This window comes from Sulfolobus sp. E5-1-F (assembly GCF_009601705.1).
GTDB lineage: Archaea > Thermoproteota > Thermoprotei_A > Sulfolobales > Sulfolobaceae > Saccharolobus.
On the sequence record NZ_CP045687.1, the window covers coordinates 2025065 to 2082174 of the forward strand.

The window sequence follows — 57110 nt, forward strand, 5'->3', positions numbered from 1 at the left end:
GACAGTGACTTTTTATTTTATAGCAGTGAATGCAAATTACTGTGAATATTAGTGTCTAATAAGTATATAATCGTCACAGGTGGGGTTTTATCAAGTGTTGGTAAAGGTACGTTAGTTGCCTCTATTGGTATGCTACTTAAAAGAAGAGGATACAAAGTAACTGCAATAAAAATAGATCCGTATATTAATGTTGACGCGGGCACAATGAATCCTTATATGCATGGTGAAGTATTTGTAACTGAAGATGGTGCAGAGACGGATTTAGATTTAGGTCATTATGAGAGATTTATGGATATTAATATGACAAAATATAATAACATTACAGCAGGTAAGGTGTATTTTGAGGTTATAAAGAAAGAAAGAGAAGGTAAATATTTAGGTCAAACCGTGCAGATTATCCCTCACGTTACAGATCAGATAAAGGATATGATAAGATATGCAAGTAAGATAAATAACGCAGAGATTACCTTAGTGGAAATAGGTGGCACCGTAGGGGATATAGAAAGTTTACCATTTTTAGAAGCAGTTAGGCAGCTTAAACTAGAAGAAGGAGAAGATAATGTTGTTTTTGTGCATATAGCTTTAGTAGAATATTTATCTGTAACTGGAGAACTGAAAACTAAACCATTGCAGCATAGTGTACAAGAATTAAGAAGAATTGGAATACAACCAGATTTTATTGTTGGTAGAGCAACATTAGCCTTAGATGAGGAAACTAGGCGTAAAATTGCTCTGTTTACTAACGTTAAGGTAGATCATATAGTCTCTAGTTATGATGTAGAAACATCTTACGAAGTACCCATTATACTAGAAAACCAGAAATTAGTTTCTAAGATACTTAGTAGGCTTAAATTAGAGGATAGACAAATAGATTTAACAGATTGGATAAACTTCGTCAATAATATAAAAGGAATCAATAGTAAAAAAATCATTAATATTGCGCTAGTTGGGAAGTATACAAAGCTAAAAGATAGTTATATCAGTATAAAAGAAGCAATTTATCACGCTTCAGCACATTTAGGAGTAAGGCCTAACCTTATATGGATAGAGTCAACTGATTTAGAAAAAGATTCCATAAATTTAGACGAGGTATTAGGGAAGGCTAATGGAATTATAGTTTTACCCGGGTTTGGAAGCAGAGGAGCTGAAGGCAAAATTAAAGCTATAAAGTATGCTAGAGAACATAATATACCATTCTTGGGTATATGCTTTGGTTTTCAACTATCTGTAGTAGAATTTGCTAGAGATGTTCTAGGTCTTAGCGATGCTAATTCAACTGAAATTAATCCAAATACTAGGGATCCGGTTATTACTTTACTAGATGATCAAAAAAATGTAACTCAGCTAGGAGGTACCATGAGACTAGGAGCCCAGAAGATTATAATAAAAGAAGGGACAATTGCATATCAACTATATGATAAAAAGGTTGTATATGAAAGGCATAGACATAGATATGAGGTAAATCCTAAATACGTTGATTTACTAGAAAGTGCAGGATTAGTTGTTTCTGGTATTAGTGAAAATGGTTTAGTCGAAATTATAGAGTTACCTTCTAATAAATTCTTTATAGCAACTCAAGCTCATCCAGAATTTAAGAGTAGGCCAACAGCACCATCTCCTATATATTTAGGTTTCATTAGGGCTGCTGCTAGTCTTTAAAACTATTATGATTTTATCATATTTTGCTTTTATAATCTTTTTTATTCCTTTTATTCCATTCTGATATTCAACTTCAACCAGACCTAAATTTTCAAGTTCAGAAATATGTGAGCTTATGTTTCCCTTACTCATATTAAGTTTTTCAGTTAGCTCTGTTATACTCATTGGCATTGTTGAAACTAGTTGCAGTATATTTATTCTAGTCATTGTAGATAACGCTTTCGAAATTTCGTAGATTTTCTCTGGATCATCAATTACTAGATCCATGAATATTAGCTTCTAATTGCTAACTCTAATAAACAATAATGCATATATTCCAGCAAGCTAAAGCTTACAAGAGAAAATTTAAATTAGAAAATAGAGGGATGATATTGTGCAAGCAAAAGTAGAAAATCCGTTGAAGAGTCTAAGAACTGCAATAAATAGGGTAGTGCTGGTAAAACTCAAGGATGGCTCAGAGTACATTGGAAAACTAGAGCAAACTGACGGTACTATGAATTTAGTATTAAGAGATTGCACTGAAATTAGAGAAGGTACTTCTGAACCAGTAGCAAAATATGGTAGGGTACTTATAAGAGGTAGTAATATACTATTCATTAGCGTTGACTATGAGACAGTTATGAATAGTGAGAAATAAGATTTAAATTATTAGAGGTATTTGAGGAACCTATAATGAGAAACATAAATGTACAGTTGAATCCCCTTTCAGATATAGAGAAACTTCAAGTAGAACTAGTTGAGAGAAAAGGATTAGGACATCCAGATTATATTGCAGACGCAGTAGCTGAAGAAGCTAGTAGAAAGCTTTCATTATATTATCTCAAAAAATATGGTGTAATTTTACATCATAATTTAGATAAAACACTAGTAGTTGGAGGACAGGCTACTCCTCGTTTTAAAGGTGGGGATATAGTTCAACCAATATATATTATAGTCGCAGGCAGAGCTACAACAGAGGTAAAAACGGAAAGTGGAGTAGAGCAAATACCTGTGGGTACTATCATTATAGAGAGCGTAAAAGAGTGGATAAGAAATAACTTTAGATATCTCGACGCAGAAAGGCATCTTATAGTTGACTATAAGATAGGTAAAGGGTCAACTGATTTAGTAGGTATATTTGAAGCTGGCAAGAGAGTTCCACTATCTAATGATACTAGTTTTGGGGTAGGTTTTGCTCCATTTACTAAGTTAGAAAAACTAGTCTATGAAACAGAGAGATATTTGAACTCAAAACAGTTGAAAGCTAAATTACCTGAAGTAGGAGAGGACATAAAAGTGATGGGATTAAGGAGAGCGAATGAAGTTGACCTCACGATAGCAATGGCAACAATTAGCGAACTAATTGAAGATGTTAATCATTATATTAATGTAAAAGAACAAGTAAAGAATGAGATACTAGATCTAGCATCAAAAATAGCACCAGATTATAATGTAAGAATTTATGTTAACACAGGAGATAAGATAGATAAGAATATACTTTATTTGACTGTAACTGGTACTTCTGCTGAGCATGGTGACGATGGAATGACTGGAAGAGGAAATAGAGGTGTTGGACTAATAACACCAATGAGGCCCATGTCATTAGAAGCTACTGCTGGAAAGAATCCCGTTAATCATGTTGGTAAATTGTATAACGTTTTAGCTAATCTTATAGCTAATAAAATAGCTCAAGAAGTAAAGGACGTGAAATTCTCACAAGTTCAAGTTCTTGGACAAATAGGAAGACCAATAGATGATCCTTTAATAGCTAATGTTGATGTAATTACTTATGATGGAAAACTCAGTAATGAGACTAAAAATGAAATTAGTGGAATCGTAGATGAAATGCTAAGTTCATTTAATAAGTTAACTGAGCTAATATTAGAAGGAAAAGTTACCCTCTTTTAATCTTTTATTTCTGTATTCATCAACTATTCTTTTTATATCAATATTCTTAGACCTTTCTATTTGTAGTTCTTTCCGTAATACTTCCAGATCTTTCAAGACTAGTTTATCTAGTATTATAATCTCCTTATCTACATATTCTGCTATCTCACAGTTGACTTTTTCCTCTCCAATGTAAATATTACTTCCATCAAATACTATACCATTAATGTTAGTATCTCTCTTAATTACTATTACTTTTCCATTTAATAGTTTATGTATTACATTCTTTAGTTTTTCAATCTGTTTCTCATTATAACGTAATTTATTCTCAAGTTCATTTATCACCTTGTACACATTCTGTAAGTTTAGATTTAGCTCGTAAATTTTTCTGTCTCTTTCTATTTCTTTATTAGTCTGCAGTTTAATCTCATCAATTTTTCTTATTAAAGTATCCCTTTCATTAATGAGATTATAAATTATCCTTTTGTAACGTAATAATTCCGATTTTAACTCCTTATTTTCTTCTTCTAATTTAGTTAGTTTATTTATATCTTTAGCGGTATCTTTTTCTTTTTGTTTCTCCTTAATTCCATTTTTATTATCTTTTTCGATAATTTTTTCAATTTCTTTCTCCACGCATTCAGATACTGTAGTACCGAATATTACGCAATCATAAATACGATTTTCATCTATTATATCAATATCTAATCTACTGATGAAACTCTCAATTTGTCTTAATTTGCTCTCTATTTCATTATATGCCTTTAAAGCAGCAGCTAATGAGTCTCTAACATGAGGATTATCTATTTTTAACTTATGTAACTTGGAGTACTCGTCAATAAGTCTTTGCTTTTCATCTACACTTAGACTTTTTTCCGGGATAAATATCTTAGCGTTAAATTTGCTAGCGATCTTTTTTACAGTGTCAGGTAATGGATTGACATCAGTAGCTACTATTATTGCTTTTCCCTCTTTAGAGATTAAGGATACAATTTCATCTCTGTCAATGTTTCTTCTTGATGTTAATAAAATTGGTCTACCATAGATATCAATTATTGATAGTCCAACTTCTGTACCAGGATCTATTCCAACAATTAATCTTCTTTCACTTTTTTTGTCTTTAAATTCGATCTTATTTTTATATATTGGCTTAATATCCACTACTACATCGTGTCCTCTCATTTTTCTTACAATTCCGTACAGTCTCTCTCTAGGAGTATAAACTATAAATACTGCTCCCTCAATTCCAGCTCTAGACCTTCTCACTATCATGTCGTAATCAAATCCTTTCATATCAAGTTTTTCCTTTATCTCCTTAGCTACTCGCAGAAGGGTTCCCCTTATATACCTTTTATATCTATTCTGGCTCATTCCTCCGGGGCCTAATGCTCTTCCCCTTGATACAACTATTTTAGTACGTTTCTCTTCAATTTTTATACTAGTTCCATATCCTTTTAAAGCCAATAACGCATCTAAATATGCAGTTTTTTGCGGGGATAATTTTCCTTGTACTTCGTACCCTATTTCCTTAGCTAATTCTCTTATTTGTTTAAATTCTCCATTATGGTATGTGACTTGAACGATATTAGTATTTTGTGGTAATAATTTTACGATATTAATGATGTCTTTATCATTTTCCCCCAATTCGTAAATATTGTCAGTCGCTAATATATCAATATTGTATTCCCAACATAATCTAATAACTCTACTTAAACTTACGTTCTCTGCTTTATAGATTATTTTCTCGTTTTCATCAATGATAATAACTGAGTATAGTGGCTGTGACTTAGAGGAAGGACTTTCCATCGCCTCTATATCAATTCCCATAATTTTCATGATACCCCTCTTACATAATCAAAAATATCATGAATATCTACATTTATCCCATGTTTTCTAAAAAATATTGTAAGATTTGATAAATCTTTTTCTAATCTTTCCTCTGATTTCGTTGCCTGTGTCCAATCAATAATATATGGATTTCCATCTTTGTCTATAAGTACATTATATGGGCTTAGATCTCCATGTGTTATGTTGCAAATAGTATAGCCTATTCTTATGGTTTCCAAAATCTTTTCAAGGATTTCATCTAAGTTTAGATCTGGATTGGTAACTGGTATTTTGTAAAGCTCTATCCCATCTATATATTCCATTGCTACTGCGTTATACTCTACTCCTAATGGCTTAGGGACATAGCCCCCTTCGTTATTTAAACATGTAAGAGCCTCATACTCTCTTTTAGCATTCTCCACAGTAATCGAAAGCCAACTTTTCTTTTCTGGGCTTTTTCTAAATTTAACTTTCCTATAACTATCCGTGCCAACTCGATGAAACTTAACTACTATTTTGTTATCATTGAAATCGTACCCATAATACACTACGCTTTCTTTTCCTATCCCTATTATCTCCGCTAGTCTATTTAAGATTTTATTTACATACAGCAATTTTATTCCTAAAATATCTAGGCCAGAAAATGTTAACCTAAAAGATAAATCTGTTGGATTTTTAAAAATAAGTCTAAGCTCAGATAATTTCATTAAAGATATTTTAAGTTCCTCATCATCCTTAATATCTAATCTTCTCTTTAAGGAATTAAAATTAACGAATTCGTTTTTATCTCTAAGGCTATATATTGCCTTTAGTAATATATAATCAAAAGGCCCCACGAGTGATGCTTTCTCAGCCAGTGAAAGTCTCATTCCTATTTTATATTAGTTTTTAACTATTATATGTTATACTTGTCTTAACTATCTTACTCTTACCTGGAATTTTATCTTCAATATCTGATTTTAATACATTTAGCCCTTTTATGTCTGGTAAAGCCCTACTAAACACTTTTGTAATCTTTTGAGCTATTCTCTCCTTATCGTCATCACCGGGAGCTATAATAACATAGTATTTAGTCTTAACTGAAACAGTTTCTTCACTTCCCACGATCACTGATACACTGTTTTCGCTTTGTATGAGGCCAATTGCTAATTGTAGTTTAACGTTTTTTACGAAATTCTTTTTTCCATATATCATGAATGAACCTTTATTAAGATATTCTCCGCTAGGAGGTGATTTAGAGACTTGATTACCTAAAACCCAAAATACATCAATAGATGCTAAACCTAATTTCCAGGCTTTTGAATAACTTGCTGCGATAACTGCCGCGTCATAGATATCTTCTTCAAGTACTGTCTTATTATCTTGTGTTATGATAATTGTCGCTGGAGCACCAGCGATATCGGCATGGAGAAATATATCCTTATCCCTTAGGTATTTTTTTACTATACTTTCATTTTGACTTGCATCTTTTCCTGCAATTATTAAATATCCATTTCTTGAGATACTCCATCTATATTTTTCATACCATTCTTTTTTCCTTAGCACAAGTTTTATCTCGTTTTGTTTTTCTATTTCTTGTTTTTCTATTTTCTGCAATTTTTCTTTTAATTCTTCTAAACTTTCAATAGCTCTTTCAATTTTTCTTTTATATTCCTTAGCTTCTTCAAAAAATCTTATTGCGTTTTTAGTAGCTGAAAGTGATGTATCTAATTCAATTTCAACTCCATCTAGATTAAGCTTTATTTTTTTACTTTTTGATCTATTGTCTAATAATATTTGATCTATTTCGTATGACTTGGAAAGTATAATATTGCCCAATTGTCTATAACTTTTTTCTTTATTCTCATAGTCTTTTATACTATCCTCTATTTGTTTAATTGTATTTATGATCTTCTGTTTCTCCTCTGAGATAACTTTAGAGGATTTTTCAGATAACTCTTTTTGAGAAATAGTATAGAAATAGTCATCTATTGCATCATTAAATCTTTGGTATTCTTTGCACCCGTCAAGATGAAAAGGAACTACAGTTGTATCTTCTATAAGGCATGGTTTTATTTCTCCATTTATTAGTGAAAGCTCTAAGTTCTTTATTTTTTCTCTTATCAAGTTAATATCTGATGTAACGCTTTGTAAGCTAAGATAGTTTATTACTTCTTGTGGAATTCCTAAGGCTTTTGCTATGCTCCCCTTCTTAATTAATTTTTCTAATTCTTCTTCATTAGGTCTGCTTGCGGGAGGAGGTTTATATGTTTCCCCTATTCTTATGAGTCTATCTTTGAATTCTTTATATTCGCTTGCAAATAATATTTTATTATTTTTATCTACTATTACCAAAACTCCTCTAGGTAGTAATTCTACTATTATCTTTTTCTCGTCTCTTTTAAGTTCTAGAATTAATATCCTTTCATTGTTTAATATGTGTATATTTGCAATTATATCTCCCCTAATTAGCTCTCTCAGTGTAGTTATTTTTGTTGAAGAAATTTTTGGATAATTATATTTGGTTATGTTTATTCTTTTACCCGGCTCTATTATTAATTCTTGGTCTCTTCCAAAACAGTGTAATTTCAGAATATACATATTTTCACTATTTTGTACTAAGAAAACATTATCTATTATACATCCTTCTATTGCTTTTTTATTTTCTGTAATCCATGCTATTAAATCAAAGTATGTCATACTGTTTTTTCTCTGTAATTTTATATTCTGAGAGCTCATTCATTAGACATGTGGAAGTAGAGGATAAAATATTAATTATGCGAGGCATTTTAGGAATCGTAGCTGGAGGCATCTCGACAATATTTTATTCAGCAATTTATGTCCTTGCAGTAGTAATCTCCTTTTATGTATTCTCAGCTATGCTTTCACTTTTCTTATTTAGAGAAAAAAAGGCTAGAAATATCTTTGGTAAAGGTACCGGAATATATCTTTCTTCTTGGTTTGTAAGTTTACTATTAATCTATAATCTTGCAATGAGATGAGGCTCATGCTAACGCAAAAATTCGTTGTAGATAGTATGCTTGGTAAAATTGCAAGATGGCTAAGGATCATGGGTTATGATACGCTATATAGTAATGATTTCGAAGATTGGAAGATTCTGAGGATTGCTGAGACACAAAAAAGAATCATTATAACTAGAGATAGAGGTATTTATAACCGCTCTATCAAAAGGGGATTAGTTTGCATCCTACTTTCTGCAGATTCTAATATAATACGAGATTTGGCCTTTATTGCATTTAGATCTAAAATTGATTTATCTGTAAATATAAACGCTACTAGATGTCCTCAGTGTAATTCAGTTTTGAGTAAATTGTCAGAAGGTAAGTGGATGTGTCCTAAATGTAAGAAGGAGTATTGGAAAGGCAGACATTGGAAGACGATTGAAGAGGTAATAATTAAAGCTAATTCTGAACTACTAAAATTAGAAGGCAAAAATGATTCAAGGGGATCTAGTACAGATACAGGAATTAAACAAAGAGATAGGACAGTTACTAATAGAAATAGCTAAAAAATCCATTAAAGAAGAATTCAAGTTAGACAAGCTAGATTTGAGTAACTATAATAATCCCATTTTAGATAAAAAAGGTCTAGCTTTTGTAACTTTGGAGAAAATTACGCATAACACGACTTCCTTAAGAGGTTGTATAGGTTATGTTGAAGCAGTTGCTCCTTTGAAGCAGATAGTTGCGTCTGCAGCTAAAGCTGCTGCTTTTTCAGATCCAAGATTTAATCCACTACAAAAGGACGAATTATCAGAAATTATTATTGAGGTTACAGTTCTAACAAAACCAGAAGAGATAAAGGTAGAAAATAGGTGGGATTTACCTAAGATTATAAAAGTCGGAGAGGATGGTTTGATAGTTGAAAAAGGTATTCTCCATAGTGGTCTTTTACTGCCTCAAGTTCCCATGGAATATTGTTGGGACGAAGAAACGTTCTTAGCAGAAACTTGTATTAAGGCTTCTTTGGAACCAGATTGTTGGTTAGACAACTCGGTCACAATTAAAAGATTCCATGGAATAATATTTAGAGAGACTAGACCTAATGGAAGCGATATTATAGTGATAGAACCTCGCGATATTAAATGTAAATTAAACGAATTACTAAATAACTTCTGAGGATATTATCAAGTAAGAAAACGAACTTCTTATAATAACTTATACGGTAATTCTCGGAAATAAAACTCTTTCTTCCCGAATAAATACTTAAAAAATATAATAACTATAAAGTAGGACGAACGAGATTTAGATAAAAAGCTCAGAAATACTTTTTTATGCTAGTAGTGATATGTTGTATATACGGTGTTAAAGTATGGAACAAGAATATGCCGAACTATTTAGTGATGAAGTTAAAAATGCATTACAAGATGCATTAAAAGATATGAGAAATCCCGTAGATGTTTATGTCTTCGTAGATAGCGAAGACTCTAATTGTCAATATTGCAGCGTCACTACTAAATTTCTGGAGTTTATCGCTAGTGCTGCGCCAAAAGATGACAATGGTAGTTTATTAAAGGTTCATATAGTGGATAGAGCAAATCAAAATGACAGAAAAATTTTCGAAGAGTTCCACGTGGAGAGAGTTCCTACTGTAGCATTTTATAACGGATATATTAGATGGACAGGAGCTCCGTTGGGTGAGGAAATAAGAGCATTAGTTGAGACTATAGTAAGGCTTTCACAAGGCGAGAGCGGGTTAAGTCAAGAAACCATAGAAGCTATAAAATCTAAACTGAACGGTAAAGTAAAGATAGAAACTGTTGTCACGCCATCTTGTCCATACTGTCCTTATGCAGCATTAATGGCACATATGGTTGCTTTTGAGGCTTGCAGAGCAGGAAAGTGTAATGTTATATCTGATGTAGTGGAAGCTTATGAAAATCAAGATATTGCTGAGAAATATCAAGTAATGTCAGTACCATCTATAGCTATAAATGAATCTGTAGAATTTATAGGCGTACCATATGAAGAGAACTTTATCAACGCAATTTTAGAAAAGCAAAAGATAAGCTGAAACTCTTTTATCACAGTATCTATTAAATATTATAGTAGAGAGTAATGAGGATAATTTCAATAAAGCTAACAGATGAGGAGTATAAGGAGTTAGAAGAACGGGCGAGAAAAGAAGGTTTCGTTTTAATGAGTGATTTTATTAAATCACTTATTTTCTCTACTTCATCTTATTCTCATGGTTCTCAAGTAGATAATGCGCAAATTGTATCAAGAATAGAAAAAAAGATGCAAGATATGATTAATCCTTTTACTTCTCAGATTGATGAACTTAAACAAAAAATAGCCATATTAACAGAAAGAATAGAGATATTAGAGGAAAAAATAGGCGAAAATAAGGACACTACAAAAGATATAAATAAGAAACCAAAAAAGACTTTTGAGTCTAAATCTCTTAATGTAAAATCTGAAAGTCAACACAAGAAGACTGCGATAGATATACTAAGAGATCAAGGTGTGATATATGAATCTGAATTGAAGTTGAATAATCCTGATGCGTTTTTTGATAAATTAGAAACTCAAGGAGCAATAGTAATAACAACTGACCCAGAGAGGATAGCGATAGACTCTAATTTCTATGAGGAATTTAAGAAGAAAATAGGTAGTATTTCTACTTCAGATGAGATAGAAGTTCAAAAATATTTGACAAAACAAGAATATAAGTTGTTCCAGAAACTTAGACAATATAGTGTTATATACTTTGATGCTGATAGTAAAAGCTGGAAATTTGTGAGTTAAATCTAGGTAATGTAACTCCTTTTTGTCCTTGGTATTTTCCTTGATATGGATATTCAACTGGTGTGAGTGTTCTGGCAAAGATTAAGTGAATGAAACGTGTGCCTCTCTTTATTTTTACAGGAAAAGATGAGCCCACTACTTCTATTGTTACTTGTCCTTTAAATCCTGCATCAACTATTGTAGGCGGGATAAATAGACCTAATCTGGCGAATGTTGACCGTAGATTCACGAAAGCCATAACATCATTATTTAACTCTATATATTCTTCAGTTGTTAGTAGCACATGTTCATAAGGCTGAATTATAAATTCCTCTCCTTTTTCCGTATGGAAGAAAGAAGGATCAGGATTATCAGGATCAAACACTTTGTCAGTTTTTTTGAATCTAGCTATTTCATTACCTACTCTTAAGTCAACCCCGTTTTCCCTTACTGTGTCATTTTTAAGTGGTTCAATTTTTATCCAACTCTTTTCTAAATAATACTTCAAATCCCTATCTGATAGAATCATATTAAAAATATTGTAGTTATAAAGGGTTAAAAACCAGTAGTACCTCCTAATATTTATATTACATACATGTTCAGAGTAACTCTGACTCTTCATTTGAATTCGGTAATTGCCGAGTATTCATCATCCATGAAATGATTATAAATAACTGCAGATAATATAAATTAATCTATGGAGTTTAAAGTTATTGCCGAATATTTTGATAAATTAGAGAAGATATCCTCAAGGCTCCAACTTACAGCTTTACTAGCTGATCTTTTAAGCAAAAGCGATAAGGCAGTTATAGATAAGGTAGTTTATATTATACAAGGCAAATTATGGCCTGATTTTTTAGGTTATCCAGAGCTTGGAATCGGAGAGAAATTCTTAATAAAAGCAATTAGTATAGCTACGAATACAGATGAAAATTCAGTAGAAAATCTCTATAAGTCAATAGGTGATCTTGGAGAAGTAGCTCGAAGGTTAAAAAGCAAGCAGCAAAGTACAGGGATTTTAGGTTTTTTGGGTACTTCAAATAAAGAGAGCTTGACGGTGGATGAAGTTTACTCTACATTATCTAAGGTAGCATTAACAACTGGAGAGGGCAGTAGAGATTTAAAGATAAGATTACTGGCTGGCCTATTAAAAAAGGCAGATCCATTAGAGGCTAAGTTCCTAGTCAGATTTGTTGAAGGTCGACTTAGAGTTGGTATAGGAGATGCAACAGTCTTAGATGCTATGGCAATAGCTTTTGGCGGGGGGCAGTCCGCATCAGAAATAGTTGAAAGAGCGTATAATCTCAGGGCGGATTTGGGAAACATTGCAAAAATTATAGTAGAGAAGGGAATTGAAGCATTAAAGACTCTAAAGCCGGAAGTCGGAATACCAATTAGGCCGATGCTAGCTGAAAGATTATCGAACCCCGAAGAAATATTAAAGAAAGTAGGTGGGAATGCATTAGTTGATTATAAATATGATGGAGAGAGGGCGCAAATACACAAAAAAGGAGACAAAATTTTTATATTTTCTAGAAGATTAGAGAACATTACTTCGCAGTATCCAGATGTAGTAGACTACATTAACAGATATGTTGAAGGCAAAGAGTTCATTATAGAAGGAGAAATAGTGGCTATAGATCCAGAAAGCGGCGAGATGAGATCATTTCAAGAGTTAATGCACAGAAAGAGAAAGTCAGATATTTATGAAGCAATTAAGGAATATCCAGTAAACGTATTTCTCTTTGATTTAATGTATTATGAAGATGTAGATTATACTACAAAGCCGTTGGAAGTTAGGAGAAAATTGTTAGAAAGTATTGTAAAACCAAACGATTATGTAAAAATAGCTCACCATATTCAAGTTAATAATGTAGAGGATCTTAAATCCTTCTTCTATCGAGCAATATCCGAGGGTGGAGAGGGAGTGATGGTGAAGGCAATTGGAAAAGATGCAATATATCAAGCCGGTGCTAGGGGTTGGTTATGGATAAAGCTTAAACGTGATTATCAAAGCGAGATGGCTGATACAGTTGATCTGGTAGTTGTTGGTGGTTTCTATGGGAAGGGTAAAAGAGGCGGTAAGATAAGCTCGCTATTGATGGCTGCATATAATCCTAAGACTGATACTTTCGAATCTGTTTGCAAGGTGGCTAGTGGATTTTCGGACGAGCAACTTGACGAGTTACAAAAGAAGTTAATGGAAATAAAGAGGGATATAAAGCATCCTAGAGTTAATTCTAAGATGGAACCAGATATATGGGTAGAGCCAGTTTATGTAGCGGAAATAATTGGAGCGGAGATAACAATATCTCCTTTACATACTTGTTGCCAAGACGTCATAGAGAAGGATGCTGGTTTATCTATAAGATTTCCTCGATTTATAAGATGGAGAGATGATAAAAGTCCAGAAGACGCTACAACAACTGATGAGATACTTGAAATGTACAACAAGCAACCTAAGAAGAAAATTGAATCGCCATCTATAGACGAGAGCGTTTAAAATATATCGGGGCTCTGCAAATGTTATTATGTGCAAAATCTTGTAAAGATACTTCCTAACGGCGCTATCTTGATCGGTGAAAAATTTACTGTAGATGGACATTATGAACGTCCATTCCGGGTTGTTACACATTTTCATGCTGATCATATAACGGGACTTGAGAAAAGTATTTCCATTTGTGATGGCATAATTGCAACACCTATTACGTTAGAGATATTAAATCTGGATTACGCTATACCACCAAGAAAGGCATTTGGTTTAAATTATGATATAAAAATGACTATTGATGATGAGACTATTGTGCTAAAAAAGTCAGATCATGTGATAGGTTCTGCGCAAGTTCTTATTACACTCAAAAACGGTTTAGAAATAGGGTATACCGGTGATTTTAAGAATCCAGATAAAGGTACTCCAATACTTCATCCAGATATTTTAATAATTGAAGCTACGTATGGTAGGCCAGATTTCAGAAGACCTTTTAAAGATGATGTGGAGAGTTTATTTGCAGATTATGTTAGAGATGCGCTTATAAGTGGCCCAGTGAGAATTTACGGCTATCATGGGAAATTGCAAGAGATAATGATCAGTTTAAGAAAAATGGGTATCGATGCTCCTTTTATAGTAGGTGGTAAAATCTCCAAGATGACAAATATTGCAATAAAGTATGGCTATAATATAAGTCAAGTTTTTGATGAAAGTCAAACTGAAGCTAAAGAAATAATGCGTGATAATTGGTATATTTCTTTTTCTCATTATAATGAATTCAAACGAAGAAATGGTAAATACTTCAATTTTTTGTTAAGTGGATGGGAATTTAGGGATGTGGTGAAAAAGATTGATGAAAAGTCATATACTGTATCGTTTAGTGACCATGCTGATTTCGATGATCTTATATATTACGTAGAAAAAACTTCTGCAAAGTATATCATAACTGATAGCGGAAGGAGAAGCTATGGTAAAGAGTTAGCTGAATATATTTCCAAAAAATTAGGTAAAATAGCGATTAATATGCCATAAAAATCAAATTACAAGTGTCTCGTTAATTAACTTATTTAACTTAAATCTGGAAGGCGAGAAGATATCTATGAATTTATTCTTGATGTTATCCGCAATTAGATCAGCCATTATTTTTCCAGAGTATGGGGCAAACATCATACCGTGACCACTATAGCCTGCATCAATAAACAGACCTTCTGGCCAATCATCAGAATATCCCATAATTTGAGAACTATCTGGAGTCATCTCATAATAACCTGACCATCCTCTCAATATTCCTATGCCCTCTATTCCTTTTATTAATTGTCTTATACCTTTAAGAAATTTTATGGCATTAGATATAGATATTGTGAACTCCTCAAATTTATAGTCCCTTTTATCTTCTATTCCACCAATTATCTCTCCTTTTAGTGTCTGTGAGAAATAGATTTGAAGTTTAGAATTTATAATTAATGGTTCAATAAAATATTTTAAAGGTTCTGTTATATATATTTCTTTTTTCTCTGGAAATATAGGTACATTTATTCCAATACTGGATAGTATTTCATTACTCCACGCTCCTGCAGTAACTATAACCTTATTGCCATATACTTCTTTTCCGCTACTTAATTTTACGCCTTTTATTTTGTTGCCATCTTTTATTAGCGAGACCACTTTATCATAAATCGTCGAAATCTTATCCTTGATTGAATAATAGTAACTATACAATATGTAATCATGATGAAATGCACCATCTTGAGGTGCTAAGTAGCATTGTCCTTCAAATTTTATGTAAGGTAATTGGTATTTACATTCTATAAATTTGCCTCCTATATTATATGAGCTCCAAAAACTATCTAGCTTTTTGAATAAACTATACTCTTGTTCTTCGTTAATGATCCATAAATATCCAGTTCTTAATAATAATGAATTATACTCCAGTTCTTTCGACTGTTTCCTTAAATAATTTATCGCATTAATGGCATACTCTACGTTTTCCTTACTGTAAAAATGATATCTATATCTAGATGCGTTCCTGCTGCTCGATCCATAACCAATTCTTTTCCACTCTATTAGTGTTATATCTTTTTTATCATAGCCCTTTTTTACTAGATGATATGCTAAACTCAAACCATGTGAACCAGCGCCAACGATAATTATCATTCAAATCACCATTCTATATAATGGAGTTCTAAACGTTATGAGTTGCCTATCTCCTAGAAAACTTCCTAATGAATACGTGCATAACTTTCCTTGGCACTCACCTGTACCTAAACCTGTAATTCTTTTTATTTCTTCTACTTTGCTAAATCCTCTACTTATCTGTCTCTTTACTTCGTTTAGGGTAATATCTTCGCATTCGCATACGTATCCCTTACTTCCATAAATATATGGAGAGAAATTTCTTTTAGGTCCCTTATTCTGATAATAATCATAAATATATGTATAGTCCCTTAAATTATTTATGAATTCATCTAAGTATTTCTCATTAACAGCTATTTTGCCACTCAAAAATGAGGTATATTCATCTGAAATTCCACGCATTCCTCCAACTACGTAAACGTTTTCATAAGTCTTTCCCTCCATGGAATGTATTGGCATATAAAGATGGAAATACTCATTGAAATCGTATGAAATCCCAATATTGTATGAATGATCTATTTTTGGTTGCTTAATTATTGCATAAACTAGCATATTTGAAGTAAATGTTCTTTCATCAGTTATTATCTTTATCATTCCACTTTTTTCCCTTTTCACTTGCAGGTTAGTACTCTTTATTATTTCAATGCCCAGCTCATCTATTAATTCTCTGTAATATTTTGACAAAAACAATATACCATTATTGATTATAATTCTCTTTTCAACTTTAAATAGCGCTTTTATTATATCGTCACTATTTCCTAAAGCAACTATGTTCGTAATCTGATTTCCGTATCTTAAGTAAAGATTCTTTGATATTACACCAGGTACGTCATTTCCATCAAATATTGGTGGAATGTATCTTCCTCCACTTGCTAAAAATATTCTTTTAGCCTTTATTATTAATATCTTGTTAGACGTAAGAAATCCTATTCCTTCATCGAATTTACCTAGTAAAACTCCCTCTACAATTTTATCCTTATTTTCATTAATAATATTCTTTAATAACTTAGAGAATTCGTCTTTATTAGTTTGTGGTAATGGATAAGGTATATAAGTATTCCATTCGATATTAGATGATACCAAGATCGTTTTCTCCATCTTATTTATTTCCGATAAGACCCCTAACCCAGAAGTTCCTCCTCCTATAATTAGATTCTGTACTTCAAGGAATTCCAGCTCTTTTTGACCATTATAGCTTGTTATTGTATCTGGTAAATTGATAAAGTGTTTAGAGTAAGTTTTTACTAGGTTTGGAAATGTTCGCAATAGTTTATTATGTAAGATACTGTTACTAACTGGTATCTCAATTTTTCTCGTATATTTGTTAATCTGTGAACTATAACATAAGTCGATTCTTTTTCCGTTCTCTATTATCTCGTTATATGGTAAGCCTGGCTCACAATCTTTTATACTTCTAGGTCTTCTATGCCTTTTGCTTAGTACTATTGGCATATCCATTTTTGAAGACCTCATTTATAATTTTCCCATCGGATTTATAATTTATTCCATAAAGTTTCAATATAGTAGGTGTAACGTCAACTATTTTCATGTCTATTCGTTTTTTGGTAAAATTTTTTCCATATAATATTATAATCCCGTTGATGTCATCATTTCTGTAATATCCATGGTCCGCAGTAGTCGTGTTGTAAGGAATGACGTTTTCAAATATTGTATTTTTTTCTATGTTGCTTGAGATGGAGTATTTTGGATTAACGCCATTGATTACTATATCGCCTTGTCTATCATTTGCTGGTGTCTCATTAGAATATATCACGGTAAATATTCTTTCTCCAGTTTCAGGATCTTCCAATCTTTCTAAGTTAATAGTTAAATATTTAATTAACTTATTGAATTCCTTTTTACTTACTATTCCAGATTTTTCCCTCTCTCTTAGATTAATTCTAATAATTCCTCCGCCACCATAATACGCCTTAGTTCTCTTCCAATCTATTTTCTTATTATCGACTATTTTTAGTACGTTAAGCTTTTCTAAAAATTTATTAAGATATAATCTCTTTTTGACCTTATTTATTCCATGATCCGAACAAATAATTATATTATCAGCTAATTCAACATGCGCTTTCACAAAGTTATCTGCCATCTTATATACTTGGAAAATAAAATCTAATGACCTTGAATCGTCTATACCATAAAGTAGGTGTTGTATATTATCTACTATTGGTAGGTATGTTATTGCGAAATCCCAATCTTCACGTTTAAGCAAAAATAACGAATAGTTATAGAAAAAATCATAGGCGAATTTTAAAGTTTCGAAGTATTCAGTGAAACTAATTATATTAGATTTTAGAGAAACATAATCACCATCTAGGACCATTCCATGTTTTTTAACAACGTTCTCCCATACTTCCTTTTGTAACTCTTGATTATTAGACCAATTAGGAATTAGAAAAGATATCGGTGTAAGATAAATACCATTACTTAACCCCTTTAATCTAAACGTTCCCTCTATTTCCTTTCCTTTGCATCTCATCATTGCCTCAAGTGGAGATGTCCATTCATTTTGCCTCAAATTTAATGATAAGATATTATTCTTAATATCAGTTATTTTTATAGTATATTCCCCATTATTATTTTCAATACTAAAATTAACGCCGTTTATATTTGTATTGCCAATATCGAGAAAAGCTCCATCACTGCACTCTTTAATTTTTGACTTATAGGGATCAAATAACGTAAGATTTTTTAGTTTCCATTTATCGGGTAAAGCTTGCGGTGCTGAAGTCACTATTACTTTATACTCTTTCTTCGCTAAAAGATACCATATTGGATCAACCTTTAATGGTATACTACTATGTGCAGATAGTGGTTTACTTAGACTATAGCCTTTTATGAAGATCTTGGTGGAAGTTATTCCATGATTTACTGGTAAGAATCCTGTAAACAAAGACGCCAATGCTACTGGTGTTATTGATGGGAAAACGCTCTCTAGTTTACCAAAGCTACCATTCTCAACAAGATTATTCATAGTATCCAAATTATATCTAAATTGATTAAAAACGGAATAACTAACTCCATCAATGACTATTAGTAGTGTCTTCAAATTACGCACCTATTCTTTGTATATTTTCTTTTCTAAGTCTTTTCTTATATTTTTCGGAGAAATCATATTAATATGAGATCTTTTTAAATTACCTTTTTTATCGAAACTTATCGCGAATTCATAAATACCTATTTGATTTTCATATTCACCGAACACATCGAATCTATCTTTAAAGCTCTGATAATACTTAATTTGGAGACTATTATCAATTATCGTATTATCGATCTTTTTAAGAACTTTAAGCGTTAAATCTTTAATTTCGTCCATTTCATTTCATCTCCACCAGAATAGTTTCTATGATGCCTTTGATAGAATGTGTTTTACTTTCTATTATTTTTACCTCATTATTAACTCGTTTCAAAGTTTCTGTCGTCATTGGACCTATACTATAAACTATAATTTTACACTCTCTACCAATATAAGGACCAATTAGTCTTGCCATCAATGAGCTAGTAAATGCTATGGCATCAACTTTACATTTAGCTAAAATTTCTAACACCCTATCTACATTATCTCTGATTATTTCTGAGTCATACACATAAATCTCATCATATTTAATTTTGCTAGTAAGAAGATTTCTCATATCTTCAGAAGCTTTTTTACTCCTTATGCCGAGTACACTACTTATCTTATCTTCCAAGATTCTTTTAGCTAGTTCTACACTTGTAAATTTCCCTGGAGTTATTGGATTAATTTCGTACATTTTAATTAACAACTCTGAAGTTTCTTCTCCTATAGCATATATCTTATGATTTTTAAGGAGATAATGTTCTTTAAAACAAATAACTGAATTTCTGCTTGTAAATGCAAGGGCCTCATAATCGTAGTTAGGTATTGAATATGGGATACATTTTATTTTAAAAATGGGTATGTTTAGAACCTCAATCCCATTTTTCTGAAGTATCATAAGCTTTTCATTGAGTTCTACATCTTCGTTATCAGGCCTAAGGAATAACACTCTCATTCTTCATCTCCTTCTTTAATAACACGCCTAGTTCAGATCCTATAGCATATGGATCTCCTGGCTTGCTAATAGATACAGTAATTTTTTTCTTTCCATTGCTATAACTCGCAATACCATATAACTCTTTTCCTTCTTTCTTAAACAATACGCCAATTGGAGAATGACATCCACCTCCTACTAAGCTAATTACCGCTCGCTCTGCTAATGCCTCATCCAACGTATCTTTATGGTTAATTTCTTCGAATATCTCTTTTATCTTCTCATCTTTTTTTCTTCCAAGCGCTACTATAATACCTTGATTTGCTTCTGGAGTAAAATCGTAGACATTAAGTCTGTGATAGTTTATACTTATATTAAGCCTTTTTAAGGAGGCCTCGGCTAAAATTAAACCTTGATATTCTTTTGAGAGATATTTTCTTATTCTAGTATCTACGTTTCCTCTAATATCTTTTATATTTATTTCTGGCTTGATGTATTTAAGGAAGTTTTTTCTTCTTATGCTACTGGTACCTATAGTAATATTTGAATCTAACTTATCTAAATTTTTCTCTGCAATCAATATATCAAAGGGAGGATCTCTTTCCAGTACCGCAAATATTTCAAGATTAGGATTTATTTCTGATAAAATATCTTTCATACTATGCACTGCAATGTCGGCTTTTCCCTCTAATACAGCTTCATTAACTTCTTTTTCAAAAACTCCTTTCCCTAACTTACTTAAGGGTTCATTAGAAAATAAATCGGCTTTCGTCTTTATTTCTATCATTTCGTATTCTATTCCAATTTTCCCTAATTTTTCACCTATCATATCAACCTGTATTCTACTTAGTTTACTTCCTCTTGCGGCTATTCGGATTTTCAACTTAGTTCGCCTATTACTTTCACAAGTTTATCGATAGTATCGTTAATTACATCGTCTTTGTGTGAAGCTGAAGTGAAAATCGTCTCATATTGACTTGGCGGAATGAAGACTCCCTCCTTTAATAATCTTTCATGAAACCTTATGTAATACTCCTTATCAGCCCTTTTAGCATCTGAATAATTTCTAACCTTGTCTATTCCGAAAAATACTTGAAACATACTTCCAACATGATTTATTGTATGCTTTATTTTTAGTAATCTTTCTAATTCCTCTACGAGAGTCTTAGCGGCTTTGTTTGCAATATTATATGGGTATTCTTTTTCAAGTTCTTCTATCGTGGCAATTCCAGCGATCATGGATATGGGGTTGGCGTTAAATGTACCAGCATTAAATACTTTACCAGCAGGTGTAAGGTTATCGATAATTTCAGCTTTGCCTGCTACTGCGCCTATAGGGAAACCACCACCTATAATTTTACCTAGTGTTGTTATGTCTGGATAAATTTGATAGTAAGCCTGTGCTCCACCTATATCGACCCTAAAACCAGTTATAACTTCATCGAAGATTAATAATGAATTGTAGGACTTTGTAAGTTCTCTTACTCCAGATAAGAAGTCCTTATCAGGTAAGATTACACCAGCATTGCCCATGATAGGCTCTAAGATTACTGTAGCAATTTCCTCACTTCTTAATTTTTTATCTACGCAATCGAGATCATTAAACTCACATACTTCTACTGTTTTTATTATTTCCGTAGGAACACCTTCAGAAGTTGCAACGTTATACTCAGTAGCAGCACTTCCAGCTTCCACAAGTGCATAATCGTGAGCTCCGTGATAATTTCCGCTAAACTTCAATATTTTGCTTCTTTTTGTATAGCCTCTAGCTAACCTCATAGCTGTCATTGTAGCCTCAGTTCCACTATTCACAAATCTTATTTTCTGAGCTGATGGTATATGCGAGCTAATTTTTTTAGCTAATTCTATTTCTAATTTATTAGGAGTTCCGAAAAGCCAACCTTTTTCTAATTGTTCAATTATTTTCCTCTTTACGGATTCCGGAGAGTGACCTAAAATTAGCGGTCCGTAACCCAATACATAGTCAATGAACTTTTTACCATCGACTGTGTAAATATAGGCTCCTATCCCCCTCTCTACATAAAATGGGAATGGTTTGACTGCTGCTCTAACCGGACTATTTACTCCTCCTGCAAATAATTGCTTAGCTTGAGTCCACAGTTCCTCACTATTCAAAATGGTACACCTTCCTTTAGCCATCTTGCGATATCGTTAGCATAATAAGTGATAATTAAATCAGCTCCTGCTCTTTTTATTGCGGTAGTGATTTCCAATACTGCGGTCTTTTCATCTATCCATCCATTAATTGCTGCAGCTTTTATCATGCTATATTCGCCACTAACATGATATGCAGCTAGAGGATATTCTGGGAAATGATCTTTTACTAACCTTATTACATCTAAATATGTGTGCGCAGGTTTTACCATTAGAATATCAGCGCCTTCCTCTATATCTAATCTAGCTTCTTTTAATGCTTCAAATCCATTCCTAGGATCCATCTGATACCCTCTCCTATCTCCAAACGCCGGTTTAGAGTAAGCTGCGTCTCTAAAAGGACCATACATTACTGAAGCGTACTTTACACTATATGACATTATTAATGTATCGTTGTAACCAGCTTCATCAAGCGTATCTCTTATGGCCTTAACCACACCATCCATCATGCTTGATGGGGCTATAATATCTGCTCCAGCTTCAGCTTGGCTTAACGCGATCTTTGCATGAATTTTTAGGCTTTCGTCATTATCTATTACATAACACCCATTATTGTATTTAACAAGGCCGCAATGGCCATGAGATGTATATTCATCAGTACATTCGTCGGTGATTACTATAATCTTATCTTTAAAACTATCTTTTATTATTTTAACCGCTCTCTGTATTATACCATTTTTATCATAGGCTGAGGATGCTATATCATCTTTATAAGATGGAATTCCAAACAGTATGACACTACGGATACCATTTTCATAGCTTTCTTGTACATAATTGATTAACTTATCATTTGGTGGATATCTATATACTCCCGGCATTGAAGGAATTTGCTCTGGCTCATTTATACTTTCCTTTATAAATATTGGAAGTACTAAATCGTTTTGAGAAAGAGTCGTTTCAGCTACTAGATCCCTTACTAATTTAGTTTTCCTTAATCTTCTTGGTCTCAAAACTGGGAATGTTACCATCTTTAAAAATATCGATTAGAAAGTTAATGTAGTTGATTGCATCTTTCTCGTTAAATATTAGAGATCTTACATTATCAAAAAGGGGTTGGAAAGACTTTTTAATTATTGATCTTGTCATTAAATCTAATATTTCCTTAACCTGTTGATTGTTTATTCCAAGTTTTTCAAGTTCTTTATAGGCTTTTAGAATTTCATTTTCTCTTATACTTTCTACACGATTCATTATTTTTGACATAAATTCGCTATAGATTTCTTTTTTGTAATCATATATCAATTCATTTATCGCATCTTCTACGAATTTATTAATTTTAGTTAACTCCTCTTCTCTAGTTTTAAAGTTAAGTTTTGATATTCTTTCTAATTCTTCCAAGGTAATTACATTATTCCCAGTAAATAAGGGAGGGACAGTTATATCGACAATTAATGTGTTCCACTTGTTTTCCAGTCTGAGATTCTCATGATAAATTGAGATAAAAGCAATATCGAAGTTACCTAGCTTGTCTAAATCTAATTTTTCATAATTGTAGCCAAATTTTAGGGCAAGTTGTTTTGCTTTTTCTACTGTTCTATTCATAATGGTAACATTTTTGACATCTTCATTATATAGCATATTAGCTATTTTCTGTCCCATTTCACCAGCGCCTACTATTACAATTTTTCTATCACGGAAATCATTAAATCGCTTTTTAGCCTCATCAATAGCAAGAGAATATATACCAATTTTTCCCTTGGAAATACTAGTCTCTTCTCTGACTTTTCTACCTATTTTAATTGCCCTTTCAAAGAGTATTTGCAGATATTTTCCACTAAATCCTAATTTCTTAAACATGTCAATAGTTGATCTAATTTGAGATAAGATTTCATACTCTCCAATAGACAAAGAATCAGCACCACTGGCTACTAGAAATAGATGTTTTATACTATCTTTACCGCAGAGAACTCTAGCTTGATTCCCAATTGGCTCATTATGTACATTATTTAAATATTGGATTATTTTATTAATTTCATTTATTGTATTTGTATCTGAATATAAGTATATCTCAACTCTATTACATGTTTGTAGAACAGCAAATTCAGCATTGACTAATTGTTTTAGGGACTTTATTTCCGTTTCTCTAAAATAATATAAGTGAAGATTACTTATCCCTATAGTTTTGTACGTGAATAAGATTGAACAATAGTTTTGTAGTAATTCCTCATTGCTTGTCATTAATTATCTCCTCCGCTCTATATAAGGCTTTTTCTATTAATCCATTAGTAGCATAATATCGGAATTTTTCATCATTATATATTTTATGATAAAAGGAATATCTAACAGATGGATCGACTACTTTCTTCTTTAATATGGTTTTTACACCATACATTGCATTTAATAAATTTCTAGTTTCTGGACTATTAGCAATACTGGTTATTTTAGATAGGATCTCTTTAGCTAGAATACTAGATTTCCCTTTAGTAGTTATAGCTATTTCTAGATCATTATCAGAATAGAATATTGGAACTATAAAGTTAGAGTTTTCTGGATTAGTAGGATTATTACAAAGTTTTCTTAAATTTTTAGCTATATTACAAAGTTTCTCATTGAGCTCAAAATTATTCGTACAAGTTAAAATTATATCGTATTTTTCTAGTACATTTCTATCAATATTATTTGCATCTTCTTTAATTAATTTTATATCTGAGTTGAGAAGATCTTGGGAAAAATCCAAACTTATAACAGATACATCAGCTCCATATTTTTTAAAAGCTAATGCTCTTTTTGTACCTACTTTGCCTCCCCCGATCACAAGTACACGAAAATTAGAAAGATCTATAAAAATTGGATAATAATCCTTTGTGATCACAAGGTAGTAGATATAAGTAGATAACTTTAAGTTTAACTTTAAACTTCTAAAACCACCTATCTAATCCGGTTTGCCTAGACGCTCCTTTAGCTTCTTTTATTGCTTTAGTTAATCTTTCAATTCCATTCTTAACTCTTTCCTCATTGAAGTTATGTTCATTTACTAAGATATCTACTATATTCTTCTCATTAGGTTCATTTAAATCCAAAGTTTCTTCCGGTTTTATTACTTGTGGATTCAAAAACAAACCTCTAATCTCATCAATATTGAAAGTGATATCTCTTTTTGAAATTTCTCCGTACTCTATTGCCTTCTCTATCTTGCCGTATTTTTTGATTATCCTTAGCGCTCTTTCTGGTCCTATTCCTTTAATTCCATCAGGGTTGTAATCAGTTCCAATTAATATAGCTATATCGATTAATTGTTCTCTTGTTATTCCTAATTTCTTAAGTAATAATTCAGTTTCTATTAATTCTGGTTTTATATCTATATATACGTCTTTGTTAGGAAGTTTTCTTTTTCCCGTGATTGTCAAATTTCTTACCAATCTCTTAGCCCCAAAAAGTAATGAGTCGTAATCTTGACTAGCTGCTGCCCAGCTAAATCCTAATGTATTTAAATATGCAGCCTCAGCTTCTCCCTCTGAAGGTGCTTGAACTATAGGTATTCCCATAGCCCTCAATAAGTTTTTACTTTCTTCTACCATCGTATTGGACAATCTAAGTATAGCTTGTGAATATTTCCTTAGTTCTTCTATTTTCCCTTCACTCTTAGCTCTTTCTAACTTTCTCTCTGCTTCTTCCTTTACTTTTCTCCTTCTCTCTATCTCTTCACTTTTTTGCTCTGGTGGCTTACCGTCAAAAACGTAGATCGGTATAACACCTTCTTCTAAGATATTTATCGTTCTATAAAATAATCCACTTAGGTGGCTTGTTATCCTTCCATGGGAGTCCATTAATGGAGTTCCATCCGGTTGTCTTATTGCTGCTAAAAATTGATATAACGCATTATATCCATCAATACTTACTTTCTTTCCTTTAAGTTCGGAAAGTGAAAGCTCTCTTTTTACGTCTTTTACTAAATCTGCTAAATCTACTCCTATTCCTTATCACCTAAATATGTTATCATTCTTACATTTTCTTTAATTAGTGAAACCGATATATAACCTCTAATTTCCAATGCCATTAGTGCTTTTAAGAAATCATTGTAAGATACTTCATAGTTTGTTGAATTTTTCACTTCTTTAAAAAGATCATCATCTCTTATATTATTATTATTCTTTCTTATTTTATCTAAGATCTTTTCTAAAACAATATTATATAATGGTACATTTCTCCACATTAACTTCACGCATATGTACTTGGTTTAACTGTAGTTTTTGGTAATTGTTGTCTGGCCTTTTCAACCCAATTTTGATAGAATTGCAGCATATCTTGCGTAACTGATGGTTTAACTTTCTTCATAGCTTCTTCGAAATGTCTTAAGGAAACCTTGACCCCGTTAACTTTCATACACTCTTTCATAGTTTTATCTCTGCATTCGGTGTCAGTGGATTTACAATTCTCGTTAGCTTTGTCTATGCATATTTTCATACTCTCTCTTATAGCTCTCATTGTAGCTTCTCTTACTAATGCAGCTAAATCAGCTCCAGTATAGCCTTCAGTCTTTTCAGCTACATCCTCTAAGCTGATGTCCTCTCCTAACACTATGTTTCTAGTATGAACCTTTAATATTTCTATTCTTGCTTTCTTATCTGGTGGAGGTACATATATTAACTTTTCAAATCTACCTGGCCTTAATAGTGCTGGATCTAAGATATCTGGTCTATTGGTTGCAGCTATTACTACTACGTTTTCTAGTTTTTCAATTCCATCCATTTCCGCTAATAACTGATTTACTATTCTCTCCGTTACTCCTGAATCATAAGAGATTCCTCTTATTGGTGCTATTGAATCTATTTCGTCAAAGAATATTACAGCTGGTGCGTACATTCTAGCTTTTCTAAATATTTCTCTAACTGCTTTTTCACTTTCACCTACCCATTTGGATAATATTTCTGGTCCTCTAACTGCTATGAAGTTTGCTCCGCTCTCAGTTGCCACAGCCTTTGCCAGCATTGTCTTTCCAGTTCCCGGTGGACCAAACAGCAATATACCCTTAGGTGGCTCTATACCAGAATTTTGGTATAACTCTGAGTATTTCAGAGGATATTCAACTACTTCTTTTAACTCCTCTTTTATTTCTTCAAGGCCGCCTATATCTGTCCATTTAACCTCTGGAACTTCTATGTAAATTTCTCTTAAGCCACTTGGTACTATTTCTTTAAATGCGTTTATGAAATCTTCCATCTTAACTTCCATAGACTCTAGTATTTCTGGAGGTATCTTATCCTGATTCAAGTCTATCTTTGGCAAGTATCTTCTTAAGGCATTCATCGCGGCTTCTCTTACTAATGCTGACAAGTCAGCACCAGTATACCCATGTGTCATATCTGCAAGCTTCTCTAGGTCAACATCTTTAGATAGGGGCATGTTCCTTGTATGGATTTGTAGTATTTCTAATCTTCCTTGCTTATCCGGTAACGGTATTTCTATTTCTCTATCAAATCTTCCTGGTCTTCTTAGGGCTGGATCAACAGCACTAGGTCTATTGGTTGCAGCTATTACTATTACGTTTCCTCTATTTTCGAGACCATCCATTAAAGTGAGTAGCTGTGCAACAACTCTTCTTTCTACTTCTCCTATCACTTCGTCTCTTTTCGGTGCTATTGCGTCAATTTCATCTACGAATATTATTGCAGGAGCATGTTTTTTAGCGTCTTCAAATATTTCCCTTAATCTTTGTTCACTCTCTCCATAGAATTTGCTCATTATTTCTGGCCCGTTAATTGAAGTAAAGTACGCATCAGTTTCATTAGCTATTGCTTTTGCTAGTAATGTCTTTCCCACTCCAGGAGGGCCATATAATAATATACCCTTAGGCGGCTCTATTCCTAATCGTTTAAATAGTTCTGGATGTCTTAAAGGTAGCTCAACTAACTCTCTAACTTTTTCTATAATATTTTTCATTCCACCTATGTCCTCATATGTGACTCTAGGATATCTGGAAGGTTCCACTGGCTTATCAGATATACTTATTATCGTATCGTCATTCACTAGAACGATACCAGCTGGTTTGACTTGAACTACAGTAAACGGTATGGCTTGGCCTAGGACAGGAATTAACACTGTATCTCCTTCAACTAGGGGAAATTCTTTTAATCGTTTCTTAACATAACTAATGAAACCTGGATCTACAGTAATTGAGAAGTTAGATGGTGCTAGTTTTACTGTGCTAGCTGGCCTTACAACTGCTTTTCTTACTATAACCTTATCTCCAATTGAGACTCCAGCGTTTTTCCTGGTGATTCCATCCATTCGTATTATGTCCTTTTCTCCAGTTGTTGTATCCTCTGGTGATAAAGGCCATGCTAGTGCTGCAGTTTTTCTTGTTCCCTCAATTTCAACTACGTCACCTGGGCTTACATCAATTTGTGAAAGTAAATCGATGTCAATTCGTACCTTTCCTCTCCCAACATCTTTTTGTCTTGCTTCCATTACTCTAAGTATTAACTCCTTTCTTTGCGGTTTCTGTTCCTCTCCAGAACTAGCGCTCAATTTTTATCTCCAAAATATTTTAGCGTATAAAGGATATATAAGAACTAACGTACCAAAGAGTTTATTAGAATCCTAATCTTGTTATCCCTACTACTTCGGCATGACTAACTCCTTGTATATTATTTACTACTTCTTCTAAATTGTCTGTCCCTCCTTCAGTTTGCTCAGGCATTTGAACATATAGGATTAATGCATTTAGGCCATAAGCTATAGGTTCAGTTTCCTTTCTAATAATTTTATATTCTTTAGGTAATTTGGTGCTTATATCTGCGTATAAATTGTCTAAATTAACCTCATCACTGTCCGGAAAGACTTTAAGGACTACTAACACGTCTGTCATTTTGAGCTAACCCCCTAAGGTCCTTTAAATCCGCAGTTTGGACAAATATATTCTACCCCTTGTTTTCTACACATGTGGTCTCTTCTTATTAGTACTTCACCGCAATTTGGGCAATAAAATTCAACTCCCTTCTCTCTTGGATGTATTATTTTTCCACAACTTGAACATATTGGTGGTTCCACTTCTTCCCTAATACTTAGCTTAACTGACATATCTATACTTCCCCTTTATTTAACCTCAATAAAAGTTTAAAAGTGTTTGTTGTTTTCCTAGTTACATTATGGTTAAGATGGTTATTGTTGTAAGAAGTGATATTAAAATGGGTAAAGGTAAGATAGCAGCTCAAGTTGCACATGCTGCCGTAAGTTTAGTAATAAGTATTATTAATTCTGATAACTCACGTTGGAAAGAATGGTTAAATGAGTGGCTACAACAAGGACAACCAAAAATAGTTGTCAAGGCAAATTCATTAGATGAAATTATTTTACGATCTAAAAAGGCTGAGACAATGAATTTACCTTTCTCCATTATCGAAGATGCAGGGAAAACTCAATTAGAGCCTGGAACCATAACTTGCCTAGGTATTGGTCCAGCACCAGAGAGTTTAATAGATCCTATCACGGGTGATCTAAAATTACTGTGACCCCTCATGAGATAGATATTGCGTTAGGTATGGAAAGATATTACTATGAAGATTGGAACGAGATAGATGGAACAATAGAAAGGCCAAACGGATTTAAAGTTATAGAAGAGATTGACTTTAAGCCAGCTCAAGATTGGAAAGGTGAGGAAAAAGGTAAATACGCAGTCTACTTGCTCACAAAATGGGGAATAGATCATTTTTCCGTTTTATCTGAAATTCAGAAAGTACTAAATTCAAAAGTTAATTATATGGGTATGAAGGATGCTAATGCAGTAACCTCACAGTTAGTGTATATACCATTAATCGAAAAGCAAGAATTGATCGAAGAATATAAATCTAGTAGTTTTGTTCTAAAGTTTCTTGGATATTCTTCAAAAAAATTTAATCACACCGGAAATATATTTGAAATATCTTTGTTGACGACAAGTTTTGATCTAGTTGTAGAGAGAGTGGAACAAATTAAGAAAAATCCATATCTTCCTGCTTTTATAGGTTATCAACGTTTTGGTACTCGTAGGCCTATCACACATTTAATAGGTAAGTATCTATTGAGAAGAGACTGGGAGAAGGCATTTTATTTGATTTTAACATATCCTTTTCTTTCTGAATCGAAAGAGATTATTGAAATTAGAAAACTAATAATGGAAGGCGATTTTAACGAAGCTATTAGATTGATTCCTTCCAAGTTTAAACAAGAGAAGTTATTATTGAAAAACTACATGAGATTTAAGTCCTATTACTTAGCCCTTAAAAATAGTTTCATTCCAATCTCGTTATATTTAGACGCATATCAGAGTTATTTATTTAACCTGTATTTATCCAGAAGATTAGACGACTATAAGAACTTAAATGATAAGGATAATTTATTTATAAGAATTCCTATCTATTTTAATGAATGTGATGATATTTGTAAAGAGATTTACTTAAATGAAGGAATAGAAAAGAATTTTTTTAAGTTACCAGAATTTAAAGTTTCACTAAAAAACCTCAATAGAAAGGCATTTATGAATATTAGAAATTTAAAAATTAATGAAGAAAATAGGACAATATCTTTTGTATTAGATAGGGGGATGTATGCTACTATATTACTTAGGGAAATTTTAAGAGGGGATCCAAGAAAATTCACTTAACTTTTATTATGGTGTTAGTCTCTTCTTATCTCTAGGGAATGGTACTACTTCCTTTACACTCTGAAGGCCAGTTAACATTAACATTACTCTTGCTAATCCCATGCCAAAACCAGCGTGTGGTGGCATACCATAATCAAACCATTTTAGGAAGAATTCAAAACTTTCTGGATTTAATCCTCTTACTTTAAGGGAATTCTCTAGGACTTCTTTCACATGATTTCTAGAACTTCCAGAAACAATCTCTAACCATCTGAAAATTAAATCGAAGCTTTCACTTAGCTGTGGATTGTCTTTTTTCTGTTTTGTATAAAATGGTCTACTTAGCCAAGGCCAATCAGTTACGAAGTAGAGATCTTCTTTTAATTCATTATATAGTACTCTTAGTTCAGGTGTTCCTATATCATCGCCAAATTTAATATTCACGCCCTTACTTTTTAGAATCTCTATTGCCTCGGTGTAGGAAATTTTCTTAATAGGTATTTTAACATCAGGAGGAGTATAATTTAAAATCTTTAATTCATTTTCACATTCTTTCTTTACATCATTTATCATGTTATAGATTATTTGTTCGATTAGAGTCATTATATCGTTATAATCTGCAAATGCCATTTCTACATCCATACTAATGAACTCTGAGAGATGGTAAGGCGTATCTGATTCTTCTGCTCTCCATGCAGGTGCTATCTCAAATACTCTTTCTATAGCACCAGCTAATAATTCCTTGTATAATTGTGGGCTCTGAGCTAGAAATGCCTCTTTTCCAAAGTATAATACTGGAAATAATTGTGCTCCTCCTTCTGTTGCACTAGCAATTATTTTTGGAGTAAAGACTTCCACAAATCCGTATTTATATAACGTTTCCCTAAATGATTTTACAGCTACTGACTGGATTTTCAATACTGCTTGCATTTCCAATCTTCTTAAATCTAGTAATCTTTCTCTAAGTCTAGTATCTATATCAGCTTTAACCTTGCCTGTAACATCTAGCGGCAATGGAGACTTTGCATATGAGAGTATTTCTATGTCTCTTGCATGTACTTCAACTCCATTAGGAGCTCTCGGATCAGCCTTGACTATACCATTTACGACGAGCGTTGATTCTAATCCTATATTTATGATTTTATCATAAGCATTATTACCTTTCTCAACTACTATTTGTCCTATTCCACTCTTATCTCTTAATAAAATAAATACCTTTCCACCTAGATTTCTTATATTATGAACCCATCCAGCTACCTTTACTTCCGTTCCATCTAACTTAGAATTTAATTCTGAAATTAGGTGTGTCCTAAACAACTTACTCTACCCTTATTCTTACTGGCGTTGAATGTATTTTAGTTAATGCTGACTCTAAAAGTTGCGCTTCAGCTGGTAGTAATCTTCTTTCTGATCTGGATACACGAATTACGTATTGAACTGAGCCATCTGGCATCCATACGGTATTTACGCCAAGTACTCTAGCTGGTGAGAGTAATTGAACTGCACTATTCTTTATGCTATTAGTTTTTTCTAAGACTCTCACCTTTATGTTTAGTTTATCCTGCAGGATTCTTGCTATTTTGATCCACTTTTGTTGAGTCATCTCAGGTCCACTCGTAACTAATAGTATTAGTAGATCGTCTACCTTGTAAGCTTTATGATATGTACAATCTTTAAGTTCTTTGAACTGTGTTTCCTCTAGATCTAATAGTACCTTTATTATTTCAACTTCATATTCAAATACTTCTCCACTATCTATAAGTGACTGGCATCTATTGCAAAGAAGTCCACTTCTAACGCAAACGTAATCTAGGGGGATCTTCATCTTCATTCACTCCGTTTACCGCAATACTTATGAATGCGAGATAAAATAATTATAGCCGGGATAAATAAATGCCGCTAACCGATCCCGCGAAATTACAAATAGTGCAGCAAAGAGTATTTTTGAAAAAGGTATGCAGAAAATGCGGAGCTCTCAATCCTATAAGGGCAACCAAATGTAGGCGATGTCATAGTACAAACTTAAGATTGAAGAAGAAGGAACTACCAACTAAGAAAGGCTAACATTTTTTACTTAACTAAATTTTTATTCCAATTATTGATAAACGTTCCTTTATACTGTTACTATTTTCCTCAAATGTTTTTACATGTTCTTTCAAATATTCTTTATCAATACTAATCTTACCTTCTCCAAGTAAGTACACTAGTGTTTTTAATTCATCTTCGTCTTCCTCCCTAAACGCGTTAGCTTTGAGCAAAATGTAATCTTCTAATCTTATACTTTTAAATTCATAAGCTCCTATTTTTATATTAATTGCACTATCTAGAATTTCTTTTGGAACAAAGAAATCTTGTATATTTTCATATAAATCTATCTGTAGTTGTTCATCATCAATTGGAGCTAATAATCTTGGAGTATCAATTGGAGTTCTACCATAATCCCATCCTCTCTCATAAGCGAAGTTTCTAATTTTATCATCGTCTACTAAGACACTTATATCTAGGGCAAACAAGTCTACATCACTCTCAGTCCCTTTTCTCTTTAGTGAAATATCTACTATTGTGTCTCCAATTATAATGAATTTTGTAAGATCTTGTAATTCGTGAAGAACTTCTCCTACCTTACTAAACGGTATCAAGCATATGCACCTATATAGTTTTTAAGTAGCTTTTAATAAGTTATTATTGTTGCCGGGGTGGCCGAGCGGTCTAAGGCGGCACTACCAGCCCATCGGTAGCGCTAGGGGCCGCAGTGGTATTAGTTGACACCCGTTATTTCGCGGGTTCGAATCCCGCCCCCGGCTTTTAGAAGATTTAAAAAGTAGTATTAATTATAATGCTGGTATGAGTCAGCCAAAAAGAAAAGAGGAGACTGTAGGTGTAGAAATGAAAGGTGAGGAAGCACTTGCATACGTTCTCAATGACATTGGAATAACCAAAGTGTTTACAACTTACTCCCTACCGAATATCATTAAGGAAATGCTAAAGAAGTATAATATTGAAGTCGAATTTTCCATGACAGTAAAAGACGCAAGTTGGTTAGCATACGCTTATGCAATGGAAAATAATTCAGTTGGGACTATAATTCAAATACCTGGTTCTAAGTTAACTGATGCGGTAAATGTCATTGCCCAAGCGTATATGGAATCAGTTCCTCTCCTTATCATATCTAGTGTAAGATCACACAAAGACACGGGAAGGGCTAGAATTGGCGAATTTAGAACAATCGATGATTTATCAAATATTTTATCTCCAATAATCAAGACAAAAGAAAGAGTTATCAGTATAGAAGAAATAACTGTTACAATAGAGAAAGCCTATAAGGAAGCGGTAAGTAATAGACCGAGGCCTTCATATGTCGAGATATCTGAAGACTTATTTAGGGCAAAAGCGTATCCGTTATCCACTGCAGGCCAAAAGCCTGAGAAAAGGACTCCAGATAAGAATACTGTAGCTAAAGTAGCTGAACTTTTAACTAATGCTAAATCACCAGTTATAATTGCGGGATATGGAGTAGTTTTAAGCGATGCTGAAGACATGCTAGTTGAATTAGCTGAATTATTAGACTCACCGGTGGTTACTACATTTAAGGCAAAGGGATCAATACCATCTAATCACAAACTATTTGCTGGAGAGGGATTAGGCGCCTTTGGTACTGAGGCTGCAAATTATTTTATTGAAAATGCTGATGTAATATTAGCTTTAGGCACTAGGTTTACTCAGTTAAGCACGGCTGGCTGGTCCTTAAAGTACAAGGGTATATTAGTACATAATAATGTTGATGGCGAAGATATAGGCAAAGTTTTCATGCCTCATGTTCCAGTAGTAGCAGACACTGGACTATTCTTAAGGGAACTCTTAACGCAATTGAAAACTAAGATAAAAGAGAAAGTAAATAGAGGAACTAGTGATATTATTTATAAGACTAGACGTGAAATATCTCCGTCTAAATCCCATACTGATTTATGGCCTATTGACGTAGTGAAAATGATGGGCACACTAGGTGGTTTTGAGAAAGTATATGTGGATATGTCAGCTACTACAATAGATTTTGTTAGATTACCGATAAATGCTAAGAAAAGCTGGTATACAGCAGAATCTTTGCTCGAGAGAGGTATTGCAGTGGGAGGAGCTATAGCTTCTAAATATGCTGCATATGGAATTACTGATCTAGAGGGAATATTACCATATTTATCATTACTAGAATATAAAGTGAATAAGATTAAGGGGAAAATAATTGTGTTAAACGATGGTGGTACAAACTATATTGATGTTTCAAGCTCTGATCTACCGACTATTTCTAGATCACAAACTACTATCAACGCTAATTTTGATGAGATCGTAAAAAGAGCTCTAGATGGTGTAACTGTTGAGACGTTAACTGAGTTAGAGGAGGCTTTAAAATCTGCTGATAAGAAAATTATAAATATAAAGATAGATCCTAATTTCGAGTCAGTCGTAGTTTCAAGAATTTAATATAAGGTAAAGTATTTATTAAGGCTAATTTTATTTTGTCTTATTCAGAAGTTTAAAATATGAACGATAAGTCTTCAGATCAAATTTCAATTAAAAAGGCCTTAATTTATGCAGCAGTTTTCTCAGTAGCGTCATATGCTATTGCAGCAGGATTAACACTATCTACTAGTCTTTTTGCTGTAAATATATTTGCAGATCCAATATTGAATCTCACTGTTCCTCTAATACTTCTCTCCATTGGTATACAAGTTATTAATAGAAAATTAGGACCTATTTTTATAGGCTTAATTAGCGCTGGGCTGTATGCGATTAGCTTCTTACCATTTATTGCAATACCTTTAATTATTGTAGCGTTAATTGTAGAAGGTATAACGAGAGTCATGGGATATAGGTCTTTGAAGGCTGTAATAGCTTATACCACTATTGCAGGTGGTTTAGAAGGGATATTAAGTACTTTGCTTGCTCTTTATATGGTGAAAGTCCCTGCACCAATAATAACTTCATTATATATCTGGACTGGAGTATCAGTTGGAATGTTTGCCGAGAGTGCATTAATGGGATTGATATCTTTCCATATTGTCTCATATTTAATCAAAGCAGGGGTCATCAAATGAAGGTAAAATTTCTTTATATCTTAAGTTTTTCCATCTTAATCTATATAAATAGTATATTTTTTAATTTTATTATACCATTTCTAGTTACATTGGCTCTATTATATAAAAGGATATGGATTATAGTAATAGAGGTTGCAATTGGAATTCTATCTTTTCTCATATTGGGTTTCCTTGGGAAGATTTTCATTTATCAGTACACCCTTAGAGCTTTCTCAATTGTTAACGTTTTTTTAATTTCAAGTGACTATACAGATAAGTCTTCAATAATTGATCTATTCGGTTCAAAAGGAGTTCCTCTTTTAATCGCTCTTACATATTATCCAAGGTTTTATGATGTCATGCAAAATGTTGCTTTTTATGCACGCGTTCGAAAAATAAATTTATTAGATCTTAAAAGGCTACTAGTTCCAATAATAGTAGAAACAGTGAAAATAGCTGATAATCTATATGTTGCGTATACCGTTAAATTGTTTGGACAGTATAGTTATAGAAGAAATTTAAAGCCTTCAAGGGAAGATTTAATACCTCTACTTATAGGTGTAGCTACTTTATGCTTGTCATTAGTCCTAAATATTTAAACGGAAAGATAGAGGTAGAAAAAGGAGAAAGAGTAGGTTTAGTAGGTAAGAATGGAAGTGGAAAAACTACATTGATATTATCAGCATTATGCATAGATCAGCATACTTCTAACGTTATAGTTGACGATATGGATTTCTGTAAAGAGAGAGATTATTCGAAAATCTCAGCGGTTTTACAAGATGTTTCTTCTCAAATATTAGCTTCGACGTGCAAAGATGAAATCGAGTTAATGAAAAGATTTCATAGGGTAGATGAAAAAATAGCTAGAAAGTTGATGGGCAGTTACTATGAAGTTGAGTTCAAAAAATTGTCTGACGGATATAAAAAGAGGTATGCTATTGCTTCGGTTTTAGCTTCAAATCCCGAGTATATCTTGCTGGACGAACCATTTGCAAATTTGGATGATGAAGGAGTAAAATTGGTTAGTACGATTATTCCTAAAAATAGTTTGATTGCTGAACATCGTATTGAGGAATTGCGTAAATTAGTAGATAGGGTCTATATGATTAAGAATAATGCAGAAATAAATGAGATATCCAAAGAAAACCTTTTTGATACGGAATTCTTAAGGAAAGAAGGATTAAGAGGATTTAATTTACCTAAGATTAACAGTGAATTGGGTAATGAAATATTTAATGTAAATGTTAACAATTTTACGATAAAAATAAGAGAAAGGGAAATTCTGTGTTTATTAGGCAGAAACGGAAGTGGTAAAACCACTATTCTCAGAAAACTATCAAGGAAGATCTTCGTAATTTTTCAAGAAGTGGATTTGCAATTCTTTGATTTTACAGTAAAGGAGATTGTAGGGAGTAAATACGCTTTATCTTTATTTAATTTAGAAAGTTTGGCAGATAGAAGCCCATATACTCTAAGTTTCGGTCAAAAAATGAGGGTTCTGATAGCATCAGCTTTTTCTTCAGACTCTAAAGTAATAGGCTTAGATGAACCTAGTGTAGGAATGGATGGAGAGGCATTACTTTCGTTTTATGAAATGGTAAAGGTTCTTAAGGAGCAAAAACGAGGTTTGATTCTCGCTACGCATGATAAAGATATAATAAATCTATGCGACACACGTATAGTCATAGATTAAATAGCTAGAAACCGTTTACTTTATATATTATTTATAGTAGTTTTTATTGTTGGGCCCGTAGCTTAGCCAGGTAGAGCGACGGGCTCTTAACCATGTAAGAAAAGCGGAGATACCCGTAGGTCCCGGGTTCGAATCCCGGCGGGCCCGCGCACTAAATTTCCTAAAAAATGATTAAGAAACATTTTCAACTTCCTCTTAAGTGAGTTTTCTACTTAATCCGAAATTTGATATGCAGTCGAGAGAATTTGATAGGTCTCCATAATAAGACCAACGATCTCAATCTAATTCAATATAAATGAGTTCAATTTTGGATTACACATACAGCTAAGAAAAATATGATAGGTATGAAAGTAGTATTCGGAAATATAGTTTGGCATAAATATCATGGATATAGTTTTAGAACCAAGAAAGTTACAATATATATTCGGATATAGCTCTTATATGGAAGTGTATTACTGTTGCTCAATTATATCCCGCTTTCTGTTTCTATATTAATTCTTTTTTATAGCTTTTTAGCCTCAGTTCTATAATGAATAGTGTTTATCTAATTTTGTAATAAGAATAATATTATGTTCTTATTATTTTTAATATAAGCAGAATCCGTATTAATATGAATAGAAATACTCTTAAAATGAATAACAAGAGGTCTCTGGGAAGATTTTACTAATAAACTAATTTGTATCTATATAACAAGTCTCTTACGGCTTGTCTAATCACTTCTCTAGAACCCATTTTAGGTGACCAACCTATTTCCTTTGAGATTTTTGAAATATCTAATAGCATTACTCTCACATCCCCCGGCCATCCTCTCCCTTCAGCTGTTAGATCTTTATAAATTATTCTGGGATGCAATCCCATTTCATTTATAACAATCTCAGCAATCTCATCTACAGTGATCCAGTCTATATTACCTATATTAAAAACATCATAAATTTTGTTAACTTTTTTCTCTAACATAATGAATGCCTCTATTAAATCATCAATATACAGATAACTTTTTCTTTGTTTTCCATTTCCTAAGATTTCTAGTAAGTTTGGATTATCTCTGAGTTTTTTTACAAAATCAACTACTACTCCATGACTTACTCTACCTCCAGTTATATTTGCCAGTCTTGTGCTTATGCTTCTTATACCATACTGTTCTGCGTAATACTTTACTATGTTCTCACATAATAGTTTAAATAATCCATAATTAGAAATTGGCTTAAGTTCTTCTGATTCTGGGGTGGGGATTTTATTTGTCTCCCCGTACACGGTAGATGAAGAAGCAAATATTACTTTTTCTGCATCTACTTTTCTAGCTAACTCCATTACATTTAACGTAACTTTAACGTCCCTTTCGAAATGTTCTTCGACATTTATCATTGATGTTCTTACATCTGGATTTGCAGCTAAGTGGTAAATTATCGGATTTCTTTCTAGCTTCTCTATTAGCTCTACTAGATTGCTTTGACGTAAATCAAACATTATAAATTTGGCTTTCTCATTTCGGTACCTACCATAGGATAAATCATCAATAATTACTACTTCTAAATTTTTTGAAACTAAATAATCGACCAGATGACCACCGATATATCCAGCACCGCCTGTAACTATATACATATGCAATGAAAAGGGGCTCTTGTTCCTATTAAACTTGATGTTCTTAATTCTCCCTATTAGAGTTAGCTTGACTTGTCTTTAGAAGTGCTTTATATATTATTTTTAACGTATAATTTTTGCTCTTAATTTTTTTCACTGCTATTAAAAAATTAATCTTTCTATCTCTAGGATACTTTTTATTTTCTATAATTATTGGATCCAGACCAAGTTCTCTTAGCGTCGAGACTAGTTCTTCAGTTTTTATTTTATATGGTATTTTAGCCAGCCGTCTCCCCTTAGATCTAGTTGGCGAGAAAAAATACGAAGGCCAAATAACTATTCTATTTTCTTCTTTAAGATCCCTGAGACTCATTCTTTAAGAGCACCGCATTAATTACTCCATCTTGACCTGGTCTCGACGTAACTACAGCTAATCCTGCCTCTGTCCTAATTTTAGCTCCTCTTATTATTATTCCTCTCCTAGCTAGTTCTTTGTTAGCTGGTGTTTCTAAGACTTCAAGTATCTTAACTTTTTTCGCGGTATTTGTAGTTGGGTCTAATACATTAGCAGTAGTACTGTACTTTAATCTAACTTTAAAGTTCCCACCTAGCGTTCTATCTTTTATTCTTATGTCTTCTGTAGACAGTGTTGTAAGCGTAGGAGGACTTCCAATTTCATATTTTCTCTTATCTCTGTGCTTTCCTTTTAAACCACCAGTAATTTTCCTATTATCTGGACCTTGATAAAATCCCATACTTTACGCCACTTTAAAAGTGTGTAATAAAGGATTAAAAAACTTAGGCTCCAAAATTACGTTTTCTTTTTTGAAATGACCTTATTGCTCTCCATAGATCTATTTTTCTGAATTCTGGCCAGTACGCCTCACAGAAGAATAATTCAGAGTATGCCACATGCCAAAGTAAAAAGTTACTAATTCTTACTTCACCCGAAGTTCTGATTACTAGATCGATATCATGCAATTCACTATCATAGAAGTATTTTCTGAATGTTTCCTCATTTATCTCATTTTTATTAATTTTTCCATCTCTATAATCATCTAAAAGCCTAACTACGGCATCTAATATTTCTTGTCTCCCCCCATAGCAAATAGCTAATGTAAGTTTTCTTTTATTATAGATGGAGGTTTTTTCTACTACTTTATTTATATAATCAATAAGATCCTTAGGTAATTTATCTAGTTTTCCAATCGCATTTACTCTAACCTCGTATCTATATACGATGGGATCTTCTAATAATTCTTGTAGACCTCTTTTAATATATGTTGTTACTATTGATAGCTCGCTCTGTTTTCTCTTCTCACAATTTTCCGTGGATAGCGCAAAAACTGTTATATTTTTTATACCGAGTTCTAATAACCATATTAAGACCTCTTTTAATTTTTTATAACCATAGAAATAAGCATCATTAAGAGAAAGATTATTACTTCTAGCCCATCTTCTATTTCCATCTGGTATAATACCCACATGATCTGGTAATGGACCATTACGGATTTGATTCCACAATACGATCTCATACAGTTTGTAAATAGGCTTAAAGAGAAAGCTTCTAGTTAGCTCTTTTGCCATAACTCTTCTATTGCCAACATATACGTTTTTACTCCTATATATATTTCATCCAAGCTAATTTTTTCTTGATTAGTATGTTCTAGAATAGAATTCCCAGGGCCGTAAGTTGCAATACTCGTTGTTATCTTCTGTAATATGTTCATATCACTTGTTCCCGCTTTTCTAACTAACCTCGGCTTTATATTTTGTTTCAATAGTGCTCTAGTTAAGGACTTTACTACTGGATTATTTATGCTAACTTTCACAGGTGGTGTTTCGTCGACTATTTTGACACTACATTCTGGGAATTTATTGATAATCTCGCTAATTAAATCCTCTCTCTTATTATTTATTGCATATCTCACGTCGAAATGTAGATATAATTTAGCAGGTGTCACATTATAGGACTCTCCTGCTCGAATTATTGTTGGTACTATTGATGGCTTATCATAATTTTCAGGTTGTTTATAAACTTCAATTATCTTTTTAGAAATTTCTACGATCAGATTGTTCTTAGCTGATGAAGAGTGTTCTGGAGTGTCTTCGCACATTATATCTAGTTGTATTGATCCTCTGTATTCTACAACTATATCTGTGCCATTTGACGGTTCTCCCACAATTATATGTTTAAAATTATAATTTTTCAATGTAAGTTCTTTAGCTCCTATGCTAGTACTTTCCTCATCTGCTAATCCTCCTACTCTAACTTTTATTCCTTTCTCATTAAGTAACCATGCAGCTATTATCATACTTATTAATGGACCTTTCGCATCCACTGCGCCTCTTCCATAGATTATTTCGTTTTCTATTTTTGGTTCAATATATCCCGGAACGGTATCTACGTGAGATGCTAACAGTATTTCTCCTTCTCCTAGTATAAACGAGTTTGAGTCTGGTAAAATCTCAAGTTTAAGATTTAACTCCTTAGAAATTTTCTCAAAGAATTTTGTAGCATTTGCTTCACTCTTTGATGGCGTATATATTGATAAAAGATCAAGAAGCAACTCTTTTGCTTTCTGTTTCGCTAATTCCCTTTCTTGCAGCATCTGAAGCCCACTCCATATCTGATTGTGTTATTAGATATGGGGGTAAGAATCTTATTGTTGTAAGCCCTGCTTTTAATGATAGTACCTTTTCGTCTTGTAAAATTTTTATAGCCATCGATGGATTAACCTTTAAGTCTATTCCTATCATTAAGCCAAGCCCTCTTATTTCTCTGACTATTTTGAAATCTTCTAATTTCTCTTTTAGAATTTTCATAAATAGTTCTCCTTTCTTTTGAGCTTGTTCTGCAATTTTCTCAGATTTAGCAACCTTGCAAGCAGCAGTGACTGCTGCAGCAGCTAATGGATTTCCCCCATAGGTCGAACCATGATCACCTTCCTCTAATTTCTCACCTATCCAATCTGGTAGAAATACTGCGCTTACTGGAAAACCTCCACCGATTGCTTTACCAGCTGTTACTATATCCGGTTTTATATCAAAGTGTTGATGTGCCCATATTTTCCCTGTTCTACCAAATCCTGTTTGTACCTCATCCATTATTAATATAGCGTTAACCTTTTCCGTAATCTCTCTTAACGTCTTCATAAACTCTTTTTTAGCTGGTATTACGCCTCCTTCACCTTGTACTGGTTCTATTATTACTGCTGCTGTATCTTCGGTAATACTCTTTAGGGAATCTATATTATTATATTCCAAGAATTCTACTGGGCCAATCAGTGGCTCGAAAGGTTCTCTATATTTTTTATTCCAAGTTACTGATAGGGCACCCATACTTCTTCCATGGAACGAATTTTTGAATGCAACAATTTTTTTTCTTTTCGTAATTTTTCTTGCTATTTTTAACGATAGTTCTACAGCTTCGGATCCACTATTTAGCAAGAATAAATTATCTAAGTTTTCTGGCTTTAGTTCGTCTAATTCTTTTATCATCTCTTCTCGTATTGGTGTATCAAAAGCTAAAGAGAGAGTAGAGATTTCCTCCATCTGTTTTTTTAAATAATTGATAACAAGTTTATTGCCATGACCAAGAAACGCTACTCCATGTCCAGCGTGTAAATCTAAATATTTATTATTCTTTTCATCCCATACATATTGACCTTCTCCTCTAACAATCTTAATGCCTCTATCTTGATAGAATTTTAATAGCTTTATCATTTTTTCACCCACTTTACTGCTTTTTCTAGAAGGAATTTTGATATATTAAAATTATTTACTCTTACAGTATTTTTATATTCTGGTACTCCATTAACTTCATCTACGAGATATCCACGATCCTTATCCTCAAATATATCTATTCCTAAAAAGAAACCCCCTATTATCTCCTTTACTTTCAATGCGAGTTCTTTAAGCTCTTCATCTATTTCAAGAGGATACGCTTTTGCACCTAATGCAGTATTAGTTCTCCAATTATTTTCATTAACTCTATAAATTCCAACAGGAGCTTCGTCTCCTATTACGAATATTCTTATATCTCTATTTGGCTTGTTAACAAATTCTTGTATGTAATATATGTCCTTGTATTTTTGAGAACTAAATTCTTGATACTCTAGATAACTATATAATACGTCTGGATTATCAGCTTTAGCTACCATTCTCCCCCAACTTCCTTCAACTGGCTTTATAACTACTGGATATCCTAGTTTTTTAGAATATTCCATTGCATTAGTTTTATCGAACGCTATGAAAGTTTTAGGAGTTGGTATATTATGTTTGGCTAAAATATAGGTCGTAAAAATTTTGTTTTCACATCTACTTAGAGTCATATGATCGTTTATTACGGGATAGCCAAGCTGCTCTACTAGAAATGATGTAATAAGGGCTCTGTTATGTGATACGTTTCTTTGGATAAAAATATCCGCATCTTTATCTATATTAAGCTCATTCGAAAAAAGAACAAAATCTTTGCTATATATAGTAATAATTTGATAACCTAATTTTTTCCCTTCCTCAATTAAGTTTTTTTCCTCCCATCTAGGCATATCATATAGAATTCCTATTTTCACTCTCCCCAATCCTCACCTATCTGCTCTGCTAATCTAAGTGATAATTTTCCGTTCTGCTTTACAACTTCTAGTTGGGCTCCGCATTCATGCTCTACAAGCTCTCCTGGTAATGCATCATCTTCTACGGTTATTTCTCCACCACAAATAGGGCATTTTAGATTTACCATTTAAGGTCAGTTAGATACTAACTTAGTTTTGTGTAGAAAAAGTTTTTAGTAATAGGTGGTACGATTTTAGAACCAGGTTCTAAGGATAATAGTACTATTTGTTCCTACAACACCTTGAATACTTCTAATCTCATCTATTGTCCTATTAATTGATGTTATGTTTGTTCCCCTTACTATTACTAGAATATCATAATCTCCAGTAGTTTCATATACTACTTCAACTCCTGGAATTTTTGCTATTTTTTTAGAGATTTCTGGCGTTGGTATTTGTGGTGTAGATTGAACCATAACTATTGCTCTAATCTCATTTTCTAGCTCATATTCTATAGTAAATCTCTTAATTATACCTTGCCGTATTAATTTCTCTATTCTCTTTCGTATCGCGGCTTCACTTACTTTAAGATCTTTAGCTATCAATGTGTATGGTGTTCTTGCGTTCTTTTTCAAAATCTCCAATATTTTTAGATCATTTTCATCAACATTTGCATTACCCATTAGTTATCACCGTCCCATTAAGTTCTAAAGCACTACTAACTGGTCTATCTTTAACTCCAGACCCTATTATTACTCTATTTACGCCATTTTCAACACTTTCAGCAGCCATTAATAACTTTCTGTTCATTCCAGGGCCTATTTTTTTCGAAAGTTCTTTTGCCTCGTCTGGAGTAAGTCTATTAACTACTTTTCCTTCCACCAATACTCCTTCCACATCTGAAAGAAGGACTAGCACGTTTGCCCTAACAGCTTTACTTATTGCAAACGCTGCTTGATCTCCATCAATGTTCAGTGGAGTGCTCTCTTGAATATCTAAAGCTAAAGGTGATACTACTATTATATCAAATAATTTCATTAAATGATTAATAACTTCACTCTTTACTTCTTTTACCTTACCGGTATAACCACCCTCAATTATCCTTTTCTTTCCTCTTTCGTCAATCACAATTATCCTTTTCTTTCTTTCTGCAAGCAATAAGCCTCCATCAACACCAGTGATCCCTATCGTGTTTTTACCTAAGCTGCATAATTTCGAAGTGATTGTTTTATTTATAAGGCTCATTGCCATAATGTAAACTTCTAATTCTTCTTTTGTGGTGTATCTACTTCTTATACCTTCTGGAGATGTTACGAAAACCGGCTCTATTCCTAATCTTTTAGTATAGTCGGTCACAATGTCCCCACCGCCATGTACTAAAATTACCTTATCGTTTATATTTACTATATCTAAGATTACCTTATCTAATGAATTTTTTACTACTCTTCCACCTATTTTAACTACTATCATTTTAGGCAGGCCTCAAGGGTACTAGTTTTAATCCATCGTCTTCATTAAATCCCATAGAAATATTAAAGGCTTGGACAGCCTGACCGGCTGCACCTTTCATTAAGTTATCTATAGCTGAGAATGCTGTTAATCTTAAAATTCTCTTTTCTATAGCGAATCCTATATCAGCGAAATTACTTCCGATAACGTATTTTGGATCAGGATATGGATGTATATTCCCCCTAACTATTCTGACGAATTTTTTGCCTCTATAAAATTCTGCTATTCTTTTCCATATTTCAATCTCTTCTAACTCATTAGATAGCCACGTATGTGCAGATGCTAAAGCCCCTCTGATGGTACTCACTGCATGAGGGACAATACTTACGCTTATATTTGCTTTAGCTATTCTAGATAGTTCTTGTTCAGCTTCTGCTGCGTGTCTATGTCCTTCTGCTTCATAAGGTCTAATTGCATTTTGTCTCTCTGGATGATGACTTCCTTCTGAGGGTTTCGCTCCTCCTTCACTACTACCTACTTTTACGTCGCTGATAAACTTTTTCTCATCAGTTATTTTTGATGCTACAACTGGGGCTAATGCTAGTATTGTTGCAGTAGCATTGCAACCTGGTGAAGCTATAAGTTTGGCATTTCTTAATTCTTCAAAATGTAACTCTGGTAGTCCATATACTGCTTTGTCTAATAGATCTGGGTAAGGATGTTCATAATTATACCATATTTTATAAAGTTCGGGATTCTTGAGTCTAAAATCTGCACTTAAATCCACTACCGTTAATCCTAAATCTAGTAATTTGGGTACGTAATTTAATGATACTCCATGCGGTAGAGCGAGAAAAACCGCATCGACTTTGTCTGAGATTTTGTCTATTGAGAAATTTGTGAAATTAATGGACAATAGTCCCCTTAAATTCGGATGTACTAATGATACCGGTTTTCCTGCGTATTCTCTAGAAGTTATGACTGATATTTCTATCTTCGGATGTGTAACTAGTATTCTTAGTAACTCTCCGCCTGTATATCCTGAACCTCCAACTACAGCAACTCTAACTCTATCTTTCATTAAACTAACTATTGCAGTTTAGGTTATATATAGTTTAATGTATATAGATATTTGTGATGAGTGTTAATACTGATGAGCTAAAAAAATTTCTGGAGAACAAGATTGCAAGCCTAAGAAAAGAACTTGAATTTTATGAGTTTTTATTGAGTATTATAGAATCTGGCTATGTACCTACTATAAAGGGCAATAAAGGTAGTATAGAGTATATAAAGAATAAAAGAGGTGAGATTTTAGCTGAGATCTATTTTACACCACCTGTTGCAAAATTTGTTATAAAAAATAAGATCACATTACCCAAGTCATATTTTTCCGCCCTAAGTAAAATTCTGGAATCGGAAAAGGAGTTGAATAAAATAGATTATACTATTGAGATGGATAAAAACGATATACATGAAATAATTTTAAAAAATGTAAATAGCGAAATAATCTATAATAAGATAAAAACAGGTATACAAGCAATTTTAGAGAGAGCTACTAGCTAAATTACCTAATTTTATAATTATTGGCCTAGGATCTCCTAAAAATCTCACAAGCGCTTCTCCTCTACTCATGAACATTAAATTGTTAGATAACGTATCGTCATCAATATTGACAAATCTTCTAACCTCTTCCCAGAATTTTTTATCACCATTATTCATAAATACTACTACTCCTATATTATCTAGATAGATATTAGCTAGGTTACCTAGATCTTCTAAGTTCTGTGTTGCCATTATAATGGAAATTCCATGCCCTCTTCCTCTTTTTACTAGATCTACTACAATGGGATAATCTTCCGATTCATTTCTTAAAATAGTCCATGCTTCGTCTAATACTAAGAATACCCTAGGCATATCATATACTTTTTCTAACGAATATTTATTATATAATTCCTGAAGAATAGAATATATTATAAGTCTTTTTATTTCTTCATTTTTAACCAAAGTAAGATCTATTACATTAATCTCATTTTCACTAATTCCATGTAGTAATGGTGGTAACTCTGAATCCTCTATTGAAGATAATATATTTATTAGCTTAATGAGATAGTATTTCAACTGTAAATCATCTACTTCGACTAAGTATTTTTCCAAATCCTTCCATTTAACTCTATATTTTAAATAACCATTGTCTATTAGTCTATTTAGATAAGTGTACAAAACAGATGAGGTAAACTTACTTAGTCTGAACGAATTAAGGAGTATCTTCTCTATCTGAAGCAACTTAATTTTTATAGGAATTTCGTATTCATCAAGAAGCCCTAGTCTATAAAATAACGGATTTATCAGCTGAAATGGTACCTTATATCTAGAAAGTCGGTGTTTAATATCGCCCTTTATATCAAATAGGATTATTGTACCTCCATAGATCAGATTCAGCAATGTGGAAATCCATATTAAAAACTCAGTTTTACCAGAACCAGTGGGTCCAACAATTAATAGATGGGTATTCTGACTTTTGGTTATATTCCAAAATACTAGACTATTATTGTTATGATCTTTTCCTAACAATAATCCTTCCATTATAATGCTATTATTAGGTTTTTTCTCTAAAGACATTGGTGTTAAATATGGAATTTGAGTAGGTAATATAACCTTGTTAAGATTTAATTTTGAACGAAAAAAATCCTTTATTAATTTTTGTATCTCATTTGATGTAGCTATTCTGGTTTTTATTCCAAGACCTTCTAATCCTTGCCTAATCATGGATGCGGTAGCCAAGGCAGAGCTCTTGTCTTTAGAGTTAACAATTATGTACATTTCATATCTAAATGGGTTCTCACCAGATTCAATTCTTGATATTATATTTTGCATCAATTCAAGCTTTCTTTTGGCTTTTTCATTAGAAGGGTCACTATCGATCATTATCCGGAGTGCTTGCATTTTCTGTGAAAGCGATTCTATGTATGTGTTTTTATCGAAGCTTTCTTTCTTTAATACTATGTTAATATCCTTTGCTATATCCAAAATTTTATAGAACGATGATATGTGTGATTTCAAATTAGAGTTTGTGAAATCTTTGTAATCCATTTGTATATCATCTATTATTAAAACTGCACTAGCTTTCTTATCATTATAGAATACTCCATCTTCAATATTATACCCTTGGATTTGTCTTGTATGTTTTGATATATAACTAATAATCTTCTTATTACTCTGAAATATGAGTAATACTATAAAAGCTAATGGTATTAAGTATATTAATTTATATAAAAACATTATTGCTATAAGTATTGAGATTAATAATAATACAGCTATTCGTAGGTTAAAGTCTTTTAAGTCCATATTCATTATTATTTAATAAAGATTATGAGTGAGTGAAGAGAAACTATAGTTCAATATTAGCGTGAATTAACCTTAAATCTTCTTCAGTCTTCTTTAATCTTATCATGAGCTCAGCTACAATACCATCCAAGAAGATCTGTGTAGTATCTTCAAATAATGTACCTAATGGCGCTAATGGTTCAGTTATTCCAAGTATTTGCCTAGCGAAATAATCTTCGTTCTTTGAATATTTTGTCCTACCCGGGATTTCAATTACTACATCAGATATCTTTGCTAGTGGACTGTCGAAGTAACTTGTTATCGATATTAATTTAGCTCCAGCTTCTTTCGCTGCCTCTGCAGCTGTTAATATTAATTTAGTTCTACCAGAACCGGAAATAGCAACTACTATATCGTTCTTCCCGATAGCGGGTACAATGGTTTCCCCTAGAACGTAGGAGTTAAAACCTAAATGAAGTAATCTCATAGCAAAAGCTCTTCCTACTAGTCCACTTCTACCTGCTCCCATTACCAATACTTTTCCGTTTCGGTTATTTTTATAGAAATTTTCTAACTCATTTATCATTTTATTCGTTTGTTCTGGTTTTATTGCTTTGGCCGCTCTTAGAATAAATTCAGCTATATCATACATTGTCTTTAGAGAAAGCGGATAATTGTCGAGAGAAGATGACAAACTCGGACCGCCAATTAATATCTTACTTTACTCATTATATAAGCATTGCTCTTTCTGATATGCCGCTGCACTTATATTATCATTAATGGTAAATTAGTTTTGATTCTCCTTTTTCTCATTCGTATTTGTTTCATATATAATTATATATATAATTATAATTGAAATTATCGTTTTCACTTCTTTTGTTATTTTAAGCATAGATCTTCAACTATGTGGTTAGCAATTATTTTGACTAGCAAAAACTAAATGAGAGGGGATTAATAGTACAGTATCGTTTGAAGTATACTACAAGTAACAGTAATATTTTAGAAAGAATGAGTACTTAATATTATATATTTAGCCTCCACAAGTATATTATCAATGTCAACAAGATGGTTACCCAAGTGGAAAGCGATAGATATTGATTATAATAATAAGAAAGTTACAGTTTGTTATGACGAAGTTACTAAGCTTTACGTTTGCCCTATATGCTCACCAAATTGCGTTAAAGGTGTATCAACTGACTATAGTACATATTTTTTTAATTTAGAGGATTTAAAAAGGCATTTAGATGCACATAAACATGGGTTATGGCTACAGAAAAAGATAAGAACTGAAGAAGAGGAAGAGGAACCTAAGCTATCAATTGGTGAAGAGGAAAGTGAAGAGGAATAAGATACTAATAGTAGGAGGATTTACGATAGACGAGATCCAAGGGAAGATAAGGCCTGGTGGACCCTTAATATATTCGTCATTAGGTGTAATGAGAGGCGGCGGTATACCGAAACTGTATGGAGTGATAGGAGAGGATTTTGATTTTGAGATAGATTTTATATCTGATTTAGAGAAACAACTAATATATGACGAATATACAATAAGGTTTAAAATTGATTTAACTAATAATGGAAGAAAACTAATCCTACTTAAGAAGCCTAAAATTAAGATAGGAGTGATTAATGATACTACAGTTGATGGAATTCTAGTAAATCCAGTATGTAAAGAAGTTGACAATATGAACATACAAAGCTCTGTTCCAATAGCGGTAGATATTCAAGGTTTTATTAGAAATTGCAAAGAGTCAGAAGAAATTAAATATGAGAGTGGAGTCAAACTTCCATTTAATAATAATTATTTGGTTTTACATGGTAATAGGGAGGAATTTGAATCTTCTAAACTAGAATTAAGTGATCTATTTAAATTAGGCTTTAAGGAAATTATAATTTCAGATGGACATAATGGATTTAACGTGTACACATACACGTTAGCAAAATATACTTACAGACCTAGTAGAATAGGCAGAAACGAAGTAGGAACGGGTGATTTCTTATTAGGAGCATATTTTGCACTTAGGTTAAGTGGATTAGAGATTATTGAGGCAGCTACTATTGCAGGTAAACTTACAGAAGAATTTAGCAATTCTGAGTTCTTGATATAGTTTCAATCACGTCGTAATTTTTCCACTCACCTAATCTCCCACAATTTATTATATTTTGTGGCATTTTGCCATTTATTTCGCCGAATAGAAGAGCTTCTGATATCAATTTACTTCTAAAGGCTACTATCTCATTAAGGGATATTATTTGTCTTCTTTTTAGATCTAGCATTATTCTATCTATATCAATGTTCTTTTGATTTGCGTCTATGAAAGAGTAAACATAGTATAAGTCGAGATCTTTAATGATATTATCTAGCCTAATTATTACCGAGAAAGAATCTGCGGTATCTCCGCTCAAGTATACATTCCAATTTTTCCCATATTCTTTCCTTGTCAATATTATTAGAGTTAACACTGACTTATGCTTAAGATTTGAATTATCCAATCCTAGTAATTTACTCATTTTTTTCAAGGATCCAGTATTATATATCTTGGTGTATTTATATACATTTCCCTTGTTAGTTATAATTTTCTTATCATCTATTCTTATCGGATATTCCTTAACTATTCTTAAATTTTTAGACAAAGTAGCTAGAAAATACGGCATATTTTGTATTATGTATAATTTTCTAGTCAAATCAAAATTTAACCATGTAGGTAATTTGTCACAAAATTTACAAATTTTATCTTTAAAATATTCATATTTTCTATAAGATATTTTTAAATCATACTCTATGTAGTTAAGTCCTACGTTCATAATTTTCATAGGATCATTTATTATTGGCAATACATAAGGCAAATCTACTCCAAACACATTATCAGAAGCGAAAACACCACCAATAATAGGCTGCTCTTCCAGTACTAAATCAGCGTTAACTCTTCTACTTAGCAGTAATCCAGCTATTCCTGCACCTATTGTGATAATCATCAACTTATATCATATAACAAAATCAAATTAAAACTTCTGAAAAATTAGGACCTGGCGGAAAATCTTTGAACTCATTTTGATAAATATCCACTCCGCTTTCTCTCAGTTGATCAATCTTTCCGTGACTGGTTAATGCACTTACTATAAGATCTATTATCTCGTCATCACTATATTCCATAACACTTATGATCTTGTTTCCTATTTGTAGCATTGGCATAGAATATAATAAGTTAAATTCTTCTTCAACATTCATATCGGAGTATTTCATCTTTAAATTGTAAATGGTTTTTGCTAACCCCATATCACCATTAGGACCAAAAATTAATTTTATGTGAAGCATTTCTACTATAATGGCTCTATTAGGCTAAGTTTTATAACGGAGAGGGATAAATAATACGTAGTTATGCGTTCGTTTTTAGGCACTTTAGTTGCCTTGCAAGAAGCAGCGGTGTATGATTATAGTAGGGATTATAAAGAAATTGAAAAAGCAATGCAAGAAGCCAAGAGAGTCTACAAAGGATTAAAGGTGAAAATCCTTAATTTATCTAATATCGAAGATAGAATGGAACTCATAGATCTAGACCCCGATATGGGACAATACGAGGAAGGCTATGCGGTGGTTGTAAAAGTACCAGAAACACCATTATCTACTGAATAATATCAAAAACGAATAAATGATCATTGCATTTGGTATCAAAATAGGTATAGTATACTTCATAAAATCTACGAAATTAAATCCTTTTCCACCTCTACTTTCAGAAGCTTCAGAAATTATTACGTTGCTTGCTGCACCTAATATAGTAAAGTTACCCGCTATAGTACTACCGGCGGCCAAAGCTAGCCAATCTACTACTGTAATATTACCATTGGAGATCATTATCGGGATGTAGATTGCAACAAGTGGCACATTACTCAATACTTGACTTAGCAAGATGCTTGTGATCATTATGCCAGCTACGTTATCAGGAGGCGGAAGAAAATTCGCCATATATTGTATAATCCCAGATTTCAATATTCCATCAGTAAATATAAACAAACCAATAAAAAATAATATAGTAGGCCAATCCATTCTTCTTACAATATCCCTTCTATTTTCCGCTATAAGGAGTAAGAGGGATGATGTTGCTAAAGAGCCCAGCAAAATATCTATTCTAAAGAAACTTAAGGAAAAAATAATATTACGGTAACTGCCAATAGGGTTAATGTAAGATATCCAAGTCTTCTATTGAAATCTATTTTTCCTTCATCTATTTCTATTTCAAATCCATTTGGTAGAGAAAGTGATTTTCTGAATAGCCGAAAGAGTATAAAATAAGCGAGGACTAAGCTAATTATTGATGGTAAAGTCAAATATATTGTGAATATAATGAAAGGATTTTTAATTCCAGATTCTAAAGCTATCAGTAAGTTTTGAGGATTTCCAGTAGGCATTATAGCACTCCCAACAGTAACACCGACAGCTAATGCATAAAGAAAAGGAACCTCAGAAATGCCTATCATTCTGCTTAACTCTAAGATAACTGGAGTCCAACTTGCTGATATTCCATCATTAATAACTAAATTAGATAACAAACCAGAATATAAAAGAATATAAAATAGAACTTTCTTAGGCTCTTTATATTTTTCTATAATTTTATATGCAAGAAATTTCAAAAAGCCAGAAACTTCTAATGCTGATGCAAATGTGAAAAGGGTAATAAGAAATAATATTACATCTAAGTTTATTGATTGTAATGCTTCTTCTGGAGAGATCACACCTAGAATAATCATAAGGATACCGCCAAAAAACATTGAAGCCCAAGGTGGTATTTTCGTAATACCTCTAGAAATTATAAGGCCATAAGTTATTACCATCACTATTAGCGCACTAATTAACATACCAGCGTTAGCATTTGCATTGATATAAATAAAATTAGTCTCTAAACTTCACATGTGAAGCATAATGGATGCGGACGTAAAAAATCAAAGAAAAATTAATTAACCAAATCTCAATTATCTACTTACGTTTGGGCCCGTAGCTCAGCCAGGTAGAGCGGCGGGCTTTTAACCGCAAAGGGTTGCGGAAAGCAACCCGTAGGTCCCGGGTTCGAATCCCGGCGGGCCCGCGCATCAGTTCTTTTTAGAGTTCCTCTAATTTTATGTGGCTAAACGTCCAGCTGTAATCGAGATTTTATTCTTGTTGATTATTTTTTTGATTAATATATATTCATTGCATGCATTAGAAGCTTTTTGTATTCACTTTATTATAATTTTAGGTATTTAATGCACTTATTTGTGGTGGAAAGTTGGGAGAGGGTTGATTAGCTATTTAAAATGACGTGGTTTTCCATATGGGCCCGCTGGGACTTGAACCCAGGATCTCCGCCGTGTGAGGGCGGCGTCCTAACCAAGCTAGACGACGGGCCCTTTTATTAGCAAATTTGAATTCTCTGTGGCCTTTTAAAGGTTTCTACGAAAGAAGGATTATGTCGTAACGTTTACATTAAGGCATTGATAGAAGAGTAATTAATTACAACTTAGCGATTAACTTTGCTCTTCAGACAAGGAGAGTGAGAAATTTTATAGTTGCATAATCGATGTTGAATGTAATGGTAAACTTGAAACTGCTTATTACACAAGATTTATTACATGTTATGCTTATTCTAAATTATGGGGTATCTAGTCCCTTGACAGCCCCGAAGAAGGGTATTGTATGAGAGGGACCTCCTGCCGTGACCATTATATACTATATCCAAGTTTTCCTTTCAATTATAATGTTAGTTCATACTTCCATCCTTGATCTTAAATATAGAGAAGTTGATCCGAAAATCTGGATTTATTACTCTCCTCTATCTTTATTCATAATCTTTAATTTGCATAATTTATTCATTCCTATATATCTATACTCTTTTATAATCACCAACGTCCTATTTTTGGTTTTGTACAAGCTTTCTTTACTAGGGGGTGCCGATTTATTTTTAAACGTGATACTTAGTCTTGCTAATGCGTCAGTTGTTCCCTTAATTCCTAGTAATTTCTCAATTATAGGTCTAGAGCCTCTGATTATAGTACTATACTCTTCAATTACAATTCTTATATTTAGTCTAATAAATTTTTTAAAGCAATATAGATATGTTAAAAATCTTCCCTTTAATAAGAGAATTCTTTTAGCATTATCTGCTAAGAGAATCAAGATAAGGGATTTTCTTAACTCGAAGTTTTTATTCCCTTTAACGGAGATAAAGGAAGATGGTTCAATGACTTTGAGAGACTATTTTTCAGTGGAGGAAGATGATAAATATTGGAGAGAGCTTTATTCAAAATTAGTCAATGAAGGTAAAATTTCAGCAGATATGTATATATGGGTTGCCTGGGGTATCCCAGTGATTCCTTTCATGTTGATAGGATATATAATATCGTTGATTATAGGCTTTCCAATTTAATAATTAAGATTAAAAAGGTGTTTTTAAAAATATTATACGCGTTGTATGTATCAAGGATTCTAGTGAACGGCATTAATAAGGATCTGGTAAAACAAATAAAGGGATTGTTCAGCGAACTTGGATATTCGGTTGTCAATAATGATCCAGACATTATAATTTCTGTGGATTCTATTAATAATACTATAAGAAAATATTTCCAAAAATTCCGCAATAAAATCATAATAAACGTTGTACAAGATGGTAGTTCAGTAATTCCATTAACAAAAGAACATTTAGGTGGTTCTCTAATATCTAGTTTCTTAGCCGACTCCTTAGGTGCAAATTTAATCTTAACAACATCCACTGGAGTTAAGGGGCTATATAGTGTGGAAGAATTTAGCTGGTTAAATGGATTTTCGATTTATAAGTATGATCATAAAGTTGTGAATTCTCTTAATAAAAAGCTAGTAACTGAAGGAAAGATAAATGTATACTTAGACTCTTATGAAGGTAATTACATATTATATGACGGTTATTCATTAGTTGGCCGTAGAGCAACGGCTGATTTGGTAATATCTACACATGTCGATAATGCTGAAGAAAATACTGATAAGCTATACTTAATACCTGCTGGCATCTATGTTGGTATAAAGTATCTTGAATCTACTCCCCTAGATGTTCTTGTCTATTCCTTAAAGATGACCTTAAAATCTCTTTACATTCTAAATGATAGAATAGATTACATAGTAGTCTCTTCTTCATTTCAAAATGATAAGAAATTAAATCAACTTTCAAAATACTATTACTCTAAAACTATATATGTTTCTGATGTGGATGAGTTATATTCTTGTGAAACGTTACTTAAAAAATTGCAAGTTAAGGTTTTATTAAGGGATGTGAGAAGAGCGTTTGGAGTTATAACTTGTCTTGGAGTTAAATAAATATATATAATAAGATGTATTCTGTTAATTTTAATAAATGAGCACAAGAGTTTATAATCCATTACAAGATGATTATATAAGAATTCCAAAGCCAATTTCTAAAATAGTTAGTCTAGATCCCGCATCTACAGAGATAATATATCTCTTAGGCTTAGGAGATAAGGTTATGGCAACAGACGCCTTTAGTTATAGACCAGAAGAGGCTAGAAGAACATTAAAAATAGGTAGCTATACTCACGTTAATATCGATATCTTAGAACAAATTAATCCGGATATAATATTTACTACTGCAGGAGCGCAAAAGGAACTGACAAAGAAATTAATTAGTTTAGGTTTTAACGTCTATCCTTTACCAGTTCCAACTAATATTGCAGGAATTTTGAATAACGTTTTGCTTATTGGAAATGTTTTAGGAGCCTATGAAAGTGCCAGAGAATTATATTATAATCTTTATACTGTTGTAAATGAACTTAAAGCTAGGTGGTATGAGAAAAAGCTAAAAGTTTATGTGGAGTTAGACTTAGGTGGACCCATAACAGTAGGTTTTCCATCACATATCAGTGATGGAATATCGCTATTAGGAAATATTAATATTTTTGATGATATTTCTGAAGCCTATTTCACGCCCGATGATGACGAAATCACGAGAAGAGAACCAGATATTGTAATTTATGAGCCGAAAAGGCTTACAGATTACGAAAAAGAGAGATTTTATTCAATCTTACGAAAAAGAGGCTTATTTCAACTGCTAAGCAAGCGTATAATTTTCACTAAGGGTGATTATTTAGCTCATATGGGACCTAGCTTCATAACTGATGTGCTGGTTTGGCTTAAATCAGTTATTTTTTCTCAACCTTAACTTTCTAGTTATTCTACTTGCTTTAGCTAACCCTCGGATTATTGAATACAAACCTAATATTATGGTTCCTGCCATGATGACTTCATAAATCGCTTTAAGTAGTGCTAGAGACGAGTAAAATGAAGAGATTAGGTTATAGTTGAACACACCGTAGTCAAAGGTTACATATGAAGTCTGCTGACCAGTATTTATCAAGAATATTCTGTAAGTACCGTTTATCAATTTCACTCCTACGTATCCTTGTTGATTAATAACAGTCTTCCCAAATTCGTTTATGACTGTAATATTGGTCGTAGAAGTGTTTGAAGTAAATGCGATTAGCGTATTATTGAAATCGTTAATAGTAATGTTTGCTACATTTATACCCAAATTAGGCTGTATTTCAACGTTTTTTAGATTGCTTTTGTAAACAAGACTAATATATTTATAATTGGGAAAGTAGTTTGGGATTTCTAAGAAAAGGGTCAATGCTATTAAAAAGATTATTAACATTATGACACTAAAAATGAAATATGATTTTTTCCCATTATCATTAAAGTTTTTAAACCTCCCCATTATTTTTCACCTATGTTCGGTGTCCAAGAAATCTGTTGAGGTTCTAGATACAACATTAAGAGATGGTTCACAAGGGGCAAATATATCTTTTACTCTAAATGATAAAATTAAGATAGCATTACTCTTAGATGAGCTTGGAGTAGACTATATTGAAGGAGGATGGCCTGGATCTAATCCTAAAGATGAGGAGTTCTTTAAAGAGATAAAGAAATACAAACTATCTAAATCTAGAATAGCAGCTTTTGGAAGTACTAAGAGAAAAGATGTTAGT

Annotated in this window: 64 protein-coding genes, 4 tRNA genes and 1 pseudogene (1 of these 69 cut by a window edge); 28 read left to right on the plus strand and 41 right to left on the minus strand. The window is 32.7% G+C overall.

Going from position 1 to position 57110, the window contains the following annotated elements; all coding sequences use genetic code 11:
- Window positions 1–51 precede the first annotated feature (51 nt).
- Entirely contained in the window at window positions 52–1659 is a 1608-nt protein-coding gene (locus GFS03_RS10605) for a CTP synthase (RefSeq protein ID WP_153424054.1), read from the plus strand.
- Here the strand turns inward: GFS03_RS10605 and GFS03_RS10610 are convergent.
- Window positions 1627–1926 (minus strand): ArsR/SmtB family transcription factor, encoded by a 300-nt coding sequence (locus GFS03_RS10610; protein WP_153424055.1) that lies wholly within the window; start codon window positions 1924–1926, stop codon window positions 1627–1629. The two genes, GFS03_RS10605 and GFS03_RS10610, sit on opposite strands and share 33 nt — an antisense overlap.
- A gap of 106 nt (window positions 1927–2032) precedes the next feature.
- Here GFS03_RS10610 and GFS03_RS10615 point away from each other — a divergent pair, with 106 nt between their 5' ends.
- Window positions 2033–2296, plus strand: coding sequence for a U6 snRNA-associated Sm-like protein LSm6 (locus tag GFS03_RS10615; protein ID WP_153424056.1), 264 nt, complete (start codon window positions 2033–2035; stop codon window positions 2294–2296).
- Between the two features lie 35 nt (window positions 2297–2331).
- A complete protein-coding gene (locus GFS03_RS10620; protein ID WP_153424057.1) occupies window positions 2332–3546 on the plus strand; it encodes a methionine adenosyltransferase in 1215 nt (404 codons plus the stop codon).
- On the opposite strand, the gene GFS03_RS10625 is transcribed toward GFS03_RS10620, so the two are convergent.
- Genes GFS03_RS10625 through GFS03_RS10635 form a run of 3 tightly spaced genes read right to left on the minus strand, consistent with a single transcriptional unit; the run spans window position 3520 to window position 8070 of the window.
- Window positions 3520–5361 carry a DUF460 domain-containing protein gene (locus tag GFS03_RS10625; protein ID WP_153424058.1) on the minus strand — a complete coding sequence of 614 codons (1842 nt, stop codon included), beginning with the start codon at window positions 5359–5361 and terminating at the stop codon, window positions 3520–3522. The two genes, GFS03_RS10620 and GFS03_RS10625, sit on opposite strands and share 27 nt — an antisense overlap.
- Window positions 5358–6221, minus strand: coding sequence for a serine/threonine-protein kinase RIO2 (locus GFS03_RS10630; RefSeq protein ID WP_153424059.1), 864 nt, complete (start codon window positions 6219–6221; stop codon window positions 5358–5360). The genes GFS03_RS10625 and GFS03_RS10630 overlap by 4 nt, the downstream gene beginning before the upstream one ends.
- Window positions 6222–6240: 19 nt before the next feature.
- Entirely contained in the window at window positions 6241–8070 is a 1830-nt protein-coding gene (locus GFS03_RS10635) for an Rqc2 family fibronectin-binding protein (protein WP_153424060.1), read from the minus strand.
- 11 nt (window positions 8071–8081) lie between these two features.
- Here GFS03_RS10635 and GFS03_RS10640 point away from each other — a divergent pair, with 11 nt between their 5' ends.
- The 5 genes from GFS03_RS10640 to GFS03_RS10660 all read left to right on the plus strand — a co-directional run bounded on the left by GFS03_RS10640 (window position 8082) and on the right by GFS03_RS10660 (window position 11099).
- Window positions 8082–8333, plus strand: coding sequence for a hypothetical protein (locus tag GFS03_RS10640; RefSeq protein WP_153424061.1), 252 nt, complete (start codon window positions 8082–8084; stop codon window positions 8331–8333).
- On the plus strand, window positions 8330–8860 hold the full coding sequence (locus GFS03_RS10645) for a Mut7-C RNAse domain-containing protein (RefSeq protein ID WP_153424062.1): 531 nt from the start codon (window positions 8330–8332) through the stop codon (window positions 8858–8860). Before GFS03_RS10640 ends, GFS03_RS10645 begins: the two co-directional genes overlap by 4 nt.
- Window positions 8787–9470, plus strand: a complete 684-nt coding sequence (amrA, locus tag GFS03_RS10650) for an AmmeMemoRadiSam system protein A (RefSeq protein WP_153424063.1) — start codon at window positions 8787–8789, stop codon at window positions 9468–9470. Before GFS03_RS10645 ends, amrA begins: the two co-directional genes overlap by 74 nt.
- A gap of 193 nt (window positions 9471–9663) precedes the next feature.
- Window positions 9664–10365 (plus strand): protein disulfide oxidoreductase, encoded by a 702-nt coding sequence (gene pdo, locus GFS03_RS10655; protein ID WP_153424064.1) that lies wholly within the window; start codon window positions 9664–9666, stop codon window positions 10363–10365.
- Between the two features lie 44 nt (window positions 10366–10409).
- A complete protein-coding gene (locus GFS03_RS10660; protein ID WP_153424065.1) occupies window positions 10410–11099 on the plus strand; it encodes a CopG family transcriptional regulator in 690 nt (229 codons plus the stop codon).
- Here the strand turns inward: GFS03_RS10660 and dcd are convergent.
- Window positions 11053–11607, minus strand: a complete 555-nt coding sequence (gene dcd / locus GFS03_RS10665) for a dCTP deaminase (protein ID WP_153424066.1) — start codon at window positions 11605–11607, stop codon at window positions 11053–11055. The genes GFS03_RS10660 and dcd overlap by 47 nt on opposite strands.
- 168 nt (window positions 11608–11775) lie before the next feature.
- Between dcd and GFS03_RS10670 the strand changes: the two genes are divergently transcribed.
- Both GFS03_RS10670 and GFS03_RS10675 read left to right on the plus strand, forming a co-directional pair.
- Entirely contained in the window at window positions 11776–13581 is a 1806-nt protein-coding gene (locus GFS03_RS10670; protein ID WP_153424067.1) for an ATP-dependent DNA ligase, read from the plus strand.
- 30 nt (window positions 13582–13611) lie between these two features.
- Window positions 13612–14598 (plus strand): MBL fold metallo-hydrolase, encoded by a 987-nt coding sequence (locus tag GFS03_RS10675; RefSeq protein WP_153424068.1) that lies wholly within the window; start codon window positions 13612–13614, stop codon window positions 14596–14598.
- Window positions 14599–14601: 3 nt separating this feature from the next.
- Here GFS03_RS10675 and GFS03_RS10680 read toward each other — a convergent pair whose 3' ends face one another.
- From GFS03_RS10680 to GFS03_RS10750, 15 genes are all read right to left on the minus strand, one after another.
- Window positions 14602–15720, minus strand: coding sequence for an NAD(P)/FAD-dependent oxidoreductase (locus tag GFS03_RS10680; protein WP_153424069.1), 1119 nt, complete (start codon window positions 15718–15720; stop codon window positions 14602–14604).
- Window positions 15721–17157: a (2Fe-2S)-binding protein gene (locus tag GFS03_RS10685; protein WP_153424070.1), complete on the minus strand. Its 1437-nt coding sequence runs from the start codon at window positions 17155–17157 to the stop codon at window positions 15721–15723.
- Complete coding sequence (locus GFS03_RS10690) at window positions 17123–18769, minus strand: alkaline phosphatase family protein (protein ID WP_153424071.1); 1647 nt, start codon at window positions 18767–18769, stop codon at window positions 17123–17125. The genes GFS03_RS10685 and GFS03_RS10690 overlap by 35 nt, the downstream gene beginning before the upstream one ends.
- Window positions 18770–19027: a hypothetical protein gene (locus tag GFS03_RS10695; RefSeq protein ID WP_153424072.1), complete on the minus strand. Its 258-nt coding sequence runs from the start codon at window positions 19025–19027 to the stop codon at window positions 18770–18772. It abuts the gene before it with no gap.
- A 1-nt stretch (window position 19028) separates the two neighbouring features.
- Window positions 19029–19724, minus strand: a complete 696-nt coding sequence (locus tag GFS03_RS10700) for a uroporphyrinogen-III synthase (RefSeq protein ID WP_153424073.1) — start codon at window positions 19722–19724, stop codon at window positions 19029–19031.
- Window positions 19705–20586: a hydroxymethylbilane synthase gene (gene hemC / locus GFS03_RS10705; protein ID WP_153424074.1), complete on the minus strand. Its 882-nt coding sequence runs from the start codon at window positions 20584–20586 to the stop codon at window positions 19705–19707. Before hemC ends, GFS03_RS10700 begins: the two co-directional genes overlap by 20 nt.
- Complete coding sequence (gene hemL / locus GFS03_RS10710; RefSeq protein ID WP_153424075.1) at window positions 20583–21863, minus strand: glutamate-1-semialdehyde 2,1-aminomutase; 1281 nt, start codon at window positions 21861–21863, stop codon at window positions 20583–20585. The genes hemC and hemL overlap by 4 nt, the downstream gene beginning before the upstream one ends.
- On the minus strand, window positions 21836–22846 hold the full coding sequence (hemB, locus tag GFS03_RS10715; protein WP_153424076.1) for a porphobilinogen synthase: 1011 nt from the start codon (window positions 22844–22846) through the stop codon (window positions 21836–21838). The genes hemL and hemB overlap by 28 nt, the downstream gene beginning before the upstream one ends.
- Complete coding sequence (locus GFS03_RS10720; RefSeq protein WP_153424077.1) at window positions 22800–24056, minus strand: glutamyl-tRNA reductase; 1257 nt, start codon at window positions 24054–24056, stop codon at window positions 22800–22802. The genes hemB and GFS03_RS10720 overlap by 47 nt, the downstream gene beginning before the upstream one ends.
- A complete protein-coding gene (locus GFS03_RS10725; RefSeq protein ID WP_153424078.1) occupies window positions 24043–24690 on the minus strand; it encodes a precorrin-2 dehydrogenase/sirohydrochlorin ferrochelatase family protein in 648 nt (215 codons plus the stop codon). Before GFS03_RS10725 ends, GFS03_RS10720 begins: the two co-directional genes overlap by 14 nt.
- A 46-nt stretch (window positions 24691–24736) precedes the next feature.
- On the minus strand, window positions 24737–25792 hold the full coding sequence (fen, locus tag GFS03_RS10730; RefSeq protein WP_153424079.1) for a flap endonuclease-1: 1056 nt from the start codon (window positions 25790–25792) through the stop codon (window positions 24737–24739).
- A complete protein-coding gene (locus GFS03_RS10735) occupies window positions 25789–26031 on the minus strand; it encodes a hypothetical protein (RefSeq protein ID WP_153424080.1) in 243 nt (80 codons plus the stop codon). Before GFS03_RS10735 ends, fen begins: the two co-directional genes overlap by 4 nt.
- A 5-nt stretch (window positions 26032–26036) precedes the next feature.
- Entirely contained in the window at window positions 26037–28346 is a 2310-nt protein-coding gene (locus GFS03_RS10740; RefSeq protein WP_153424081.1) for a CDC48 family AAA ATPase, read from the minus strand.
- A gap of 64 nt (window positions 28347–28410) precedes the next feature.
- The gene (locus tag GFS03_RS10745) at window positions 28411–28686 is read right to left on the minus strand and encodes an elongation factor 1-beta (RefSeq protein WP_153424082.1); all 276 of its coding nucleotides are present in this window, start codon (window positions 28684–28686) and stop codon (window positions 28411–28413) included.
- 14 nt (window positions 28687–28700) lie between these two features.
- Window positions 28701–28898 carry a zinc finger domain-containing protein gene (locus GFS03_RS10750; protein WP_153424083.1) on the minus strand — a complete coding sequence of 66 codons (198 nt, stop codon included), beginning with the start codon at window positions 28896–28898 and terminating at the stop codon, window positions 28701–28703.
- Between the two features lie 68 nt (window positions 28899–28966).
- Here GFS03_RS10750 and pth2 point away from each other — a divergent pair, with 68 nt between their 5' ends.
- Both pth2 and truD read left to right on the plus strand, forming a co-directional pair.
- Window positions 28967–29329, plus strand: a complete 363-nt coding sequence (gene pth2 / locus GFS03_RS10755) for a peptidyl-tRNA hydrolase Pth2 (protein ID WP_153424084.1) — start codon at window positions 28967–28969, stop codon at window positions 29327–29329.
- On the plus strand, window positions 29326–30459 hold the full coding sequence (gene truD, locus GFS03_RS10760) for a tRNA pseudouridine(13) synthase TruD (RefSeq protein ID WP_153424085.1): 1134 nt from the start codon (window positions 29326–29328) through the stop codon (window positions 30457–30459). The genes pth2 and truD overlap by 4 nt, the downstream gene beginning before the upstream one ends.
- A gap of 6 nt (window positions 30460–30465) precedes the next feature.
- Here truD and aspS read toward each other — a convergent pair whose 3' ends face one another.
- Both aspS and GFS03_RS10770 read right to left on the minus strand, forming a co-directional pair.
- Window positions 30466–31755 (minus strand): aspartate--tRNA(Asn) ligase, encoded by a 1290-nt coding sequence (gene aspS / locus GFS03_RS10765; RefSeq protein WP_153424086.1) that lies wholly within the window; start codon window positions 31753–31755, stop codon window positions 30466–30468.
- Between the two features lies 1 nt (window position 31756).
- The gene (locus tag GFS03_RS10770) at window positions 31757–32269 is read right to left on the minus strand and encodes a transcription elongation factor NusA (protein ID WP_153424087.1); all 513 of its coding nucleotides are present in this window, start codon (window positions 32267–32269) and stop codon (window positions 31757–31759) included.
- A 62-nt stretch (window positions 32270–32331) separates the two neighbouring features.
- Between GFS03_RS10770 and GFS03_RS10775 the strand changes: the two genes are divergently transcribed.
- A complete protein-coding gene (locus GFS03_RS10775) occupies window positions 32332–32502 on the plus strand; it encodes a 50S ribosomal protein L40e (RefSeq protein ID WP_009990396.1) in 171 nt (56 codons plus the stop codon).
- 14 nt (window positions 32503–32516) lie between these two features.
- On the opposite strand, the gene GFS03_RS10780 is transcribed toward GFS03_RS10775, so the two are convergent.
- Window positions 32517–33077 carry a nucleotidyltransferase gene (locus GFS03_RS10780; RefSeq protein WP_153424088.1) on the minus strand — a complete coding sequence of 187 codons (561 nt, stop codon included), beginning with the start codon at window positions 33075–33077 and terminating at the stop codon, window positions 32517–32519.
- 51 nt (window positions 33078–33128) lie between these two features.
- Here GFS03_RS10780 and GFS03_RS10785 point away from each other — a divergent pair.
- From GFS03_RS10785 to GFS03_RS10810, 6 genes are all read left to right on the plus strand, one after another.
- A tRNA-Cys gene (locus GFS03_RS10785) sits at window positions 33129–33242 on the plus strand.
- Window positions 33243–33282: 40 nt separating this feature from the next.
- Complete coding sequence (locus GFS03_RS10790) at window positions 33283–34914, plus strand: thiamine pyrophosphate-binding protein (RefSeq protein WP_153424089.1); 1632 nt, start codon at window positions 33283–33285, stop codon at window positions 34912–34914.
- Between the two features lie 59 nt (window positions 34915–34973).
- Window positions 34974–35528 (plus strand): hypothetical protein, encoded by a 555-nt coding sequence (locus tag GFS03_RS10795; RefSeq protein WP_153424090.1) that lies wholly within the window; start codon window positions 34974–34976, stop codon window positions 35526–35528.
- The gene (locus GFS03_RS10800; protein ID WP_153424091.1) at window positions 35525–36106 is read left to right on the plus strand and encodes a hypothetical protein; all 582 of its coding nucleotides are present in this window, start codon (window positions 35525–35527) and stop codon (window positions 36104–36106) included. The genes GFS03_RS10795 and GFS03_RS10800 overlap by 4 nt, the downstream gene beginning before the upstream one ends.
- Window positions 36079–37200 carry an ATP-binding cassette domain-containing protein gene (locus GFS03_RS10805; RefSeq protein ID WP_153424092.1) on the plus strand — a complete coding sequence of 374 codons (1122 nt, stop codon included), beginning with the start codon at window positions 36079–36081 and terminating at the stop codon, window positions 37198–37200. Before GFS03_RS10800 ends, GFS03_RS10805 begins: the two co-directional genes overlap by 28 nt.
- 51 nt (window positions 37201–37251) lie before the next feature.
- Window positions 37252–37347 (plus strand) — tRNA-Lys (locus GFS03_RS10810).
- Between the two features lie 516 nt (window positions 37348–37863).
- On the opposite strand, the gene GFS03_RS10815 is transcribed toward GFS03_RS10810, so the two are convergent.
- The 11 genes from GFS03_RS10815 to argC all read right to left on the minus strand — a co-directional run bounded on the left by GFS03_RS10815 (window position 37864) and on the right by argC (window position 45864).
- Entirely contained in the window at window positions 37864–38802 is a 939-nt protein-coding gene (locus GFS03_RS10815) for an NAD-dependent epimerase/dehydratase family protein (RefSeq protein WP_153424093.1), read from the minus strand.
- A 43-nt stretch (window positions 38803–38845) separates the two neighbouring features.
- Entirely contained in the window at window positions 38846–39154 is a 309-nt protein-coding gene (locus tag GFS03_RS10820) for a signal recognition particle subunit SRP19/SEC65 family protein (protein ID WP_153424094.1), read from the minus strand.
- Window positions 39135–39536 (minus strand): 30S ribosomal protein S8e, encoded by a 402-nt coding sequence (locus GFS03_RS10825; protein ID WP_153424095.1) that lies wholly within the window; start codon window positions 39534–39536, stop codon window positions 39135–39137. Before GFS03_RS10825 ends, GFS03_RS10820 begins: the two co-directional genes overlap by 20 nt.
- A 43-nt stretch (window positions 39537–39579) precedes the next feature.
- Complete coding sequence (uppS, locus tag GFS03_RS10830; protein ID WP_153424096.1) at window positions 39580–40368, minus strand: polyprenyl diphosphate synthase; 789 nt, start codon at window positions 40366–40368, stop codon at window positions 39580–39582.
- The gene (locus tag GFS03_RS10835) at window positions 40353–41393 is read right to left on the minus strand and encodes an N-acetyl-lysine deacetylase (RefSeq protein WP_153424097.1); all 1041 of its coding nucleotides are present in this window, start codon (window positions 41391–41393) and stop codon (window positions 40353–40355) included. Before GFS03_RS10835 ends, uppS begins: the two co-directional genes overlap by 16 nt.
- Window positions 41341–42507 (minus strand): [LysW]-aminoadipate semialdehyde/glutamate semialdehyde transaminase, encoded by a 1167-nt coding sequence (gene lysJ / locus GFS03_RS10840; RefSeq protein ID WP_153424098.1) that lies wholly within the window; start codon window positions 42505–42507, stop codon window positions 41341–41343. Before lysJ ends, GFS03_RS10835 begins: the two co-directional genes overlap by 53 nt.
- A complete protein-coding gene (gene lysX / locus GFS03_RS10845; RefSeq protein ID WP_153424099.1) occupies window positions 42504–43355 on the minus strand; it encodes a lysine biosynthesis protein LysX in 852 nt (283 codons plus the stop codon). The genes lysJ and lysX overlap by 4 nt, the downstream gene beginning before the upstream one ends.
- Window positions 43352–43522 carry an alpha-aminoadipate/glutamate carrier protein LysW gene (gene lysW/argW / locus GFS03_RS10850; RefSeq protein ID WP_009990383.1) on the minus strand — a complete coding sequence of 57 codons (171 nt, stop codon included), beginning with the start codon at window positions 43520–43522 and terminating at the stop codon, window positions 43352–43354. Before lysW/argW ends, lysX begins: the two co-directional genes overlap by 4 nt.
- 66 nt (window positions 43523–43588) lie before the next feature.
- Window positions 43589–44017, minus strand: coding sequence for an HTH-type transcriptional regulator LysM (lysM, locus tag GFS03_RS10855; protein ID WP_153424100.1), 429 nt, complete (start codon window positions 44015–44017; stop codon window positions 43589–43591).
- Window positions 44010–44804 (minus strand): [LysW]-aminoadipate/[LysW]-glutamate kinase, encoded by a 795-nt coding sequence (locus tag GFS03_RS10860; protein WP_153424101.1) that lies wholly within the window; start codon window positions 44802–44804, stop codon window positions 44010–44012. The genes lysM and GFS03_RS10860 overlap by 8 nt, the downstream gene beginning before the upstream one ends.
- A gap of 1 nt (window position 44805) precedes the next feature.
- Window positions 44806–45864, minus strand: a complete 1059-nt coding sequence (argC, locus tag GFS03_RS10865; RefSeq protein ID WP_153424102.1) for an N-acetyl-gamma-glutamyl-phosphate reductase — start codon at window positions 45862–45864, stop codon at window positions 44806–44808.
- A gap of 56 nt (window positions 45865–45920) precedes the next feature.
- On the opposite strand from argC, the gene GFS03_RS10870 reads away from it, so the two are divergent.
- Complete coding sequence (locus GFS03_RS10870; protein WP_153424584.1) at window positions 45921–46346, plus strand: hypothetical protein; 426 nt, start codon at window positions 45921–45923, stop codon at window positions 46344–46346.
- Here the strand turns inward: GFS03_RS10870 and cedB are convergent.
- Window positions 46326–48128, minus strand: a complete 1803-nt coding sequence (gene cedB / locus GFS03_RS10875; RefSeq protein ID WP_153424103.1) for a DNA import protein CedB — start codon at window positions 48126–48128, stop codon at window positions 46326–46328. The genes GFS03_RS10870 and cedB overlap by 21 nt on opposite strands.
- A 43-nt stretch (window positions 48129–48171) precedes the next feature.
- Window positions 48172–48801 carry a 6-phospho-3-hexuloisomerase gene (hxlB, locus tag GFS03_RS10880; RefSeq protein WP_153424104.1) on the minus strand — a complete coding sequence of 210 codons (630 nt, stop codon included), beginning with the start codon at window positions 48799–48801 and terminating at the stop codon, window positions 48172–48174.
- Window positions 48802–49161: 360 nt separating this feature from the next.
- Between hxlB and GFS03_RS10885 the strand changes: the two genes are divergently transcribed.
- Window positions 49162–49455 carry a hypothetical protein gene (locus GFS03_RS10885; RefSeq protein ID WP_153424105.1) on the plus strand — a complete coding sequence of 98 codons (294 nt, stop codon included), beginning with the start codon at window positions 49162–49164 and terminating at the stop codon, window positions 49453–49455.
- The gene (locus tag GFS03_RS10890) at window positions 49442–50215 is read left to right on the plus strand and encodes a hypothetical protein (protein ID WP_153424106.1); all 774 of its coding nucleotides are present in this window, start codon (window positions 49442–49444) and stop codon (window positions 50213–50215) included. The genes GFS03_RS10885 and GFS03_RS10890 overlap by 14 nt, the downstream gene beginning before the upstream one ends.
- On the opposite strand, the gene GFS03_RS10895 is transcribed toward GFS03_RS10890, so the two are convergent.
- On the minus strand, window positions 50190–51083 hold the full coding sequence (locus GFS03_RS10895) for an NAD(P)-binding protein (protein WP_153424107.1): 894 nt from the start codon (window positions 51081–51083) through the stop codon (window positions 50190–50192). The genes GFS03_RS10890 and GFS03_RS10895 overlap by 26 nt on opposite strands.
- 22 nt (window positions 51084–51105) lie before the next feature.
- Window positions 51106–51423: a hypothetical protein gene (locus GFS03_RS10900; RefSeq protein ID WP_153424108.1), complete on the minus strand. Its 318-nt coding sequence runs from the start codon at window positions 51421–51423 to the stop codon at window positions 51106–51108.
- Between the two features lie 63 nt (window positions 51424–51486).
- On the opposite strand from GFS03_RS10900, the gene GFS03_RS10905 reads away from it, so the two are divergent.
- A complete protein-coding gene (locus GFS03_RS10905; RefSeq protein WP_153424109.1) occupies window positions 51487–51741 on the plus strand; it encodes a hypothetical protein in 255 nt (84 codons plus the stop codon).
- On the opposite strand, the pseudogene GFS03_RS10910 reads toward GFS03_RS10905, so the two are convergent.
- Window positions 51727–52961 (minus strand): annotated as a pseudogene (locus GFS03_RS10910) (anion transporter). The gene GFS03_RS10905 and the pseudogene GFS03_RS10910 overlap by 15 nt on opposite strands.
- A gap of 130 nt (window positions 52962–53091) precedes the next feature.
- Between GFS03_RS10910 and GFS03_RS10915 the strand changes: the two are divergent.
- A tRNA-Lys gene (locus tag GFS03_RS10915) sits at window positions 53092–53188 on the plus strand.
- Window positions 53189–53414: 226 nt separating this feature from the next.
- Here the strand turns inward: GFS03_RS10915 and GFS03_RS10920 are convergent.
- A tRNA-Val gene (locus GFS03_RS10920) sits at window positions 53415–53489 on the minus strand.
- Between the two features lie 347 nt (window positions 53490–53836).
- On the opposite strand from GFS03_RS10920, the gene GFS03_RS10925 reads away from it, so the two are divergent.
- From GFS03_RS10925 to GFS03_RS10935, 3 genes are read left to right on the plus strand one after another with little or no spacing between them, the layout of a single operon-like run.
- Window positions 53837–54505 (plus strand): A24 family peptidase C-terminal domain-containing protein, encoded by a 669-nt coding sequence (locus GFS03_RS10925; RefSeq protein ID WP_181443808.1) that lies wholly within the window; start codon window positions 53837–53839, stop codon window positions 54503–54505.
- Window positions 54424–55425, plus strand: coding sequence for a cobalt-precorrin 5A hydrolase (locus GFS03_RS10930; RefSeq protein ID WP_153424111.1), 1002 nt, complete (start codon window positions 54424–54426; stop codon window positions 55423–55425). The genes GFS03_RS10925 and GFS03_RS10930 overlap by 82 nt, the downstream gene beginning before the upstream one ends.
- A 37-nt stretch (window positions 55426–55462) precedes the next feature.
- Window positions 55463–56284: an ABC transporter substrate-binding protein gene (locus GFS03_RS10935; protein ID WP_153424112.1), complete on the plus strand. Its 822-nt coding sequence runs from the start codon at window positions 55463–55465 to the stop codon at window positions 56282–56284.
- Here the strand turns inward: GFS03_RS10935 and GFS03_RS10940 are convergent.
- Window positions 56261–56839 (minus strand): hypothetical protein, encoded by a 579-nt coding sequence (locus GFS03_RS10940; protein WP_153424113.1) that lies wholly within the window; start codon window positions 56837–56839, stop codon window positions 56261–56263. The genes GFS03_RS10935 and GFS03_RS10940 overlap by 24 nt on opposite strands.
- Between GFS03_RS10940 and cimA the strand changes: the two genes are divergently transcribed.
- A protein-coding gene (gene cimA, locus GFS03_RS10945) for a citramalate synthase (protein WP_181443756.1) crosses the window boundary here: on the plus strand, window positions 56790–57110 show its 5' portion. The gene runs 1329 nt beyond the window's last position; 321 of the gene's 1650 nt are visible here — the first part of the coding sequence; it begins with the start codon at window positions 56790–56792; its stop codon lies beyond the right edge, outside the window. The genes GFS03_RS10940 and cimA overlap by 50 nt on opposite strands.

What these genes read in the sequence shown, in the direction of transcription:
- amrA (WP_153424063.1), top strand. Translation starts at nt 8,787, where the DNA reads ATGATTCAAGGGGATCTAGTACAGATACAGGAATTAAACAAAGAGATA.
- uppS (WP_153424096.1), bottom strand. Translation starts at nt 40,368, where the DNA reads ATGGCAAAAGAGCTAACTAGAAGCTTTCTCTTTAAGCCTATTTACAAA.
- GFS03_RS10680 (WP_153424069.1), bottom strand. Translation starts at nt 15,720, where the DNA reads ATGATAATTATCGTTGGCGCTGGTTCACATGGTTTGAGTTTAGCATAT.
- lysM (WP_153424100.1), bottom strand. Translation starts at nt 44,017, where the DNA reads ATGGGTAATGCAAATGTTGATGAAAATGATCTAAAAATATTGGAGATT.
- GFS03_RS10775 (WP_009990396.1), top strand. Translation starts at nt 32,332, where the DNA reads ATGCCGCTAACCGATCCCGCGAAATTACAAATAGTGCAGCAAAGAGTA.
- GFS03_RS10635 (WP_153424060.1), bottom strand. Translation starts at nt 8,070, where the DNA reads ATGAGCTCTCAGAATATAAAATTACAGAGAAAAAACAGTATGACATAC.
- GFS03_RS10790 (WP_153424089.1), top strand. Translation starts at nt 33,283, where the DNA reads ATGAGTCAGCCAAAAAGAAAAGAGGAGACTGTAGGTGTAGAAATGAAA.
- GFS03_RS10660 (WP_153424065.1), top strand. Translation starts at nt 10,410, where the DNA reads ATGAGGATAATTTCAATAAAGCTAACAGATGAGGAGTATAAGGAGTTA.
- GFS03_RS10700 (WP_153424073.1), bottom strand. Translation starts at nt 19,724, where the DNA reads ATGAGAGTGTTATTCCTTAGGCCTGATAACGAAGATGTAGAACTCAAT.
- pdo (WP_153424064.1), top strand. Translation starts at nt 9,664, where the DNA reads ATGGAACAAGAATATGCCGAACTATTTAGTGATGAAGTTAAAAATGCA.
- GFS03_RS10630 (WP_153424059.1), bottom strand. Translation starts at nt 6,221, where the DNA reads ATGAGACTTTCACTGGCTGAGAAAGCATCACTCGTGGGGCCTTTTGAT.
- GFS03_RS10670 (WP_153424067.1), top strand. Translation starts at nt 11,776, where the DNA reads ATGGAGTTTAAAGTTATTGCCGAATATTTTGATAAATTAGAGAAGATA.
- GFS03_RS10860 (WP_153424101.1), bottom strand. Translation starts at nt 44,804, where the DNA reads ATGATAGTAGTTAAAATAGGTGGAAGAGTAGTAAAAAATTCATTAGAT.
- GFS03_RS10750 (WP_153424083.1), bottom strand. Translation starts at nt 28,898, where the DNA reads ATGTCAGTTAAGCTAAGTATTAGGGAAGAAGTGGAACCACCAATATGT.
- cedB (WP_153424103.1), bottom strand. Translation starts at nt 48,128, where the DNA reads ATGGACTTAAAAGACTTTAACCTACGAATAGCTGTATTATTATTAATC.
- GFS03_RS10770 (WP_153424087.1), bottom strand. Translation starts at nt 32,269, where the DNA reads ATGAAGATGAAGATCCCCCTAGATTACGTTTGCGTTAGAAGTGGACTT.
- GFS03_RS10885 (WP_153424105.1), top strand. Translation starts at nt 49,162, where the DNA reads ATGTCAACAAGATGGTTACCCAAGTGGAAAGCGATAGATATTGATTAT.
- hemL (WP_153424075.1), bottom strand. Translation starts at nt 21,863, where the DNA reads ATGGCTAAAGGAAGGTGTACCATTTTGAATAGTGAGGAACTGTGGACT.
- GFS03_RS10805 (WP_153424092.1), top strand. Translation starts at nt 36,079, where the DNA reads ATGCTTGTCATTAGTCCTAAATATTTAAACGGAAAGATAGAGGTAGAA.
- GFS03_RS10870 (WP_153424584.1), top strand. Translation starts at nt 45,921, where the DNA reads ATGAGTGTTAATACTGATGAGCTAAAAAAATTTCTGGAGAACAAGATT.
- GFS03_RS10695 (WP_153424072.1), bottom strand. Translation starts at nt 19,027, where the DNA reads ATGGACGAAATTAAAGATTTAACGCTTAAAGTTCTTAAAAAGATCGAT.
- GFS03_RS10835 (WP_153424097.1), bottom strand. Translation starts at nt 41,393, where the DNA reads ATGCTGCAAGAAAGGGAATTAGCGAAACAGAAAGCAAAAGAGTTGCTT.
- GFS03_RS10905 (WP_153424109.1), top strand. Translation starts at nt 51,487, where the DNA reads ATGCGTTCGTTTTTAGGCACTTTAGTTGCCTTGCAAGAAGCAGCGGTG.
- GFS03_RS10685 (WP_153424070.1), bottom strand. Translation starts at nt 17,157, where the DNA reads ATGGATATGCCAATAGTACTAAGCAAAAGGCATAGAAGACCTAGAAGT.
- GFS03_RS10820 (WP_153424094.1), bottom strand. Translation starts at nt 39,154, where the DNA reads ATGAGTCTCAGGGATCTTAAAGAAGAAAATAGAATAGTTATTTGGCCT.
- dcd (WP_153424066.1), bottom strand. Translation starts at nt 11,607, where the DNA reads ATGATTCTATCAGATAGGGATTTGAAGTATTATTTAGAAAAGAGTTGG.
- GFS03_RS10610 (WP_153424055.1), bottom strand. Translation starts at nt 1,926, where the DNA reads ATGGATCTAGTAATTGATGATCCAGAGAAAATCTACGAAATTTCGAAA.
- argC (WP_153424102.1), bottom strand. Translation starts at nt 45,864, where the DNA reads ATGAAAGATAGAGTTAGAGTTGCTGTAGTTGGAGGTTCAGGATATACA.
- GFS03_RS10895 (WP_153424107.1), bottom strand. Translation starts at nt 51,083, where the DNA reads ATGATTATCACAATAGGTGCAGGAATAGCTGGATTACTGCTAAGTAGA.
- GFS03_RS10940 (WP_153424113.1), bottom strand. Translation starts at nt 56,839, where the DNA reads ATGGGGAGGTTTAAAAACTTTAATGATAATGGGAAAAAATCATATTTC.
- GFS03_RS10935 (WP_153424112.1), top strand. Translation starts at nt 55,463, where the DNA reads ATGAGCACAAGAGTTTATAATCCATTACAAGATGATTATATAAGAATT.
- GFS03_RS10720 (WP_153424077.1), bottom strand. Translation starts at nt 24,056, where the DNA reads ATGACAAGCAATGAGGAATTACTACAAAACTATTGTTCAATCTTATTC.
- GFS03_RS10795 (WP_153424090.1), top strand. Translation starts at nt 34,974, where the DNA reads ATGAACGATAAGTCTTCAGATCAAATTTCAATTAAAAAGGCCTTAATT.
- GFS03_RS10625 (WP_153424058.1), bottom strand. Translation starts at nt 5,361, where the DNA reads ATGAAAATTATGGGAATTGATATAGAGGCGATGGAAAGTCCTTCCTCT.
- GFS03_RS10930 (WP_153424111.1), top strand. Translation starts at nt 54,424, where the DNA reads ATGGGTTGCCTGGGGTATCCCAGTGATTCCTTTCATGTTGATAGGATA.
- GFS03_RS10735 (WP_153424080.1), bottom strand. Translation starts at nt 26,031, where the DNA reads ATGTGGAGAAATGTACCATTATATAATATTGTTTTAGAAAAGATCTTA.
- GFS03_RS10800 (WP_153424091.1), top strand. Translation starts at nt 35,525, where the DNA reads ATGAAGGTAAAATTTCTTTATATCTTAAGTTTTTCCATCTTAATCTAT.
- lysW/argW (WP_009990383.1), bottom strand. Translation starts at nt 43,522, where the DNA reads ATGGTAAATCTAAAATGCCCTATTTGTGGTGGAGAAATAACCGTAGAA.
- GFS03_RS10900 (WP_153424108.1), bottom strand. Translation starts at nt 51,423, where the DNA reads ATGCTTCACATAAAATTAATTTTTGGTCCTAATGGTGATATGGGGTTA.
- pth2 (WP_153424084.1), top strand. Translation starts at nt 28,967, where the DNA reads ATGGTTAAGATGGTTATTGTTGTAAGAAGTGATATTAAAATGGGTAAA.
- GFS03_RS10825 (WP_153424095.1), bottom strand. Translation starts at nt 39,536, where the DNA reads ATGGGATTTTATCAAGGTCCAGATAATAGGAAAATTACTGGTGGTTTA.
- GFS03_RS10925 (WP_181443808.1), top strand. Translation starts at nt 53,837, where the DNA reads ATGTTAGTTCATACTTCCATCCTTGATCTTAAATATAGAGAAGTTGAT.
- GFS03_RS10745 (WP_153424082.1), bottom strand. Translation starts at nt 28,686, where the DNA reads ATGACAGACGTGTTAGTAGTCCTTAAAGTCTTTCCGGACAGTGATGAG.
- hemB (WP_153424076.1), bottom strand. Translation starts at nt 22,846, where the DNA reads ATGGTAACATTCCCAGTTTTGAGACCAAGAAGATTAAGGAAAACTAAA.
- lysJ (WP_153424098.1), bottom strand. Translation starts at nt 42,507, where the DNA reads ATGATAAAGCTATTAAAATTCTATCAAGATAGAGGCATTAAGATTGTT.
- GFS03_RS10645 (WP_153424062.1), top strand. Translation starts at nt 8,330, where the DNA reads ATGAGGCTCATGCTAACGCAAAAATTCGTTGTAGATAGTATGCTTGGT.
- GFS03_RS10815 (WP_153424093.1), bottom strand. Translation starts at nt 38,802, where the DNA reads ATGTATATAGTTACAGGCGGTGCTGGATATATCGGTGGTCATCTGGTC.
- GFS03_RS10620 (WP_153424057.1), top strand. Translation starts at nt 2,332, where the DNA reads ATGAGAAACATAAATGTACAGTTGAATCCCCTTTCAGATATAGAGAAA.